This window comes from Bradyrhizobium sp. Kon58 (assembly GCF_055807455.1).
Genome location: NZ_JBVVOT010000011.1, coordinates 171,219 through 212,971, shown reverse-complemented (window position 1 = coordinate 212,971; position 41,753 = coordinate 171,219). Strand labels below are relative to the sequence as shown.

The following is a 41,753-nucleotide window of genomic DNA, read 5'->3' as shown; positions in this document are numbered from 1 at the left end:
CCCGAACGCTGCCGCGTCCACCGCAAGCCCGGCTCGCGAACGTGACGACCACAAGATCGCCCCTCAAGGATGAGCCGAGATGGGCCACACATACGCCGTTTCCGAATTTCGGTAAAGTGGAATATTTTTGTAGGAAGGGGTTGACGGGGTGGCGGGTGTTTTGCCCGACGGGTCGTGACCCGGCACCCCTTCCGCGGAATGAACGGACTCGGGGCGCGATTTCAACGCGCCGGCGGCATCAGCGCACGCAGGATACCCGGCTTCCAGGCCTGGCGCGCACTGTCGAACGCCGCGAAGTCGTGATCAAACTGCCAGTAGGCCCATGACCAGCCGAGCCGGTCGGCGCTTCTCGCCACGAACGACAAATACCGCTGCCGGCTGTCGGATGGCGCACGCTCGTACACTCCGAACTCGCCGACATAAACCGGGCGCTGCTCTTTCTCCGCCCAGAGGCTCATCTTCCTGAAGTCGGCGGCAGCCTTGGCTTCATCCTCCGGGCTGCCCCAGTCCAGGGGCCCGATCCGCGAAAACGTCGGAGACCACGGCGCGCCCTGATGGGTGAACCGTATCGGCGCGTAATAATGAAACGTGACGATGAGATGCCTGTCATCGGCCGGGAGAACCAGCTCGTCCACAGGGATCTCATCGGTGTTGAGAACGGCGGCGATGACCGGCCGTTCGGGATTGGTGCGGCGGATGATGCCGAGACATTCATTGAGAAGCGAATTCCAGCTGGCGGAGCTCATTTCTCCACCAGGCTCGTTCAACACTTCGAAGACGAGTGCCGGATATTTGCCGGCATAGCGCTCGGCGATCTGCCGCCAGAACGCCTTGAGCTTCTCGGCGCATTCGGAAACGTCGCGTTGGCAAAGGTGGGTATCGTGCTCGTCGACGATGGGGACGAGCTTTCTCGCGAGAACCTCCTCGATGACGGCGTCAAGCCGCCTCAGGACGATCTCGTCCAGGACATTCCCCGGGCCCATGAACTTGAAGCCGAAGAAATTGATCCTGACATGCGCGAACCCGGCCCTCTTGATCGCGGTCAGATTGTCCAGGCGAAATGGCGCGTTATGGCCGCCTTCCCAGATTCCATCGTAGCCGAGAATGTTGATACCGCGACCCAGTTTTTGTGAGTCACGAGAGGCGGCCTGCTCGGCCCCGTGGGCGTGGGAGAACAGCGATGCAAGGAAGAACGCCGCGGCCGCAAGATTGAAGCTTCTCGGCCAACTAGCGTGCTTGGCGGTCATACTGCTTCCATTCCTAAAGCCTGGAATTCCGTCGATCGCACCGGCCTGCACGTCGCGAAGAACAGCCCCACCAGGAGCACCGACGTAAACATCGTCGAGCGAAGGAACGTCGTCTCCGTAAAATTGGTCTGAAAACTGAGGACGACGAATCCGATGATGAGGGCACAATGCGAGCGGTCGATCGTGCGAGCGGAAATCAGATGGAGGATCTTGTGCGAGAACAGGAGGACGCTCGCGGTAAAGAGCGTATATCCCAGAAATCCGGTTTCCATCAGGATCGCGATGTAGCCGCTGTGATAATTGTCGAGCACCCAGCCGTGATTCTGTTCGAAATAATCGTAGATCGAGGGGATTGTCCAGAAGCCGTTGATGCCGAAGCCGAGCAGCGGCGCATCGTTGAAATGACTTATCGCGTAGTGCCAGATGAAGGTCCGTTCGGTGAAATCGATACTGGCATCGCCGATATGGATGGCATCATATCCCGTCGCGTAAAAATACAGGATCAGAAGTCCGGCCAGAATGCACATGACGAACGGCAGGAGCGCATAGAGCCTCATGCAGCCGACCGACCACATCGAGGTCACGAGCATGGCGCAGGCGGCCAGAGCGACAGCGCCGGCGCCGCGCGATTCCGACGCGAAGACACAGGTTGACGCCAGCAGGAACACGGCGAGGAAAGCCAGCCACCCCTGCCCCGTCATCTTTCGATAGCAGGCCAAGAACATCAGATACGCGCCGACGAAGCCGAGCGTCTGCTTGGATTCGTAGACGCCCTGCCATTGACCGTTATGCATCCAGCTGTGGTCGATCCCGATGTCGGGCACGGCCAACGCACAGACAGCCGACGCGGCGACCAATATGAAGAGCCCAAGGGCCGTGGCTTTCACGATCTCGTCCAGGTCGACGCGCGTGACGAGGCAGAATGCGCCGAACGTCGTCATCGCAAGCGCCGCGCTCTTCATGATCGCCGCGACGCTCAGGCTGGACCAGAACACCGAGACAATTGCGAAGGCGTAGAATGCGACCAGCGCCACCAGATCGGGGTTGACCTGCAACCGCAGGCGTGGCTGCACGAATGCACTTGCGTAGATCAGGACGCCCCACATCAGAAGGGCTATGGCCTGTTGCAGAAAGCTCAGCTCCGCCGGCAGCAGCGCGGCGTTGAAGATGCCCATCGATGCGACCACGTTGATGGTGATCGAACAGCTGATCGCGACCCTGGCTATCTTCTCGACGCCAACGCTGCGCGTCGTCCAGATCGCGCTCCCGGGTGCCCCGGAATCCACCTCGGTCTGCAGGCTGGCCATGAGATGACCTTCCTTAAGCGCGGTTAATAATTTGCTAGCGCAGGCCGATCTCCATCGCTGCGACGCGACGCCGTTGCGAAATTAACGTTTTGGTAACGATATGAGCCTTGCGCGAGGCGTTAATGCAAACTGCACGCCGCCGGTGTCTCGCCCGTAACGACCCTGCTATAAAGCGCAGGTCCGGCTCGATCGACCCGTCCCGAGCTATCCGGTTTCCCTGGTTGTGCATGAACAAAGCTAGCAACACGTTCGACATCGCCATCGAGCAGGGATTCGACTTCCTGTCGCCGGATTACGCGGAGCTGTTTGACAACTCGGCTGCCACCGCGTTCCAGCATCCACTTTGGCTGGACACCCTCTACACCCGGCTCGCGTCTCATGCAGGCGCAACGCCTCTGGTTGTCGTGGTCCGCCACCGCGCGACGGGCGCCCTTGCGATGGTGCTGCCCTTGCTGCGGATCCGGCGCGGCCCGATACGGACCGTCGAATTCGCCGACCTCCGCGTCTCCGACTATCTGGCGCCGGTGTGCAGCCCGCAACTATTTTCCGAGCTGCTCAAGGACGAGAGTGCGTGCGCAGAAATCAGGTACCTCGTCCGCCCGTTCGATCTGCTCCGAATGACCAAGCTGCCGGACGGACGGCTTCCGATCGAGAACCTCCTGGCTACGCCCCGCCGCGTCGCGATGGACTCCAACGCTTACGCAACCGTTCTCGTCGCGCCGTTCGAGCAATGGCGCGCCAGTGCGATGGACCGTTCCTACCAGAAGGAGCTCGCAAAGAAATCCCGGCAGCTCCAGAAGAAGGGCGATCTGAGTTTTTCATGCTGCAGCGACAGCGCCTCCGTGATCGAGGCGCTGGACGTGATGCGCAAATTCCGCGGTCCGCGCTTTCAGGCGCAAGGCGACGGAGATCTGCTCCAGCGCCCCGAATATTACGGCTTCTATTCCGAGATGGCGCAGCGCGGCCTCGGCTCCTTTGTCCGGCTCTACGCGATGAAGATGGATGGCGAGGTGATCGCCGCCGTGCTCGGGCTCTGCCATCAAGGCAGCTTCCTCGTCATCATGAGCGCCTTCGACATTGCCGGATACAAGAGCCAGTCCCTGGGCGCGCTGATGTTCGAGCAGGTGGCGAAGGATTGCATCGAGCGCGGGGATCAGATGCTCGATTTCACCATCGGTGACGAGCCCTACAAGAAACTGTTCGGCGCGCAGCCTTCGCCGATGTGGGCGGTTGCGCAGGCCGGCAGCACCGTGGGCGCCATTTCCTTGTTCGCACTGAAACAGGCTCCCTGGCTCAAACTGGCCGCGAAGCGAATGTCGGAGTTCAAGCTTCTGCCGACGCGGACGTCGACGCCCACGCGCTGACCGGACGAGGCCCCCGACGATACGACGGTTCTCAGGCGCGTAGCGCGCTTCGAACATGCGCGAGCCAGCCTGGCCGCATCTGATCGACGCGGTGGGTGATCCTGCGTCGCAGGAAGTGCAGCCGCCGCCGCACGTCCCAGCCGATATCGTTGCGGGACGTCAGGGCCTGCCGGAAGCGCGCCATCTTCAGTGACTGCTGGTCAGCCGCGACCTTGTCGGGGTCGGAATAGAATTCCGAAATCTTGTCCTGGCTCATGCCTTCGGTCACGAGCCAACGTGGCGCATATTCGGTGCAGAGGCGGTCGACGTCGACCAGCAGGCGGGCAACGCCGGTGCCGGCGGCCGGGCAATTGGTCTGGAACGCATCGCCGATGAGCACGACGCCGGGCTGGAGATGCCTTTCCACGACGGACAGGTCCATCACCCAATTCTGCACCCGGTCGATCACGTGAAAATCGCCAAGGTAAGGCCGCAATCCGGGCAGCAGGCGCAACACCGTCGCTTCCGGTTCGCGGCGCAGCTCGCGCATAACAGGATCTGCCGCGTCGCGGAACATGAAGAGGTTTGCCCGCATGCCGGCACGCACGGGAAACAGGCTGAGATAATCGATGCCGTCCGCCGTGCGCTCGCCGTAACAGGTCAGCGCCTCGAAATCGAACGGCACATCGTCCCGGCGCGCGATCGTGAATCCAAACGTGACCGAATGGCGCTCGGCCAGCACCCGCCGCTTGATACCGAGCTTGTAGCCGAGAACGCCCGCCATGCCCGTGGCCAGCACGACAAGGCGCGCTGTCATGCGCCGCCCGGACGCGAGCTCGATATGCTGGATATCGTCGCTGCAGTTGACGGCCGTGACCTCGTCGACGATCAGGCTGGACGGATCAGGCAGTTGACTGCGCGCCATGGCGACGAGATCGGCATAGGCTAGTCCGTAAGCCCGGCCGACGCTGACATCGACCACCTTGCCGTCCCTGATATTGAGCACCTGATCATATCGGCAGGCCACCTTGTCGAGCGCGTCGAGGAAGCCCAGCTTGCGCAACATCTCTAGCTGATGGCCACCGATTTTCTCGACCCGGAACTCGTCCGGATGGACGGCGCGCTTGTCGACGAGAGCGACTCGATGCCCTGCCCGCGCGAGCACGGCCGCCGCGAGCGAGCCCGCAAGGCCGCCGCCAACGATCGCGATGTCGGCGACGATCGTCGAAGTGCCCACCGCGGCGTTCGGCTCGGTCACGTTGCTATCCGCCGTCATTGTCCAGGCTCCCACGGTCAACGATGGTTGCCCGTGCAATTCTCTCGCCTGATGTCGCATCGCAGGACCAAACGCGATCATTTCTCGATATCTCGGTTAATGCAGCGGAGACCTGCCGGCCCGATGAGATCCGGCACGCGCCTTGCTCGGGATGGCCATTCCCGGCGAGCCGGTCCGCATTCCAGCGGCTCATCTCGCCTCATTGGCCGTCGATGCGGCGCTATGCCGCCACGCGATCGGGCCGCACTATGCTCTATCTGGGACAATGGGATCAGCAATGTTCCATAGTGAAGCAACAGGCATGGCCGCGACGTCGCCGCGGTCGGCGGGATCATGGAGGCCGCCATTAACACTCGCGGTTTTTCGCCATGCTAGGCTTTTGCAGGTAATCGGAAAAATGTCTCTTCAGGGGAAGTTGCCTCTTAAATTTCCATGATCGAATCCATCGTCCAATTTATGCGGCGCGACGTGACGCGCGGTGTTGCCGGAACCATCCTTCTCAAGGTTGGTAGCGGCGCGCTTGCGTTCGCGTTGTTCTCGCTTGCGGCACGAACGATGTCGCCCGATGGGTTCGGCATCTTTGCGACCTGGCTTTCGGTGGCCCAGATGGCCGCGGTCGTCGGTCTGGTGGGCCAGGAATCGCTGCTGGTGCGATTTCTGAACGAGTATCGGGTGGGAAATCAGCCCGATCTCACCAAAGGCGTGCTGCTATCGAGCCTGAAGATTTCCTCCGTCGCGATGCTGATCGCGATCGGCGCAATGGCGATCGGCGCGAACATCAAAGGCGCCTCGTGGCTGCTGGTCATCGCGGTGTCGGCCTACACGGCCGTGAATGCGGGGCTGATGCTTGGCAGCCAGATCGCACGCTCGCTGGTCAGCATTCTCATGGGAGAAGGAAACAGGGAGTTCTTCTGGCGCGTCAGCGTCGTGTTGTTCCTGCTCGCAATCATGTTCGGCCATCGCCAGCTCGATCCCGCCGAATTGATCGCCGTGATGACGATTGCCATGTCGGTCGGACTCATCGCACAGATCATCGCGATTGCGCGAACCCTGCCGGATTTCCGCGGCACGGCGGTGGGGTCCGAGACGTCGCGCTGGAGATCGAGCGCGCTTCATTTCTGGGTCGCGTCCATCCTCGAAGCCGCGAACCAGTATTTCGACGTCATCCTGGTCTACTGGATGCTGGACCCGACAACCGCCGGAATTTACTTTGCCGCTTCGCGCCTGGCCAACATCTTCGCCATGCTCTCGGCCGCACTGTACAGTTTTGGCGCACGTCGGCTCCCCTCGCTGTACTTCAGCAAGAACCACCAGGAATTCGAGCGAACGTTGCGGCTCATGGCGGAAGTGACCGCGGTGTGCGTGGTCAGCGGACTTCTCCTGATCTGGGTTGGAGGTCCCCATCTGCTCAACCTGTTCGGGCCACATTTCGCTGCGCAGCACTGGGTCCTGATCGTGCTCGCGATCGGAACGGCGTTCCAGGCGGCGGGCGGTCCTTCTGCGGCGATCTTGCAGCTGACCGGCTATGAGCGCGAGTATGTCCCCGTGATCGCCGGAAACGTCGCGCTGCGGCTGGTCGGATTTCTCGTCCTCATTCCCTGGCTTGGCGTTCTTGGCGCAGCGATCTCGGCCACTGTGTCGCTGGCGCTCGCGACCATCGCTCTCAACATCCTCTGTCGACGGCGAACCGGGGTCGATCCCTCGATTCTGGGGCTCCTGCGCTTCTCGGCATCGAAGCCTAGCGCCTACGCGGTCCGTGGCGCGGACTCCGGCGAATAGGCGTCTGTTCAGCGAGACGATTGCACGGTTTGGCAATCCGGTGCCGGTGGCGTCAACCAGCCAGCCCCAGCACTTCGCCGCGCCGCGACGCTGAGGGGCCGGCCGGCACACGATTGACGACGATGCCGGTCGGCACGCCGGCAAACCGGGAGAGCGCAGCGATTGCCCTGCGCATTGCGGCCGAGTCGACTGCGTCTTCGCGCGCGACCAGCATGACAAGATCAGCGTGAGCAGCCAGCGCCGCCGCCTCCGGCTGCAACGCCAGGGAGGTGGCGTGGACGACGATCAGATCGAACTCCGAACGAATATCGTCCGCGGGCAGCGGCGCCGGCCTCTTGCTGGCGCCCAGAAGCTCATCGACGCTGCGGAAATCTGCAGTGGTCATGCCGTCGGCCTGGCCCTTGGCAAGGCCAGCTCCGGCACCGCCGAGGTCCGGCTCGACCCGGATCAACACGCTCAGCTTCCCGGTGTTCAACGCCCATCGATTCAGCGACCGCGCAACGGTGTTGCCGCCAGCGCGCTTCCCGACCGACATCACGAGGACGACCTTGCCACGAGGTCCCGGCACCTTCTCCAGCCGCTCCAACAGCGGGCGCAGATGGGGACCGAGATCGAGTTCGGTCGTCGCGGACACCGGACCTTGCCAGATGTTTCTGGGGACTTCGCCAGGCGTCAGGTCGGGAATGCGGGCCCACACCGGTGGACGTGACCACGTCGCGGACTGGCGCGGAGTCGGTTCGGGGTCGCGGATGTCAGGAGCGGATTTGTCCGATCCGCGTCCCGTGGCGGCAACGACAGCCGTCGATGTCAGCAGCGAACCGATTGCGAGAGCGGCGAGCAGCAAAGACAGTGGTGGAAGGGTCGAGCGCAGCGGCGGAATGGCGGACGACGCAATCTTGGTCTGGGAGCTCTGCAAGAGGCGCTGCTCGTTCGTCGTCTTGGAGCGCGAGAGGAACTGCTCGTAGATGTTTCTGTTGGCCTCGGCGTCGCGCTGCAGCTCCTGGAGCCGGACCAGAGCTTGACCATCGACCAGAAGCTGCGATTCCGCCGCCTTCATCTGGCCTTCCAGCGCCTTCTGCTGTTCGCGCTGGGCCTCGTATTCCGATTTTGCGGTATCGATGCCCTTCGTCCGCTCGACTTCGATCTGCCTGTTGAGATCGGTCAACTGGCTGTACGACATGACGAGGTCGGGATGGCGATCGCCGAACACCGCCCGCTTCTGCGCAATCTGGTCATTGAGCGCCGATCGCTGTGCGCGCAGGGCGCTCAGCAGATCCTGTTTGACGGGGCTATCGACATTCGCCTTCACGTCGCGCTGTGCCTGCTCGTAGCGGGCCTTCGCCTCTTCGGTCCGGGCCCGCGCAGCGGCAACCTGCTGCGACAGTTCGGTGACCCGCAATTGCTGGGTGGTGGAATCCTTGCCCGCGTTGACGATCCTGTGCTCGAGCTTGAACGTGGCCACGGCGTCCTCTGACGCCTTCAACCGTTCGTTCAATGATTTGAGCCGGCCACTGAGCCAGTCGGCGGCTTCGTCGGTTGCATCGGTGCGGCTGCGGCCCTGGCTGGCGACGAACGCCTCGGCGATGGCGTTGGCGTAGTAGGCCGCCCGCTCCGGCCGGTTGGAGGTGAAGCGGATGGCGATGACATAGGTCAGCCCGCGACGGGAAATGTCGAGGCGGTTGCGGAATCTCTCGAGCAGGCGCGCGGGGTCGGTATGTCCCCCGGAAATGTCCTGGTCATCCCGAATCTTGAGCTGCTCGATCAGCGGCTCGAGAAAGCCGTCGGACTTCGCCACTTCGACCAGGCTTTGCAGCGCGGCGCTATCCTGCCCGATGCCCGGCAGAACGTCCTGCTCCGAGGTTACGCGTTGCTCGCGAGGATCGACCACGACCAGCGCGGTCGCCGCAAATCGCACCGGGATCACCAAGAGAACGACGACGCCAAGGGCAAAAATCGCGAGAGCGAGCGTCAGGATGCGGCGAGCATCGTCCCGCATGAAGGAGAGCGCACCCGCGGCCGTGAGCGCACCGCCCAAGCGCGCGGCGGACTCGCGTGACTCGCCGTTCGACGCATGTCGCGTCTGCCACGACGCGGCAACACCGGTCGATCCGGAGCTTGTCGGGTCTGCGCGGCGACCGAACGTCATGGATTTTACTCGGATTCAACTGGCGAACACTGTTCAGTGCCTGCTCCAACGTAAATATCTATGGTTAATCCGCGGTTACCCGCGCTTGGCGCGGTCATGACCAATTGGTTAACGCGCTCGCTTCGTTTTGTCGGGAACCAGCGGAATTCCCTCGCGAACGATGCCCTTGCGGCAGGGCGCGCATTAACTCCGTTTATTGCTAGTCGGTGTCCACGCGAGGCCCTCATGGTAAGTACGGGGTTAAGAATGCGAAAAATTCGTTTCTCTAGTGGGTCGGGATCCGTGCTCCATTACCAGCCAAACAAGGCGTTGGGCGAGACGACTGCGACAGCACTCCCGCCGCCCAACGGTGGCGGACAAAAGCTGCACGTGCTTCTCGTACAGACCCAGGCCGAGAACGCCGGTGCGCAGGAGATCTCGCGCCTGCTTGGCGCCGGACTGACTGCTCGCGGCTATCGGGTCACCAATCTGTTCTTCTTCCGCAAGTCGGATTCGTTCGATGAGCCGCCCGACACGATCTATTGCGCGTCGAGCCGGCCCGGAAATCCGCTGGCGCTGCTGCAAATGCTGTGGACGCTCGGCCGCCATATCGGGGCCACCAGGCCCGACGCCGTTCTGACGTTTCAACATTTCGGCAACGTCATCGGCGCCGGCGTGGCGCGCCTGATCTGCCGCGCGCCTGTCATCGCCAATCAGGTTTCGTCCGCGCTGTCGATGAGCTGGCCGGTCCGTACGGCCGACATCGTCATGGGCAGCCTCGGCTTCTTCGACCGCATCACTCTCAACTCGCTGGACATGCAGCGCGAGTATTCGCGCTACCCGAGGGCCTATCGCGCGCGGATGGTGCATGTCCCGCACGGCTTCGACGACAAGGCCCTCACCCTGACGAAGCAAGCTGCGCGACAGAACTTCAATTTGCCGCTGGATCGCACCCTGCTCGGCTGCGCAGCAAGATTGCACCCGCACAAGCGGCTCGACGCGGCGATCCGCCTGCTGCCGGATCAACCATCCTGGCACCTCGCGCTGGCCGGCCAGGGAGCCGACGAGGCCCGGCTGCGGCAATTGGCGGATGAGTTGAGAGTCTCGGACAGGCTGCATCTGCTCGGTGAAATCACCCCGAGTCAGATGGCGGAGTTTCTCGCCGCTCTCGACGTATTCGTATTTCCGACGCAGGCGGAGACCTTCGGCCTCGCCGCTGTGGAGGCCGCAAACGCCGGCGTTCCCTCGGTCGTCACCGATCTCCCGGTCTTACGAGAGGTGTTGTCCGTCGAAGGCAAGCCGACAGCGCTTTTCGTCGATGCCTCCGATCATACCAAGCTGTCGGCGGCTGTCTGCAGGCTCCTGACGGACCAACGACTGAGCGACGAACTGCGGCAAAACGCCAAAGGCCTGAAGCTGCGCTATTCAGTGGACGCCATGGTGGAGGAATACGTTCGAATTCTCGGCCAGGTCATTTGATCGGGGCGCATTGAAACGGGTTGGCTCGACATGACCATCGAGTTTCGCTGTGAAATTGAGCATGCGCGGCGCTGGATGGGCCGCGACACGCTGTCGGTTGACGGCCGGGATGTACCGATCCAGATCGCATGGACGGCAACGGCGGAGCCGCGGCCGACCGGTCTCGACGTGCTGTTCGAGCTCGAACGTTTGGTGTTGCACAAGGGCAAGCACAGCGGCACCGACAGGCTGAAGATCAGTCCCGACCGGATGCAGGCTCGCGCCGGCACGGCAGACGTGATCGTCGATTTCACCGGTGCCGCGCGGGATCCGAACTGCTCCGCCCGGCAGTATCTCCGTCCGCTGTTCAACGGAGTCGCAGGCGAAAACGCAGCTCTTGCCGCCATTCTCGCCGGCGATCTGCCGGTGATCGAAATCGTCGACGAGGTCGACGGTGCCATCCTCGATCGCGGCCACCCCTCCGCCGAAATCGCGGCCGGTCTGAGCGGCGGACTGGAAACCGTCATGGCGCGAACCCTGACCATGGTGGCGGCCATCCTGTCGGGACGGCCGCGCATCGTGCCGCTGATGGCACGACCCGCCCGAATTGGTAACGGCGGCCCGCCGGCGGCGTACGTCGCGCGCGGCCTAGCGACATCGATCGCCAAGGAGATCTATCGCCTCTGCTGCTATGCCCCGCACTGGCATGTCGGATGGCGTATCAACAAGGACGTAGGTGTCTGGCAGACCGGAGATCTGTCAGGCCCTCGCTGGAACGTCCTTGCCGATCCCGGAAACCACTTCTACGCCGATCCTTTTCCCATCACGTGGCGAGGAAGAACATTCGTCTTCTTTGAGGATCTCGATCACCGGGTTGGAAAAGGAATCATTTCGGCAATCGAGTTCGATGATGCCGGCCCCGTCGGAGAAGTTGTGCCCGTGCTGAACGAGCCCTGGCACCTCTCCTATCCCTTCCTGATCGAGGACGATGGCGCGTTGTGGATGATCCCGGAGAGCTCGACCAATGGGGACGTCGCCATCTATAAATGCGTTCGGTTTCCGGATAAATGGGAGCGGCACGCGACGCTGCTTTCGGGCGTCGAGCTGGCCGATGCCACGATCACGCGGCACAACGGCCTGAACTATCTGTTCGGGGCCTGGCGCGACGGCACCGGCGGCTATTCGGATTCGCTGGCGATCTACTACGCCGAGCATCTCATGGGCCCGTGGTTGCCGCATGCCAGCAACCCGGTCCTGATCGATCGCGCGAGCGCGCGGCCTGCGGGGAATTTCGTCACCATCAATGACAAATTGTGGCGCCCGGTCCAGGATTGTGCCGGCGGATACGGCGCAGCGCTCGCGCTGGCGGAAATCGTCGAACTGTCGCCGACGACGTTCAAGCAGATTGTCCGCCACTCTCTGCGGCCAGGGCCAGCATGGCCCGGCAGGAAGTTGCATACCTTGAACCGCTGCGGACAGCTCGAAGTGATCGACGGATCGCGTGTCCAACCCAAGACCCGCGCCTTCACCAGCAAATTTCCATCGGCAGTTCTGTCGCCGCGAACCAGTCCCTCTACCGCCAGCTAGCGCGGATGGTTGAACAGGTCGGTCGTGGCGTCGTCGACGGCGATATCGACCAGCGCGGGACCGCTCGATGCCAATGCTTCGGTCAAGATGGGATCGACGTCACCGGCATCGGTCACGCGCTGCCCCGGACAACCCATTCCCCTTGCGAGCGCCACGAAGTCGAGCCCGGGCAGGTCGATCCCGGGCGGGCGATGCGCCTGCATCAGCTGGCTGAAGGCGCGCATCGCGCCATAGCCTGAATTGTTCATGATCACGAAGGTGATCGGCAGGCGGCGTTGCACCGCGGTCCAGATCGCCTGGATGCAATACATCGCCGATCCGTCACCGATCAGGGCGACGATGCGGCGACCCGGCCGCGCCAACGCCACGCCGACGGAGGCCGGCAGGCTGTAACCGAGTCCGCCGCTCGCCATCGTGTAGAAGCTGTCCGCGCCCGGCCGCGGCAGGAATTGTTGAATAGCGGGACGGTGCGACGGCGCCTCCTCGACCACGATCGCATTACCCGGCATCAACGCCGAGAGCCGGGCGAGCGCATAGCCCGGCGGAATCGGATTTTGCGCGGCAGGAGCGGCAGGCCGCATCCGCGCGGCCGGCCCCTCGCGCTCCACGATGTCGGGCATCGCCGACAGCAGTCCAGTCAGCGCCTTCGGGAGCGTGCTGATGATGGTGTCACCGACAGAAGCGGATGCGGCTTCCGTCGGATCATCCGTGATCTGCCAGACCGGCGTTCCGTCGTCGAGCAATTCGCATTGTCCTTCGACGTGGAAAGTAAACACCGGCGCGCCGACCACGACGACCAGATCGGCGCCGCGCAGGGCGCGGGCGAGACCTCCCGGCGCTGCCGGAAGGAAGCCGGCGAACAGCGGATGCAGTTCCGGAAAGCTCGAACGGCTTGACATCGGGCTTGCCCAAACGGCCGCGCTCGCCTGCTCGGCCACAGCGACCATCGCGTCGACGCAGCCGCTGCGATCGATTTCCGGCCCGACAACGAAGATAGGTCTCTTGGCGGCTCGGATCGCCGCGCCGAGCCGAACGATCGCCGCCGGATCGGGCGCAAACTCCGTCGCGATGTGGCGGACCGGCGGAGCGATTGCAGGCCGCGCCCAATCATCCGACGGGACCGACACGAATGTCGGACCGCGCGGATGCTGCATGGCCGTGAGGAAGGCCTGCGCAATCGCCGCTGGAACATCTTCGGCGCGCGCCGGTTCGGCGCTCCATTTCACATAGGGCTTTGGAAACTGTGCGGCGTCCTCGGCGAAGAGGTAGGGTCGCATCCGCAACAGGCTGCGCGCCTGCTGTCCGGCTGTCACGACCATCGGCGTCTTGTTGCGGAACGCGGTGAACAGATTGCCGAGCGCATGACCGAGCCCGGCCGCCGAGTGCAAATTGACGAAAGCCGGACGCCCCGTCGCCTGCGCATAGCCGTCCGCCATGCCGACGACGCAGGCTTCCTGCAGACCGAGCACGTAGTCGATGTCGTCGGGCCAGTCGCCAAGGAAGGCAAGCTCGGTCGAGCCGGGATTGCCGAAAACACGATCGACGCCAAACGAGCGAAGCACACCGAGGGTCGCTTCCCGAACCGTGAGAACTTTCGAATTCATGAATGGCGTCCTGGTGGGCTTCGCTTGCTGCGCGATCAGAATGGATAGTGCTGCGGCTGGGTCTCGATGGTGATCCAGCGCAGATCGGTGAACTCGGCGATCCCAGCTTGGCCGCCGAAGCGGCCGTAGCCCGATCCCTTCACGCCGCCGAACGGCATCTGCGCCTCGTCATGCACGGTCGGGCCGTTGACGTGGCAGATGCCGCTTTCGATCCGCTGCGCCACCGTCAATGCACGCGCAACGTCGCGGCCGAACACGGCAGCCGAGAGGCCGTACTCGGTGTCGTTGGCGAGCCGCACGGCGTCGTCCACGCCACGCGCGCGGATCACCGAGACGACGGGACCAAAGCTCTCCTCGGTGTAGATACGCATCCAGGGCACCACGCGATCGAGCACGGTGGCAGGGACGACCGTGCCAACCCGGTCGCCGCCCACGAGCTTGACGGCGCCTTTGGCGATCGCATCGTCGATCAGTGCAACGACATGCTTGGCCGGCGCCTCGTCGATCATCGAGCCGATGACGACCGGACCGGAGCGCGGATCGCCCGCCGGAAGCGCAGCCGTTTTCTTCGCAAGCTTCTCGACAAAGGCGGCCGCCACCGCCTCGTCGACGATCACCCGCTCGGTCGACATGCAGACCTGGCCCTGATTGATGAAGGCGCCGAACGCGACCGCCGCGACGGCGGCGTCGAGGTCGGCGTCATCGAGCACGATCAGAGGCGCCTTGCCGCCAAGCTCGAGCAACGCCGGCTTGAGGTGGCGACCGGCGAGTTCGGCGATGACGCGGCCGACGCGGGTCGAGCCGGTGAAGTTGATCCGCCGCACCGCAGGATTGGCGATCAGGCGCTCGACCAGAGCGGGCGCGTCGGCCGCTGCGTTGGTCAGGACATTCACGACGCCGGGCGGAAAGCCTGCGTCCTTGAAGATCTCGCCGATCAGCCGGTGCGTTCCCGGGCAGATCTCGGAGGCCTTGAGCACGACCGAATTGCCGCAGGCAAGCGCCGTCGCCACGGCGCGAACGCCGAGAATGATCGGCGCATTCCACGGTGCGATGCCGAGGCAAACGCCGGCCGGCTGGCGAACGGACATTGCGAGACATCCCGGCTTGTCCGACGGGATCACCTCGCCCGCGATCTGCGTGGTGAGCGACGCCGCCTCGCGCAGCATGCCGGTCGCGAGCTTCACGTTGAAGGCGGACCAGATCTCCGTCGTGCCGATCTCGGCCATCATCATCCGGACGAAGGCGTCGCGCTTGGCCTCGAGCGCATCTGCGGCCTTCAGCAACAGGGCTCGCCTCGCATTTGGGCCAAGCGCCGACCATCCTGGCAATGCGGCGGAAGCCGCCGCCACTGCGGCGTCGGCATCGGAAGCGGTCGCGGCGGCCGCACGGCTTGCGACCTCCTGCGACAGCGGATTGCGCCGCTCGAACACCTTGCCGCTGGAAGCGGCCTGATCCTGCCCGTTGATGAGAAGACTGACGTCCATGAAAACCTCCCTGGTGTTGTGGCCAAGCTCAGCCGAGCAGCCGCGACTTGCCGGTTTCACGCGCGAAGCCGAGCGCGATCATCGCCGCGAGCGCGAGCGCGACGTAGTATCCCGTAATCGCGTAGGTGGAGCCCGTCTGCGCAAACAGGCTGGTGGCGACCAGCGGCGCGATGCCGCCGCCGAGCACCGTCCCGAGCTGCTTTCCGATCGACACGCCGGTGAAGCGAATGCGGGTCGGAAACAGCTCCGGGAAATAGCTCCCTTCGCTGCCGAACATCAGCGGATGGATCACCCCCGCGGCGAGGATCACCGCGCACGTCACCAGCATCGTGTCACGGCTCGCGACCACACCGTAGAATGCAAACATCGAGATGGCTGCGAGCACCACGCCGGCCAGGAACAGACGCTTTCGTCCGATGCGGTCGGACCAGGCGCCGATGAGGGGCATCGCAACGAGCCCGACGAGATTGGCAAACAGCACGGCCTGCGTGATGACGTCCTTCTGGACGCCGAGCTGACGGGTCGCGAAGGAGATGGTGAAGATGGCGGTCAGATAGAAATAGGAAGTCTGCGCCATCTCGGCGAAGAACACGATGAGGATCGGCCGCCAGTGCTCCCGCACTGCCTCGACCACAGGCGCCACTTCAGTCACCTTCGCTTCGCGGAACGTCGCGCTCTCCTCGATGCGCAGGCGCATGTAGACGCCGAGCGCGACCAGCACCGCACTGATCAGGAACGGCACGCGCCAGCCCCATGACAGCAGGTCCGCTTCCGGCAGCCGTGAAATCGTGAGCGCCGCGAACGAGGCGAGCACGACACCGACGGGTCCTGCGGCCTGGATCACCGCGGCCGAGAAGCCGCGCCGGTGCCCGGGCGCCGTCTCGATTGCCATAAGGATCGCCGCGGTCGACTCGCCGCCGAGCGCAAACCCCTGGACGAAGCGCAACGCCACGAGCGCGACGGTCGCGGCCACGCCCACGCTGGCGTAGGTCGGCAACAATCCGATCGACATGGTCGCAAGTCCCATCATGAGCAGCGTACACAGCAAGACGGACTTTCGGCCGAGGCGGTCGCCGAAATGACCGAACACCAGTCCGCCGAGCGGACGTGCCAGAAATCCGACGGCAAACGTCGCGAACACCGCAATGGTCGCCGTGAGCTGGTCGAACTTCGGAAAGAACAGCTGGTCGAACACCAGCGGCGCGATCAGGCCGTAGATGAAGAAGTCGTACCATTCGATCGCGGTGCCGATGGTGCCGGCGATCAGGATACGCCGGCGGCTGCTCGCCGTCTGCTCGGCAGTGGCGACGGTCGCAACATGACCGTCGTAGTCCTCCAATGCTCTTGTCGTCACGGTTTCCTCCTCCGGTGTCATTTGTTGTCTTGTTATTGGCCGCGCAGCCGCTGATCGGATGCGACGGCGAGAGTCGATCAGCTTGCGAGCCGTGCGCCGTCGCCTGCATTGTGTCCGAGTGCTCGGGCAAGGGCGCGCCCGATCGTGCCAGCCTGTGACGCGCTGCCGCGCCAGGCCACGATCTGGTCGGGGCGTATCAAAGCCAGATCCGCCTCGTAGAGATCGCGCAGGGATTTCGGCAGCGTGACGAGTTTCACATCGACCCCGATCGCCCGGATGGTCTCGGCGAATGACGAATGCGCGGACATGACCTCGCCAAATTGGAGCAGCGTCCACTCGAAACCGAACAGGTCGTACAGGGAGACGCCGTCGTCCAGCCACGCATGCGGGGCGCGGCCGCCGGGACAGGCGCTCGGAACGTAGACGTTCGCGGCATCGGGCGGCGGCTGGCTGCCGTCGGAGACGATGATCGGCGAGCCGTCGTAGCGCCCGCCGAAGGTGACGCCGGGGATGTTGAATTCGGCGCGGGCGTGCTGTTCGAGATAGACGCCCGCGATCCGCCGCGCCTCGTCGCCGGCCTCGGTGGCGTTCTCGATGTCAGGCGCGGGAGCGAACAGACCGAGCGAGTCGGCAAAGCGGCGCGCATAATCGGTGTTGCGCAGCGCCACCGGACGCCGCTCGACCTCGTAGCTGTCGAGCAGCCCCGCCGGGCTCACGCCTTTGACGACGCTTGCGAGCTTCCAGCCAAGATTGACCGCATCCTCGATCGCGGTGTTGTAGCCGAGGCCTCCGGTCGGCGTGAACAGATGCGCCGCGTCGCCGCCGAGGAACACCCTGCCCCGCTGCATTCCGTTCGCGACCAGCGCGTGACCGGCGGTCCAGGTCAGGAACGACAGCACTTCGCAGTCGATCGGCGTGCCGCAGGCGCGCTGGAACGCTGCTTTGGCTTCGTCGATCGTGATCGCACTTGCGTTCTCATCGGGCCGAAGCTGCGTGTGAAACGCAAACTCGTCGCGACCGTTCACCGATGCCATGAAGGCGCGGCGGTCGCCGTTGAAGCAATTGTACATCCACGCCTTGGCGTGCGGGATGCTCGCGTAGAAGCCGGGTGAACGGAGATAGACCGCCAGCATGCGGCCGCCCATGAAATCGCGCTGCGTTCCGGTTTGGCCGCCGTAGACAATGCCGAGCGACTGCCGGACTTGCGAGCGCGGCCCGTCGGCCCCGACCAGGAAGTCGGCCCGGACCTCAAACCGGCTGTTGTCATCGAGACGTTCGATCTGGGCGACGACGCAGTCATCGCTCTCGGTGTAGCTGATCAGACGATGACCGTAGCTGAGCCGTATTCCGGGAAGCCGTTCGGCATGGCGGCGCAGCACCGCCTCGACATATTTTTGCGAGACCCGATGCGGCAGCTCGGCCGCGCTCCAGGAGCCCGACATGCCCTTGACGAGCTCGCCCGCGCGTGACGATGACGGCAACTGAAATCGGGCCAGCTCGTAACCGGCGTAGCGCGTGAAATACGCAACGTCGGTCGGATAATCCGCAGGCAGACCTTCGCGTCGGATCTCGTCGGCAAAACCCAGCCGCCGATAGTGCTCCATCGAGCGCGCTTGCGTCGCATTGGCTTGCGGATTGAAGGCCGTGCCCGGCTTTTCATCGACCAGGATCGCGGACACGCCGCGCCGGCCGAGTTCGTTGGCCAGCATCAGCCCGCAGGGCCCCCCGCCCACGATGAGCACCGCGGCCGTCAGACGTGTTTCCAAGGCGCTTCTCCCTACCAGCATTATCCTGCATGGTAAGGTTGCCTGACGATTTCGTCAAGTCGCCTGACTAATCGGGCTCGTGGAGCGTGTCGAATTGCGCGCCGTAGACTGCCAATCCCTTCAGGATCGTGTCCATCGTGGCCTTGCCGAGTTCGGCGCGCATCTCCTGCTCGGCAACGTCGACCGCATCGCGGAAGGCATCGAGCCATTTGCGCCCAGCCGGCGTGAACATGACGATGCGCGCGCGCCGATCGGTCGGATCGGCGATCCGATCGACCAGGCCGAGCTCGGCGCATTGATCGACCAGCTCGCCCATCGCCTGCTTGCTCATGGAGGCGCGGCGGGCGAGTTCCGTCAGTCTGGTCCCCTCCACGTCGAGATTGCGTGTGAGGCCGACATGCGCGATCCGCGTTTCGCCATGCCCCTTCTCGCTCATCAATTCGAGCACACGACCTTCGAAGCGCCGCACTGCGTTGTTGAGCAGCCGACCGATGTTGGCATGGCGCCATGCGGTGCCGGATGTCCTGGCTTTCAATGGATGTGCCTTCTACAAAGCCGCCTGAATTCGAAAATGTCGCTCACTTCGCCGCGTCGATCCAGATCCCCGGCTGCGAATGCTCGCGGATGTGGGTGACCAGGAAGTCGGAAAAGACCCTGATCTTGGCGGGCAGTCCGGCACGGTTCTGGTAGGCGATGTTCATCGTCAGCAGCGGCAGCTCCCAGTCCATCAAAACCGGGACGAGACGACCCGCCGCGATGTCGCTTTGCACGATATAGAGCGGCTGGATGAGGATGCCGAGCCCCGCCAGCGCGGCGCCGCGGATGACCTGGCCATCATTGCTGTCGAGCGTCGGCGTGATGCGAACAGTCTGCGCGCCATTGCCTTTGCGCAGGCGCAGCGAATAGGGATCGTTGGCGAGATTGTAGACCAGCATGTTGTGGCGCGCGAGATCGACGGGCTGTTCCGGCTCGCCGCAGCTTGCGAGATAGGACGGCGCAGCCGCGAGCACACGCCGCATCTGGCCAATGCGGCGGACGATGATGTTTGAATCCGGCTCCTGCTCGCGCGTCCTGATCGCCACGTCGATGCCGGCCTCGATGAAATCGGAGTACCGGTTGGCGGTGGTGATCTGCATGTTGAGCTTCGGATAGCGCGCGCGGAAGGCCGGCAGCATCGGCGCCAGATAGATCACTGCAAAGGACAGCGAGCTCGTGACCCGCAGCGTGCCCTGCGGCGACAGCGCGCGATCGCTGACGATGTCCTCGGCCTCCGCCAGTTCGCTCAAAACCCGGCTCGAGCGCTCCAGCAGCTCCTGCCCCGCCTCCGTCAACCAGAGCCGACGGGTGTTGCGCTCGATCAGCCGGACCGCAAGGCGCTCCTCGAGCGCGCTGAGATGGCGGCTGGCGGCAGCATTCGACATGCGCAGCGCTTCGGCAGCTTTGGATAGGCTGCCGAGTTCGGCCGTCTTGGCGAACACTTCCAACTGGAGCAGGCGGTCCATTTTTTCGCAAACAGGAAAAGAGACTTACGATTATTGAGCTTTATTTCCGTATCCCGCAAGTCAAAATGGCCCAAACACAAGCAAGATAGCAGGCGAGGAAACAGGGAAATGTCGGGCCCGATCAGGCACATCGTGATGTGGCGGCTGCGCGGGGAGACGCCCGGGGAGCGTTCCGCCGCCCGGGTCAAGGTCAAGACCCTGTTCGAGGGGCTGCGCGGCCGGATCGACGGCCTCACCCATATCGAAGTCGGTCTCGACGTCAGCGATGTCGACTACGCCTGCGACGTCGTTCTGTTCTCCGAATTCACCGACCACGCTGCGCTCCAGGCCTACGCCACCCACCCGGAACATCTGCGCGTACGCGAGGCACTGGGCGACTTGCGGATCGGACGCTTCCAGGTCGATTATCCCATCAAAGAGACCGGCACATGATCGGTACGTTCACCTTTGAAAACCTGCCCTGCCGCGTCGTGTTCGGCAGCGGAACGCTGGCCTCGGCCAAGGCCGAGGTCGAGCGGCTCGGCGGCAAGCGCGCCCTGGTGCTGACAACGCCGCAGCAGGAGGCGCAAGGCAAGAGCTTGGGCGCGGCGCTCGGTCTGCTCTACGCCGGCATCTTTCCGGGCGCGACCATGCACACGCCGGTCGAGGTCACGGAGCGGGCGCTCGCGGCGATGAAGGCGTGCGATGCCGACTGCGTCGTCTCGCTCGGCGGCGGATCCACGACCGGGCTCGGCAAGGCGCTCGCCCTGCGCACCGGGATCAACCAACTGTGCATTCCCACCACCTATGCCGGCTCGGAGATGACGCCGATCGTCGGCCAGACCGAGAACGGACTCAAGACCACGGTACGCGACGCCGCCATCCTGCCGGAGACGGTGATCTACGATGTCGATCTCACTTTGACGCTGCCGGCGAGGCTGGCCGCGACATCGGGCATCAATGCGATCGCGCATGCGGTCGAAGCGCTCTACGCGCGCGACACCAATCCGGTCACGTCGCTGATGGCGGAAGAAGGCATCCGCGCGTTGGCACGCGCCCTGCCCGCCATCGCCGCCAAGGGCGACGATCGGGAGGCTCGCACCGAAGCGCTGTATGGCGCCTGGCTGTGCGGCGTCTGCCTCGGCACCGTCGGCATGGCGCTGCATCACAAGCTCTGCCACACGCTCGGCGGCACCTTCGACCTGCCGCATGCCGAGACCCACACCATCGTGCTGCCGCACGCGCTGGCCTACAACGCGCCGGCGGTGCCCGATGCGATGGCACGCATCTCGCGCGCGATCGGTGCTGCCGATGCATCGCAAGGACTTTTCGAGCTCGCAAAGCGTCTGGGTGCGAAGGTCGCATTGCGCGACATCGGCATGCCGGAAAGCGGCATCGACAAGGCCGCGGATCTCGCGGTCACCAACGCCTACTGGAACCCGCGCCCGCTCGAACGTGACGCCATTCGCGACCTGATCGCGCGCGCCTGGGCCGGTGAGCCGCCTGTCATCGGCAAAGCGGTGGCTTGAAGCGATGCGGCGCACGCTGATCAAATCCGCTGTCATCATCAGCATGGATGACGCGATCGGCGATTTACCTAGCGGCGACGTGCTGATCGAGGGCAGCCGCATCGTTGATTTGCGTCCATCGATCGATCTCGGCAGCGGCGCGACTGAAGCCGAGATCATCGATGGCACCGGGCGCATCGTCATTCCCGGCCTGATCAACGCGCATATGCACACCTGGCAGACGGGCTTGCGCGGCTATGCCGCCAACTGGACGCTGCTGGAATATTTCCGTCGCATGCATGCCGGGCTCGCTACGGTCTTCAGGCCCGAGGACATTTATATCGCGACCTTGGTGGGCGCGCTGAACCAGATCAACCAAGGCACCACCACGCTGGTCGACTGGTGCCACAACAATCCGACGCCCGACCATACCGACGCCGCCGTGCGCGGCCTGATCGAGAGCGGTATCCGTGCAGCCTTCTTCCACGGCTCGCCAAAGCCCGAGCCTAAATCGGGCGAGCCGCATTTCTCGGAGATCCCGCATCCACGCCGTGAGATCGAGCGCCTGCTGGCGGGGCCCCTCGCCGACCGCGACGGCCGCGTCACGCTTGGGCTCGCGATCCTCGGCCCGCATTATTCGACGCTGGACGTCGCCATGCACGATTTCGGCATGGCACGCGAGCTCAAGCTGATCGCATCCATGCATCAGGGCGGCGGTCCCGCCAAGACGCCTGGTGGCTGGGAGAAGCTGATCGGGGCCGGCCTCGTCGGCACCGGCATCAACATCGTCCATGGCAACGACTTGCCTGACGATCTCCTGGACCGGATGGTCGATCTCGGCGTCTCCTTCTCGGTGACGCCGGAGAATGAGATGATCCAGGGCCACGGCTTTCCGATCACCGGACGGCTGCTCAAGCGCGGCGTGCGGCCGACCATCGGCATTGATCTGGAATCCGTGCTGGGCGGCGACCTCCTCTCCGCCGCGCGCGTTGCGCTCTCGATGCAGCGAGCTCTCGACAACACCGAGTCGCGCAAGGCCAGCGGCGCCATTCCGGCAACGACCACAATCCCCGTCCGCGAGGCGCTGCGCTGGATTACGACGGAAGGCGCCCGCATGCTCGGCCGCGAGGACCAGATTGGCTCGCTGACACCGGGCAAGCTCGCCGACCTCGTCGTCATTGATGCCAGCGATCTCAACCTCGTCCCAGTGCACGATCCGGTTGCCACCGTGGTGATGCAGACGAGCCTTGCCAACATCGAGGCCGTGATGATCGGCGGCGTGTGGAAGAAGCGGAATGGTCGGCTGCTGGCCGACGGCCTGGAGGCGAAGAAGGAACTGCTCGTGCAATCGGGCCGGCGGCTGGTGCAGGACATCGAACGACAAGGAAGCGCCGCTTGAGCGTCCCAAGGACAACAACAATGACTGATATGCCAAAGAACATCGCTTTCATCGGGATCGGCAAGATGGGCCTGCCGATGTCGGTGCTCGTCGCTAAGGCTGGTTATGCCGTGACCGCGTTCGACCGGAGCGCCGCACGGCTCGACGAGGCCCGCGCGCAAGGCATTTCGATTGCCGCTTCAGCGGCCGAGGCCGTGGACGGCAAGGCCGCGATCGTCACGTCCTTGCCCGATGACGCTGCCTTGCGTGGCGCATTGCTCGGCCCCACCGGCCTCATCGCCGCGATGGCTGCCGGAACCGTTCTGATCGAGACCAGCACCGTGAGCGTCGAGGCTTCCGCAGAGGTCGACGCCGCCGCCCAGGCGCGCGGTGTCCTCTACCTGCGTGCGCCGGTCTCCGGCAATGCCAGCATCGTCCACACCGGCGCGCTGAGCTGCTTCGTCTCGGGCCCGAAGGACGCCTACGAAAAGGCAAAGCCGTTGCTCGCCGCCTTTACCCGCGCCCAGACCTATCTCGGGCCCGGCGAAGAAGCGCGATATGCCAAGCTTGCGGTCAATTTGATGATTGCGGTGTCGGCCGCCATGATGGCGGAGAGCCTGGCGCTGGCGCGCAAGGGCGGCATCGGCTGGCAGGACATTCTGAAGGTTCTCGACGACAGCGCGGTGGCCTCACCGATGGTGAAATACAAGACCGCGCCGCTGCGCAGCCGCGATTTCGACTCGACCTTCTCCTGCAGGCAGATGGCCAAGGATCTCGACCTGATCCTCGGCGCCGGCCACGCCGTCGGCGTGCCGCTTCAGCTCGCGGCCCAAGTGCGCGAGACCTATGGCTCGCTGGTCGCGCAGGGCGACGGCGACGCCGACTTCATAGCGACAGTCAAGCATCTGGAACGGCTGTCCGGGCTTGGCGAACCGAAACTCTGATTCACAGAGGCACCCATGCGCAATTTCAACGAGAACACGATCACGGACGCGGTGCTGGAGCGGATCGCGGGCGCGACCGACCCGCGGATCAAGCAGGTCAGCGAAGCGCTGGTGCGCCACCTTCATGCCTTCGTCCGCGACGTGCGACCCACCCAGAAGGAATGGGAATATGGAATCGACTTCCTGACCCGCACCGGCCACATGTGCGACGACAAGCGCCAGGAATTCATCCTGCTGTCGGACGCGCTCGGCGTCTCCATGCTGGTCGACGCGATCAATCATCCGGTGCCGGAAGGCGCGACCGAGACCACGGTGCTCGGTCCGTTCTTCGTGCAGGCGTCGCCCGAGAAAAGCAACGGCGAGGACATCTCCGGTCCCAAGGAGGGCGATCCGATGCTCGTCACCGGCTCGGTGTCGACCGTCGACGGACGGCCGCTTGCCGGCGCCGTCGTGGACGTCTGGCATTCCGACGATGACGGCTATTACGACGTGCAGCAGCTCGACAAGATCGGCGACCTCGCGATGCGGGCGCGCTTCCACACCGACCAGAATGGTCGCTTCAATTTCTGGTCGATCAAGCCGGCTGCCTATCCGATCCCGCATGACGGCACGGTCGGCGACATGCTGGAGGTCCAGGGCCGCCATCCCTGGCGCCCGGCACACGTGCATTTCATGATCTCGGCGCCCGGCTTCGAGCAGCTCGTGACCCATGTGTTCGTGGCCGGCGACCAGTATCTCGACTCCGACGTGGTATTCGGCGTCAAGGACAGCCTGATCCGCGAATTTGTGCGGTGCCCGCCCGGTCGTGCGCCCGATGGTCGCATGGTGGACAACGAGTATTTTCATCTCAACTATGATTTCGGCCTGAAGCAGGTCGCGAGCAGCGCAAGAGCCGCTTAAGCTGAACGACGGGCGGACCAGACAAGAGTCCGACAACAAGGCCAGACAGGGAGCAAGGATGGGACCGCGGGTCAGCACGGGCATATTGGCCGATCGCCTCACAGGCATGATCGGCCCGCGCGCGAGCGTCGCGCGTGGCGTGCTCGATCAGCATGGGCAGAGCGAGTCGCATTATCGCAACCTGCCGCCCGACATCGTCGTCTTTCCTGAAACCACGCGGGAAGTCGCGGAGATCGTCAAGCTGTGCGCGGGCGCGAACATGCCCATCGTGCCGTTCGGCGCCGGGACCTCGCTCGAAGGCAATGCGGCCGCGGTCGCGGGCGGCGTCTGCTTCGACTTCGCACGCATGAACAAGGTGCTGGCGGTGCACGACAACGACATGGATGTCGTCGTGCAGCCCGGCATCACGCGAAAGCAGCTCAATGCGGAGCTGCGCGGCACCGGACTTTTCTTTCCGATCGATCCCGGCGCCGACGCCTCGATCGGCGGTATGACGTCCACGCGTGCGTCCGGCACCATGGCGGTGCGCTACGGCACCATGAAGGACAATGTCATGGCGCTCGAAGTAGTGCTGGCGGACGGCCGCGTGATCCGGACCGCCCGGCGCGCGCGCAAGTCAGCCGCCGGCTACGACCTGACGCGCATGTTCGTTGGCGCCGAGGGCACGCTCGGTGTGATCACCGAGATCACGCTGAAGGTGCATCCGGTGCCGCAGGCGATCTCGGCCGCGGTCTGCAGCTTCGACACCCTGCAGGATGCCGTCGACACCGCGATCTCCATGATCCAGTCCGCGATCCCGGTGGCGCGCATCGAGTTGCTCGACGACGTCATGATGCGCGGCATCAACGCCTACGCAAAGCTCGGCTATCGCGAAGCCCCGACCCTGTTCTTCGAATTCCATGGGTCCGAGACCTCCGTCGCCGAGCAGGCTGAAGCCGCACAGGCCATTGCCGCCGACCATGGCGGTCATGGCTTTGCCTGGGCGAAGGCGCAGGAAGACCGCAGCCGGCTCTGGCACGCCCGCGACAACACGCTCTATGCGGGCCTGGGCCTGCGCCCCGGCGCGCGTGCCGTGATCACCGACGTCTGCGTGCCGATCTCGCGGCTAGCGGAATGCCTCACGGAGACGCGGCGCGACGCGGACGAGCATGGTTTTACGGCGCCGATCGTCGGCCATGTCGGCGACGGCAATTTCCACATGCTGATCCTGATTGACCCGGCAAGGCCCGAGGAAGCCGAAGGCGCCAAGGCGCTGCAGGCGCGCATGGTCGCCCGCGCCATTACCATGGACGGCACCTGCACCGGCGAGCACGGCATCGGGCTCGGCAAGATCGACTATCTCACCGATGAGCTCGGCGAGGCCGTCGATGTGATGCGGTCGATCAAAACCGCGCTCGACCCCAATGGCCTGATGAACCCCGGAAAGATCTTTGCAAGCGGAGCGCGCGCATGAGCACCGCCGCATTGGCCATTGAACCTACCTCACCTGTCCCGCTGCTGGAGCTGCGCGGCATCAGCAAAGAGTTTCCCGGCGTCAAGGCGCTGGATGACGTGTCCTTTGCCGTCTTCCGCGGCGAAGTCCATATGCTGCTGGGCGAGAACGGCGCCGGCAAGTCGAGCCTGATGAAGGTGCTGTGCGGGGCCTACCGCGCCGATGTCGGCGAGTTCTACTTCAAGGGCGAGCCGGTCGCGATCAATTCGGCCGCGGACGCGCAGAAGCTCGGCATTGCCGTGATCTTCCAGGAATTCTCCCTCGTCCCCCATCTCGATATCGCCCAGAACATCTTTCTCGGCCGCGAGCCGAAGGGCCGCATTCCGGGTACGATCAACCGCAGCAGGATTCTCGCCGACGCCGCGCGCGTGCTCGGCACGATCGGCTTTGACATCGATCCCTCCACCATCGTCGACAAGTTGGGAGTGGCGCAGCAGCAGATGGTCGAGATCGCCAAGGCGATCAGCCAGAACGCGCGCATCCTGGTGATGGACGAGCCGACCGCGGCGTTGTCCGATCGCGAAACCGAGCTGCTGTTCGCGCTGATCGCGCGGCTCAAGGCCGACGGCGTCTCTATCGTCTACATCTCGCACCGCATGGCCGAAGTATTCGCGCTCGGCGACCGCATCACCGTTCTGCGCGACGGTCGTCGCATCGACGGCGTTCGCCCGGCCGATGTCACCCCAGACCAGCTCGTCCGCATGATGGTCGGTCGCAACGTCGACATGACCTATCCGCGCAATTTTGCCGACCAGCCCGGCGAAGTGCTGCTGGAGGTCAAGAGCCTGAGCGCCACCAGCGGAATCTCCGACATCAACATCGAGGTGCGCCGCGGCGAGATCGTCGGCCTGTGTGGCCTGGTCGGCTCCGGTCGCAGCGAGGTCGCGCGCGCGATCTTCGGTGCCGATCCCGTGACATCAGGCGAGATCATCTTCGACGGCAAGACTATCTCCGGCGAGCCTGATCTCGCCGCCCGCCGCGGCATCGCGCTGATCCCGGAGAGCCGCAAGAGCGAGGGCCTCGCGCTGTTGCGGTCGGTGGGGGATAATCTGGTGGTGTCGGCGCTGCGAAAGCTGTTCCCGAGCGGTCTGTTTGATCGACGCAGCGCGCTGCGCACTGCCGACGGCCTGATCCGTCAGCTACGCATTGCGACGCCCAGCGCGCGCCAGACCGTCGGTCTGCTCTCGGGCGGCAATCAGCAGAAGGTCGTGATCGGCAAATGGCTCGCCGCCGGCTCAAAACTCTTCATCTTCGACGAGCCGACCAGGGGCATCGACATCGGTGCCAAGGCCGAAATCTTCGCCCTCATCGACCGCCTTGTCGCGGAAGGCGCGGCGGCGCTGATGATTTCGTCCGAACAGGTCGAGATCTGCCATGTCTGCGACCGCGCCTATGTGATGCGCGAGGGGCGCATCGCCGGGCACCTCGCGCGCAACGAACTGACCGAGGAGAACATCGTGCGACTGGGGATGCATCATGCGTGAGGCCGCGGTCGTCTCTCAACCGAATCCGCTGCAACGCATTCCTGGCGTTGCCATCGTGCTGGTGCTGCTGATCGCGCTGTTCAGCACGATCGCGCCCGGCTTCCTGTCGGTCGCCAACCTCTCCAACGTGCTGGTGCAGTCGACGATCCTGACCATGCTCGCGCTGCCGATGACCTTGATCATCATGACCGAGGGGCTGGACCTGTCGATGGGCGCGGTGCTGACGCTGACCTCTCTCTGCGTCGCAATCGTCTCGCTCGCGACCCACTCGATGTTGCTGGGCTTAGGTGCCGGACTCCTCGTCGGCACAGCCTTCGGCTTCGTCAACGGCTGGCTGGTCGCCATCGTGGGCATCCCGCCCTTCGTGGCGACGCTCGGCACGCTCGGCATGGCGCAAGGCCTGTCGCTGATCGTCAGCGACGGCCAGAGCGTGGTCGGCATCCCCCACAGCGTGCGCGACATCTATTCGGCGACGCTGCTCGGCGTGCCCGTGCCGATCGTGATGGCACTCGTCACCTATGCCGCCTTTCATGGCCTGCTCTATCACACCCGCTTCGGCACCTATATCTTCGCGCTCGGCGGCAACCGGGAGGCGCTCCGCTATGCCGGCCTGTCACCGAACAAGCTGCTGATCGCGGTCTATGCGATCGGCGGCGCCATGGCCGGCATCGCCGGCCTGCTAATGACGGCGCGGATGAATTCCGGTCATCCGACGGCCGGCCTCGGTCTCGAATTCGATGCGATCGCGGCCGTCGCCGTCGGCGGCACATCGTTCGAGCGCGGCAATGGCTGGCTGCTCGGCACTGTGCTCGGCGTGCTCTCGGTGGGTGTGCTGCGCAACGGGCTGAACCTGATCTCGCTGCCGTCCTCAGTGCAGGTCGCAAGCGTCGGCGTGCTCGTCATCGTGGCGCTGTTCCTGGATGGCCTGCGGAGCCGCGCATGACCGACATCAGCAAAGAGGCCATCGCGCCGCCCCGTTCGTTCCTGTCGCAGGACGCGGTCCAGGTATTCTATCGCCTGCTTGCGGCGCTGCTGATCTGTGCGGTGCTCGCCGTGCTCAGCGATTCCTTCCTGAGCCTCGGCAATATCCTCAATGTGCTCAGGCAGGCGAGCCTGACCTTCTTCATCGCTTCGGGCTTGACGCTGGTGGTGCTGACCGCGGGCCTCGATCTCTCCGTCGGCGCCAATGTCGCGCTGTCCGCCTGCATCGCCGGGACCGTGATCCACAAGACCGGCTCACCGGCGCTCGGCATCCTCACCGGGCTTGCCTGCGGCGGCATCGTTGGCCTCCTCAATGGCGTGATGGTCACCGCGCTCCGCATCCCCTCCTTCATCGCCACCTACGGCATGCTCTGGGTGCTGAACGGCCTCACCTATTGGTACATGGCGGGCGAAACCCTTCACGGTTTCCCGGCCGGCTTTCGCCAGATCGGCAGCGGCTATCTGTTCGGCCTGCCGATCCCGGTCTATCTGCTGCTGGTGTTCCTCGGGATCGGAACGCTGTTTGCGCAGCGAACGATCTGGGGCCAGGAGATCTATGCGATCGGCGCCAATCCGGTCGCGGCACGGCTGTCCGGCATTCCGGTCGCGCGCCGCCTGCTGCTGGTCTATGCCGTCTCGGGCACCATGGCCGGGCTCGCCTCGATCATCTTCCTGTCGCGGCTCAATTCGGCCGAGGCCGACATCGGCGAAAGCCTGACGCTGCCCGCGATCGCCGCCGTGCTGATCGGCGGCACCTCGCTGTTCGGCGGCGTCGGTACTGTCTTTGGCACCTTCATCGGCGCATTGATCCTGACGCTGGTGCTGAACGGAATGAACCTCTTGTCGGTCAGCGCCAACTGGCAGCCGCTGGTCACCGGCATCATCGTCATTCTCGCGGTCTGGCTCGACATGAAGACCCGCCGCCGCGCGCAATGAGTTCTTGAACGACCAACAAGCAAAACGAGGGATGGTGGCAACATGAAACAGACACTGGGATATTTGGCGCTGCCGCTGCTGATGGCGGCCGCGCTCACCACGCAAGCGCGCGCCGACGGCGAGACCATCGCCGTCTTCACCAAGAACCAGACCAACCCGTTCTTCCAGACGGTGCGGGTCGGCGCCGACAACATGGCCAAGACGCTGAACGCGAAGACGCTGCAGTACATCCCGACCAAGCCCGACAGCATTCCCGAGCAGCTCAGCCAGATCGAGGACGTCGTGGTGAAGAAGCCGAGCGCCATCGTCTTCACGCCGGTCGACTACAAGGCGATGGTGCCAGGCGTGGAGAAGATCAACGAGGCCAAGATCCCCGTCGTCAACATCACCGACCGCTCGGCCGGTGGCAAGTTCCTGTCCTTCGTCGGCGCCGACGATTACAGCCTCGGGCTCGAGACCGCGCGCTTCCTGCTCAAGACGCTGGGCGGCAAGGGCAACATCGTCATCATCGAGGGCGTCAAGGGCTCGCTGACCAATGTCGACCGCGTCCGCGGCTTCAACGACGCGCTGAAGGAAAATGCCGGTGCAAAACTGCTGGCCTCGCAGCCCGGCAATTACCAGCGGCTCCAGGCGCTCCAGGTAATGGAGAATCTGATGCAGTCGAACGCGCAGATCGACGGCGTGCTCGCCGCCAACGACGCCATGGCGGTCGGCGCGATCGAAGCGCTCGACGGCGCCAACCGCAAGGCGCAGGTGATCGGCATCAACGGCACCAAGGAAGCGATCGACGCGATCAAGTCCGGTAAGCTGCTCGCGAGCGGTGACTACAACGGATTTTTCCAGGGCTGCCTCGGCACCATGATGGCGATCCGCTCCTTGCGCAACCAGCCCGTCATCGCCGAGATCGTGCTGAAGCCGACCGTCATCACCAAGGACAATTACCAGCCGTTCGACGTGCCGCTGGAGCAACGGAGCTGCCCGACTTTCGAGGAAGCCAGCAAGCTCGGCGGCAAGTAACCAAGCGCAGTCATCACGACAAGCCCGGACGGCCGCAGCCGCGGCCGTCCCAAGAAAACGAGACATAAACGGAGACCATCATGCTGTTCGCCATTCACGCCCTCGACCGCGCCGGCGCGCTACCGACCCGGCTCTCCCATTACGACGCCCACAAGGCTTTCCTGAGCGACACCTCGCGCTTCGGCGTCGAGATCGTGATGTCGGGGCCGCTGGTCTCCGACGACGGCGCGACCATGATCGGCAGCCTGTTCCTGATCGAGGCACCGGGCCGTGGCGACGTCGAGGCCTTCAATCAAGCCGATCCGTTCGCGGCGGCCGATATCTGGGAAAAGGTCACGATCACGGGCTTCCTGCGCCGCCAAGGTTGAAGGCGGCTCAACAAAAAACGCGAAAACAACCCCATGCACAGTAGAACGCCGTTGTTTTTACACACGAATTTTCGTCGCAAACGTCTTTGACTCGTCGGGCAAAACAGGAGCAGAGTGTCATTCTGCCCAACAGCCGCCCCTGCGCCTCGATCCAGAGCTTTGCCGCCGGCTCAACGGCTAGCCGCTCGTCGCAGTCGCACCTTCCTCGAGATGACAGGCCACCCACTGCTCGGGTCCGGCCGCGCGCAATGTCGGCTCCTCGGTCCGGCAGCGATCGAACACGTATGGACAACGGGTGTGGAAGCGGCACCCGCTCGGCGGGTTGATCGGGCTCGGCACGTCTCCCTTGAGGATGATCGGATTGCGCTGCGCCCCCGGCTCGGGCAGCGGGACCGCCGAGAGCAATGCCTTGGTGTAAGGATGCTTTGGCGCGGCGAAGATCTCGTAGCGCGGCGCCACCTCGACGATCTTGCCGAGATACATCACCGCGACGCGATGGGTCATGTGCTCGACGATCGCGAGGTCGTGGCTGATGAACAGCAGCGCCAGGCCGAACTCGCGCTGCAGATCCTGCAGCAGATTGACGATCTGCGCCTTGACCGAGACGTCGAGCGCCGAGACCGCCTCGTCGCAGACGATCAGCTCGGGCTCGGCGGCGAGCGCCCGCGCGATGCCGATGCGCTGGCGCTGGCCGCCGGAGAATTCGTGCGGCCTGCGGTTCAACGCCTCGCGCGGCAGGCGCACGGTATCCATCAGCGCCGTCACGCGCGTCTCGAGATCGATCGCGGATTTGGCGAGGCCAAAATTGCGGATCGGCTCGGCCAGGATGTCGCGCACGCGCATGCGCGGATTGAGGCTCGAGAACGGATCCTGGAACACCACCTGAACGCGGCGGCGCATCTGGCGCATCGTGCTCGGATGGGCGTCGTCGATACGCTGGCCGTCGAGGATGACCTGCCCCGCCGTGATGTCGAACAGTCGCAGGATCGCGCGGCCGACCGTCGATTTGCCGCAGCCGGACTCGCCGACCAGCGAGAGCGTCTCGCCGCGCGCGATCTCGAACGACACGCCGTCCACCGCATAGACCCATTCGGACTTGCGGCTGAACAGGCCCTTTTTGACTGGGAAGTGCTTCTTGAGGTCGTTGACCTGGAGCAGCGGGGGACTCATGCCGCGACCGCTCCCTTGGCCGCATAGTGGCAGGCCGCGACGTGACGTGGCCCCTTCTCTTCGAGCCCCGGCGCGTACTGCCGGCAGAGATCGGTCGCGAGCGCGCAACGTCCGGCGAAGACGCAGCCGACGATGGGCTTGCGCAGATCAGGGACCTGCCCGGGGATTTCCGCCAGCCGTCTCGCGGTGCCGGTCAGCGACGAGCCGAGCCGCGGCACTGCACCGAGCAGGCCTTGCGTATAGGGATGACGCGGCGATCGGAACAGGTCCGCCACCGGCGCTTCCTCGACCTTGCGGCCGGCATACATGACCATGACGCGCTCGGCGATCTCGGCGACGACACCGAGATCGTGGGTGATCAGGATGATGGCCGCGCCAACCCGGTGCTTGAGATCCAGCATCAATTTCAGGATCTGCGCCTGGATCGTCACGTCGAGCGCCGTGGTCGGCTCGTCGGCGATGAGAAGCTTGGGATTGCAGGCGAGTGCAATGGCGATCATGACGCGCTGGCGCATGCCGCCGGAGAGCTGATGCGGATATTCCCGCACGCGGCGCTTCGGCTCGGGAATGCCGACCAGAATCAACATCTCGATCGCGTGCGCCTCCGCGGCCTGCTTGTCGAGGCCCTGGTGGATCATCAGCGTTTCACGGATTTGACGCCCGACGGTCAGGACCGGGTTGAGGCTGGTCATCGGCTCCTGAAAAATCATCGAGATGTCGTTGCCGCGGATCGCGCGCATCTCGCGATCCGACATTTGCAGCAGGTCCTTGCCCGCAAAGCGGATGCTGCCGGCGATCCTGCCCGGCGGTTCCGGAATCAGCCGCATCAGCGACATCGAAGTCACCGACTTGCCGCAGCCGGACTCGCCGACGATGGCGAGCGTCTCGCCCTCATTGACATGGAATGACACGCCTTCCACCGCGCGGTTGATGCCGCTGGGCGTACGGAAGTGGGTTTGGAGGTTTTCGACTTCGAGCAGTGCCATCGCGATCAGCCCCTCGCCATCAGAGGCTCTTGGCCATGCGCGGATCGAGCGCATCGCGAAGGCCGTCGCCGAGCAAATTCACGGCGAGCACGGTGACGGACAGGAAGGCCGCCGGAAAGAACACGATGTAGGGCTTGACCTGCCACAGCGCCCGCCCCTCGGCCATGATGTTGCCCCAGGACGGAATGGTCGGCGGCGTTCCCGCGCCGATGAAGGACAGGATCGCCTCCGTGATCATCGCACTGGCGCAAATGTAGGTCGCCTGGATCAGCATCGGCGCCAGCGTGTTGGGCAGGATGTGGCGCAGGATGATCATCGGCGTGCGGGTGCCGCAAGCCACCGCCGCATCCACGTAAGGCTGCTCGCGCAGCGACAGCACGACACTACGGACAAGACGGGAAACCCGCGGAATCTCGGCGACCGTAATCGCGAGAATGACGTTGCCGACGCTGCCGCGTGTCAGTGCCATCAGCGCGATCGCCAGCAGGATCGGCGGGATCGACATCAGGCCGTCCATGAAGCGCATCAAGATGCCGTCGGCCCAGCGGATGAAGCCGGAGACGATGCCGATGGCAAGGCCGACCGCGGACGCGCATATCGCAACTGACAGCCCGACCGTGAGCGAGACCCGCGCGCCGAACAGCACGCGCGAATAGATGTCGCGGCCGAGGACGTCGCTGCCAAACCAGTAAAGCGCCGACGGCGCGCGGGTGCGCTTGGCCGGCGCAAGTGCGGTCGGATCCACCGTTCCAAGATAAGGCGCAAAGATTGCGATCAGCACGAGGATCAGCAGCAACGTGCCGCCGATCGCAACGGTGGGATGCCCCCGCAGCAGGCCGATGAAGCCGCGCCGGATCACGACGGGCCGAAGAATCTCCGGCAGTTGCGGCGCGAGGACGAAGCCGGCCGGCAGCGCTTGCGGATTGACGGTCGTGTCGGTCAATAGCGGATCCTCGGGTCAACGATGGTATAGACGACGTCGATCATCAGATTGACGAGGACGTAGACGAAGCTGAACAGCAACACGATGCCCTGGATGACGGGATAATCGCGGCGCAGGATCGCGTCGATCGTGAGCCGGCCGAGGCCGGGAATCGCGAACACGCTCTCCGTGACGACCGCGCCGCCGATCAGCAGCGCGATGCCGATGCCGATCACCGTGACGATCGGCACCGCCGCGTTTTTCAGCGCGTGGACGAACAGGATGCCGCCCTGCCCGAGGCCCTTGGCGCGCGCGGTGCGGATATAATCCTGCTGCAACACTTCGAGCATGGTGGCGCGCGTGATACGTGCGATCAGTGCGATGTAGACACAGCCGAGTGCTATCGACGGCAGGATCAGGTTTTGCAGCCAGGGCCAGACGCCCTGGGCGAGCGGCGTATAGCCCTGCACGGGAAGCCATTCGAGCTCCAGCGCGAAGATATAGGCGAGGACATAGCCGACGACGAAGACCGGCAGGGAGAAGCCGAACACGGCAAAGGCCATGATGGCCCGGTCGATCAGGCTTCCCGCCTTCCAGGCCGCCAGCACGCCGAGCGGCACCGCGACCACGATCGTGAGCAGGAGGGTGACCATCATCAGCGACAGCGTCGGCCCGAGACGCTGCCCGATCATCGTCGAGACCGGCAGGTTGGTGAAGATCGAGGTGCCGAGATCGCCGTGCAGAATGCGCCAGACCCAGCTGCCGAACTGGATCAGGAAGGGTCGATCGAGGCCGAGGCTCTGACGGATGCGCTCCACATCCTCCGGACTTGCCTGATCGCCTGCGATCACCACGGCGGGATCACCCGGCGCGATGTAGAGCAGGCTGAACACGAACAGCGCGACGATCGCCATCACGGGCAAGGTCGAGGCGATACGCCGGAGGATGTAGGAGAGCATCTGGATTCAGCGCAGGGTCATGCGGATTTCGACACGCCCCAGAAGAACGGCAGCGGCCCCTTCGTGATGCCGGAGACGTTCTTGCGCCAGGCCGTGTAGCTGAGGAAGAACCCGGTCGGGGCGTAGACGACGTCCTCGAGCGCGACCTTGTTGAGGCGGGCGACCGCGGCCTTCTCCTCGTCGAGGTTCTTGGCTTCGAACCAGGACGTGACCTCCTTCTCGGTGCCGGGGCTGTTGGGCCAGCCGAACCAGGCCTTGTCGCCGTTGGCGCGAATGGCGGTGTAGGGCGCCGGATTGATGCAGTCCGAACCCGCATGCCAGGTGTGGAACATGTTCCAGCCGCCCTGCCCGGGCGGTGTCTTCTGTGCGCGGCGGGAGCCGACCGTGCCCCAATCGGTCGCGACGAAGTCGACATTCATGCCGAGCTTCTTCAAGAGATCGGCGGTCACATCGCCGAACGCCTTGGTGATCGGCTGGTCCTGCGCCACCAGGCACGTCACCGGCTGGCCGGAATATCCGCTCTCGGCGAGCAGCTTCTTGGCAGCGTCGAGATCGCGCTTGCCCTTCAGGACCTCGCCGCCCGCTTCGGTGTAGAGCGGCGTATCGGGCGTGAAGAAGCCGGGCAGCGACTTCCACAGCGAATGGTCGTCGCCGACGAGCGCACGCATATAGTCTTCCTGGCTCATCGCCATCAGCACTGCGCGCCGCGCCCGCACGTCGTTGAAGGGCGGATACAGGAAGTTCATGCGGAACGAGCCGACATTGCCGAGGGGATCGCCGATGTCGACGCTGATGTTCTTGTTCTTCTTCAGGATCGGGACAAGGTCCGCGATCGGGTTCTCCCACCAGTCGATCTCGCCGTTTTGCAACGCGGCCGCGGCGGTCGCCGGATCGGGTATCACGATCCATTCGACGCGGTCGAGCAGCATCTGCTTGCCGCCGGCGAGCCACGACGCTTTCTCCTGCCGCGGCACATAGTCGGCGAACTTCTCGAACACGGCTTTCGCGCCGGGGACCCATTCGCCCTTGGCGAACTTCATCGGCCCCGAGCCGACATAATCGCCGATCTGCTTGAACGGGTCGGTCTGCGCAATGCGCTCCGGCATGATGAAGGCGCAAGGCGAGTTGTTCTTGCCAAGCGCATAGAGCATCTTCGGGAACGGCTGCTTCAGCACCCATTTGAAGGTGCGGTCGTCGACAGCGGTGAGCTCCTGCTGTAGCGCCTTGAGCATCAGCCCCATCGGGTCGCGTGCCGCCCAGCGGGTGAGACTCGCAACGACGTCCTTGCTTAGCACCGGTTCGCCATCGTGGAATTTGAGGCCCGGCCGCAATTTGAACGTCCAGGTGGTGCCATCGTCGGTCACTTGCTCGGACTCGACCATCTGCCGCTGCGGCTGCAGCGCGGAATCGACGCCGTAGAGCGTATCCCAGACCAGCGCGGCGGCATTGCGCACGACATATTGCGTGCCCCAGATCGGGTCGAAATTGGCGAGGTTTGCCTGCGGCACGAAGCGCAGGGTGCGCGCGGAGGCGCCTTGTGCGATCGCCGGGGCCGAAAGGCCGCTCAATGCCAGACCGCCTGCGCCGGCCAATCCCTTCAATACGGTCCTGCGATCCATGAAATCCTCCCAATAGTGCCGTGATGCCGGCCATCGTTGGCCAAGAACAGGTGAAACCAGAGCTCATTGGCGTGCAAATGGTATGCCACTAGCCGCACCTTCGCCAGCGGGATATCCGCACCATTTGGACCGGTCGAGACCTCAAAGCGCAGCCGCCAGCACTGGCCCGGTGTCGATATGCGGGATCGCCTCGACCAGCTTGCGCGTGTAGTCGGTCTTGGGATTGTCGAACAGCGCCCGGCTCTCGCCCTGCTCCACGATGCCGCCATTGCGCAGCACGATGGTGCGGTCGCAGAGCATACGCACCACGTTGAGATCGTGGCTGACGAACAGCAGCGCGATGTCGTTCTCGCGCCGCAGGCGGTCGAGCAGTTGCAGCACCACCGCCTGCACGGAGACGTCGAGCGCAGCGGTCGGCTCGTCCAGCACCAGGAGCCGCGGCCGGCAGGCGATGGCGCGGGCGATGCCGACGCGCGCCTTCTGGCCGCCGGAGAGCTGATGCGGAAAGCGCGGCAACAGATCCAGCGGCAGCCCTACACGCTCCGCGCAGTCTTCCACCCGCTTGCGCAGCGCATCGCTCCCGCGCATGCCATCGAGCCGCATCAGGGGATGGGCGATGCAATCGAAGGCCGTGAAGCGCGGATTGAGGCTCTCGTTCGGGTCCTGGAACACCATCTGGATGTCTTTGCGGAACTGCGAGCGGTGAAAATCGCGCGACGCCACGTGGCCGATCGACTGCCCGTCGAACACGATCTCGCCCTCGCTCGGGTCGATCAGCCGGCAGATCATTCGCGACGTCGTGCTCTTGCCGGAGCCGGATTCGCCGACGAGGCCGACGCTCTCGCCGCCGGCCATCGTCATGGAGAAGTCCGCCACCGCCGCGGCGCCCTCGTCGAAGCGTTTTGCGAGCTTGCGCACTTCCAGCAGCGGCGGAGTCCCGTGAACGGGCTCCTGCCTGGGCCTGCTGACGACAGCCGCGTAGCCTTCCCGCTCCTCTTCCGTCACGAGGTCCGCGATCCCGGAGGTCGCGGTCGGCGACGCCGCCACCAGACGCCGAGTATAGGCATGCTGCGGCGCGCCGAACAGCGTCCTGGGGCTAGCCTCTTCGACGATACGGCCGCGCTCCATCACGGCGATGCGGCGGCAATATCGCGCCGCGAGGCCGAGATCGTGCGTGATCAGGATCGTCGCCATGCCGCGTGCGGCGGCAATCTCCGCCAGGAGGTCCATCACCACCTTCTGCGTGGTGACGTCGAGTCCGGTCGTCGGCTCATCGGCGATCAAGAGCGCTGGATTGCAGGAGATCGCGATCGCGATCATGACGCGCTGGCACATGCCGCCGGAAAGTTCGTGCGGATACGCGCTCATCCGCGTCTCGGGGTCTCGGATCTGGACAGCCCGCAACAGCTCCAGCGCCTCGGCGCGCGCAGCATCCTTCGATATCCGCTTGTGCGTGAGGATTGCGTCCGCAATCTGCAAGCCGATCGCGCGGATCGGATTGAGCGCCGCCCGTGGGTTCTGGAAGATCATCGACATCGCGGCGCCCTGGAGCTGCCGGAGATCGTCGCCCCTGAGTTTTGTGACATCCTGGCCGCGAAACAGGATTTTTCCGCTGGTGACGCGCCCGGCTGCATCGAGCAGGCGCGTCGTGGCAAAACCGGTCACCGACTTGCCCGATCCGCTTTCGCCGACGAGGCCGAGCATCTCGCCGGCTTCGACCGTGAGCGTCACGCCGCGCACGGCCTCCACCATCCCGCGTCGCGTCGAGAAAGCGACGTGGAGATCGTCGATCCTGAGCAAGTCCCCGCTCATGTGCGCATGCGGGGATCGAGAATGTCCCGCATCCCGTCGCCGAGGAGATTGAAGCACAGCACGGCCATCATCAACGCGAGGCCCGGAAAGGCCACCAGCCACCACCGCCCGGTCGAGATGAAGCGGGCACCCTCCGCGACCATGATGCCCCACTCCGGCGTCGGCGGCTTGACGCCCAGGCCGATGAAGGACAGGCCGGCCGCGTTGAGAATGGCCCAGCCGAGGTTGAGCGAGATCTGCACCGCCATCGCCGGCAAGATGTTCGGCAGCAGGAAGCGCAACACGACCGAGAAATGACTCTCGCCGCAGGAACGCGCCGCCTCCACCCAACCGACATTGCGGCGGACGTTGACCTCGGCCCGCGCGAAGCGGATGTAGAACGGCAGATTGATGATCGCGGTCGCGATCACGATGTTCTCGATCCGGTTGCCGAGCGCCGCAACCATCGCCATCGCCAGCACGAACAGCGGAAAGGCCATCATGACGTCGACGAAGCGGCCGACCGAGCGGTCGAGCCTGCCGCCGGCATAGCCGCAGAAAGAGCCGACGACGGCGCCGATCACGAAGGAGATGCCGACCGCAGAGACCGCGATGGCGAGGTCGAGCCGTGCCGCAACGACGAGGCGGCTGAACACGTCGCGCCCGAGCTGGTCGGTGCCGGCGAGGTGTGCCGCGCTCGGCGGCTGCAGGGCTTCCGAGACATTGGAGACGACGGGATCATAGGGCACCAGCCACGGTCCGAAGATCGCGACCAGGACAAACAGCAGGACACCTGCCGCGGCGACACCGGTCAGCGGATTGCCGCGCAAAATCCAGACCGAATGGCGGAGGGTTGCGCTGGTCATCCGATCGACACCCTGGGATCGGCGATGCCGTAGCAGATGTCGACCACGAGATTGACCAGCACGAAGATGCCAGCCATCAGCAGCACAAAGCCCTGCACCGGCGCATAGTCGGACGACAGCAGCGCATCGAGCGCGTAGGAGGCCACGCCCGGCCAGGAGAACACCTTCTCCACCAGGACGTTCGCGCCAAGCATGGTCGAGAACACGATGCCGGCAATGGTGATGACGGGAAGGATCGCATTGCGCAGCGCATAGGTGACGACGACCTTCTGCCAGGACAATCCGACCGAGCGCGCGGTGCGCACGAAATCGCTGCCGAGCGAGACCAGCATCGACGCACGCGTGATCCGCGCCAGCGGCGCGATGACGAACAGGGCCATGCTCACCGCCGGCAGGATCAATTGCTTGCAGGCCGCCCACCAGCCCTCGATGTCTCCCGCGAGCAGGAAATCGATCGACAGGAATCCGGTGCGCTGCGGCGGCAGCGAGGTGAAGACGTCGATCCGCCCGGTCGGATCAGGCGCAAGACCGAGCAGATAGTAGAACACATAGATCAGCAGCAGGCCCGATACGAAGGTCGGCACGCAGACGCCGAGCGCACAGAACAGCCGCACGCCGTGATCGACCAGCGATCCTGGTTTCAAGGCTGCGACCACGCCGAGTGGCACCGCCGCGATCAGCGCGATCAGGAGCGCCGTGAAGGTCAACTCCAGCGAGGCCGGCAGCCGTTCGCGGAGGTCCTTCAGGACCGGCTGTCCCGTCATCATGGAGCGGCCGAGATTGCCGCGGCCGATATCGGACAGATAGAACACGAGCTGCTCCGGCACCGACTTGTCGAGCCCCATCTGCTTGCGGATCTGCTCGATCTCCTCCTTGCCGGCATTGGGCCCCGAGGCGAAGAACACCGCGGGATCTCCGGGAAGGACCCGCATCAGCAGAAAGGTGAAGACCAGCACGCCGAACAACGCCGGCAGCGACGACATAAGCCGCCTCCCCGCCCGCGTCACGGTCGCACCAAGTCCGGTCATCACCTTTCAGAGCTCCTCCAATTTGCGGATGTCATTTGCGGCTGACGTCGCGATAGTCGACCTGACGATGGAACTCGTAGGTATAGCCCTCGATCGACGACGCCATCACGGCGTCCTGGTTCGGCTGCCACAGCGGGATCTGCGGCATCTCGCTGAAATGGATCGCATTGAGCTTGCGGCCATCGTCCTCGTACTTGGCCTTGTCGGGCTCGAAGCGCGCTTCCTGCGCGATCGTCGCCAACTCCGGATTGTTGATCGAGCTGTAATTCCAGCGCTGATTGCCGGTGTAGAAGTTGCGGTAGAAGTAATCGGTCGAGGGCAGCCAGGCAACGATGCCCTCCGTGAACAAGGGCAGCTTCTTCTCGTTGATCTGCGTCGACATCTGCGCGTCCGGCAGCTTCTGGATGTCGACCTTGATCCCGATCTTGGCAAGCGATTCCTTCACGAGAGCCGCCATCGGCTCCGCGGTCGAGGCCTGGCCGACGTTGAAGCTGAAGGTGGTCGAAAAACCCTCCGGGAGTCCTGCGGCCTTCAAATATTCCCTCGCCTTGTCGAGATCGGTCTTCACCGGCGCCTGGAACGGATAGATGCCGTTCAGCGGCTTGCCATCCGGCCAAGTCGCACCGAACAGCGGGGCTCCGCGGCCGAACAGGGCAGCCTTGAACATGTCCTCATAGGGCAGCGCGAAGGCGACGGCACGGCGCACGTTGACGTTGTCGAAGGGCGGGATCTGGTTGTTCATCGAGACGAAGGTGATCGAATTGTATTGCGGCGTCGAGATCACCTTGAGCTTGCCTTTGGCCTCGAGCGACTGCACGTCGCTGGCCTGGAGATCGACGACGAGATCGGCGTCGCCGCGCTCGACCAGATTGGCGCGGGTCGCGGGCTCCGGTACGGACTGCACAATCACGCGCTTGAAAAACGCCGGCTTGTCGGGCGAGCCGCGGTTCCAGTCCTCGTTGCGCTTGATGATCACCTGCTCGCCCGGCTTGAAGCTCTCGATGACATAGGCACCGCTGCCGGCGGTGTGCTCCTTCAGCCAGGCGGTGGCCCAAGGATCTTCCGGGGTCGCGTGCTCCTTGGCGACCTTCGAGTTGATGATCAGCGGATAGACCGTGGCGAGATTGGGCAGCGCGAGCTTGTCGGGCTTCGGCAGCGTCACTTCGATCGTGAGGGGATCGATCACCTTGAACTGGTCAGCCGACGTCAGCGATCCCGTCAGCAATTGCGCCTTGCCGAGGATGGGCGCGGTGACGCAGCGATCGAGCGACCATTTGACGTCCTCGGCAGTCACGGGCGAGCCGTCCTGGAACTTGGCATCCTTGCGCAGACGGAACGTCAGCTTCAGTCCGTCCGGGCTGACGTCGTAGGATTCGGCGAGTTCGCCGGTGATCTTGTCGAGATCGAACACCCATTTGCCGTTGAGCTGCTTGCGGCCGAACGCGACAAGGCGATCATAGGTACTCATGCTCAGCGCGAAGGATTCGCGCGTCGAGCCCGGGATGTTGGGATCGAGCGTGTTGACGGACGCGCCGGTGACATAGCGCAACGTCTCGGCCCTGGTCTGCGCTTGCGAGGGCGCGGTGGCAATGA

Annotated in this window: 34 protein-coding genes (1 of these 34 only partly in view); 15 read left to right on the top strand and 19 right to left on the bottom strand. The window is 64.4% G+C overall.

All coding sequences use genetic code 11. The features are described from left to right. Positions 1-221: 221 nt before the first annotated feature. Both AC0L20_RS20370 and AC0L20_RS20365 read right to left on the bottom strand, forming a co-directional pair. Complete coding sequence (locus tag AC0L20_RS20370; RefSeq protein ID WP_473291396.1) at positions 222-1,247, bottom strand: glycoside hydrolase family 5 protein; 1,026 nt, start codon at positions 1,245-1,247, stop codon at positions 222-224. After that, entirely contained in the window at positions 1,244-2,554 is a 1,311-nt protein-coding gene (locus tag AC0L20_RS20365) for an O-antigen ligase family protein (protein ID WP_473291395.1), read from the bottom strand. The genes AC0L20_RS20370 and AC0L20_RS20365 overlap by 4 nt, the downstream gene beginning before the upstream one ends. Before the next feature lie 227 nt (positions 2,555-2,781). Here AC0L20_RS20365 and AC0L20_RS20360 point away from each other — a divergent pair, with 227 nt between their 5' ends. After that, on the top strand, positions 2,782-3,918 hold the full coding sequence (locus tag AC0L20_RS20360; RefSeq protein WP_473291393.1) for a GNAT family N-acetyltransferase: 1,137 nt from the start codon (positions 2,782-2,784) through the stop codon (positions 3,916-3,918). A 31-nt stretch (positions 3,919-3,949) separates the two neighbouring features. Here AC0L20_RS20360 and AC0L20_RS20355 read toward each other — a convergent pair whose 3' ends face one another. Further along, the gene (locus AC0L20_RS20355) at positions 3,950-5,173 is read right to left on the bottom strand and encodes an FAD-dependent oxidoreductase (RefSeq protein ID WP_473291389.1); all 1,224 of its coding nucleotides are present in this window, start codon (positions 5,171-5,173) and stop codon (positions 3,950-3,952) included. A gap of 432 nt (positions 5,174-5,605) precedes the next feature. Here AC0L20_RS20355 and AC0L20_RS20350 point away from each other — a divergent pair, with 432 nt between their 5' ends. Next, positions 5,606-6,952: a lipopolysaccharide biosynthesis protein gene (locus AC0L20_RS20350; protein ID WP_473291385.1), complete on the top strand. Its 1,347-nt coding sequence runs from the start codon at positions 5,606-5,608 to the stop codon at positions 6,950-6,952. A 52-nt stretch (positions 6,953-7,004) separates the two neighbouring features. On the opposite strand, the gene AC0L20_RS20345 is transcribed toward AC0L20_RS20350, so the two are convergent. Further along, a complete protein-coding gene (locus AC0L20_RS20345) occupies positions 7,005-9,098 on the bottom strand; it encodes a GumC family protein (RefSeq protein WP_473291381.1) in 2,094 nt (697 codons plus the stop codon). A 282-nt stretch (positions 9,099-9,380) separates the two neighbouring features. Between AC0L20_RS20345 and AC0L20_RS20340 the strand changes: the two genes are divergently transcribed. Together AC0L20_RS20340 and AC0L20_RS20335 are read left to right on the top strand one after the other, a co-directional pair. After that, positions 9,381-10,556: a glycosyltransferase family 4 protein gene (locus AC0L20_RS20340; protein WP_473291401.1), complete on the top strand. Its 1,176-nt coding sequence runs from the start codon at positions 9,381-9,383 to the stop codon at positions 10,554-10,556. 30 nt (positions 10,557-10,586) lie between these two features. Then, complete coding sequence (locus AC0L20_RS20335; protein ID WP_473291377.1) at positions 10,587-12,122, top strand: glucosamine inositolphosphorylceramide transferase family protein; 1,536 nt, start codon at positions 10,587-10,589, stop codon at positions 12,120-12,122. Here AC0L20_RS20335 and mdlC read toward each other — a convergent pair. The 6 genes from mdlC to AC0L20_RS20305 form a co-directional block, all read right to left on the bottom strand. After that, the gene (gene mdlC, locus AC0L20_RS20330) at positions 12,119-13,726 is read right to left on the bottom strand and encodes a benzoylformate decarboxylase (RefSeq protein ID WP_473291373.1); all 1,608 of its coding nucleotides are present in this window, start codon (positions 13,724-13,726) and stop codon (positions 12,119-12,121) included. The genes AC0L20_RS20335 and mdlC overlap by 4 nt on opposite strands. Before the next feature lie 35 nt (positions 13,727-13,761). After that, a complete protein-coding gene (locus tag AC0L20_RS20325) occupies positions 13,762-15,210 on the bottom strand; it encodes an aldehyde dehydrogenase (RefSeq protein WP_473291370.1) in 1,449 nt (482 codons plus the stop codon). Between the two features lie 28 nt (positions 15,211-15,238). After that, the gene (locus AC0L20_RS20320) at positions 15,239-16,564 is read right to left on the bottom strand and encodes an MFS transporter (protein WP_473291368.1); all 1,326 of its coding nucleotides are present in this window, start codon (positions 16,562-16,564) and stop codon (positions 15,239-15,241) included. Between the two features lie 77 nt (positions 16,565-16,641). Next, positions 16,642-18,351, bottom strand: coding sequence for an FAD-dependent oxidoreductase (locus AC0L20_RS20315; RefSeq protein ID WP_473291366.1), 1,710 nt, complete (start codon positions 18,349-18,351; stop codon positions 16,642-16,644). A gap of 46 nt (positions 18,352-18,397) precedes the next feature. Beyond that, a complete protein-coding gene (locus AC0L20_RS20310; RefSeq protein ID WP_473291364.1) occupies positions 18,398-18,865 on the bottom strand; it encodes a MarR family winged helix-turn-helix transcriptional regulator in 468 nt (155 codons plus the stop codon). A 43-nt stretch (positions 18,866-18,908) separates the two neighbouring features. After that, positions 18,909-19,832, bottom strand: a complete 924-nt coding sequence (locus AC0L20_RS20305) for a LysR family transcriptional regulator (protein ID WP_456764991.1) — start codon at positions 19,830-19,832, stop codon at positions 18,909-18,911. Between the two features lie 108 nt (positions 19,833-19,940). On the opposite strand from AC0L20_RS20305, the gene AC0L20_RS20300 reads away from it, so the two are divergent. The 11 genes from AC0L20_RS20300 (at position 19,941) to AC0L20_RS20250 (ending at position 30,819) form a co-directional block, all read left to right on the top strand. Continuing rightward, positions 19,941-20,264 carry a Dabb family protein gene (locus AC0L20_RS20300; RefSeq protein ID WP_473291360.1) on the top strand — a complete coding sequence of 108 codons (324 nt, stop codon included), beginning with the start codon at positions 19,941-19,943 and terminating at the stop codon, positions 20,262-20,264. Further along, a complete protein-coding gene (locus AC0L20_RS20295) occupies positions 20,261-21,340 on the top strand; it encodes a maleylacetate reductase (protein WP_473291357.1) in 1,080 nt (359 codons plus the stop codon). Before AC0L20_RS20300 ends, AC0L20_RS20295 begins: the two co-directional genes overlap by 4 nt. 4 nt (positions 21,341-21,344) lie before the next feature. Further along, positions 21,345-22,718 carry an amidohydrolase family protein gene (locus AC0L20_RS20290; RefSeq protein WP_473291355.1) on the top strand — a complete coding sequence of 458 codons (1,374 nt, stop codon included), beginning with the start codon at positions 21,345-21,347 and terminating at the stop codon, positions 22,716-22,718. 20 nt (positions 22,719-22,738) lie between these two features. Further along, positions 22,739-23,641, top strand: a complete 903-nt coding sequence (locus tag AC0L20_RS20285; RefSeq protein ID WP_473291352.1) for an NAD(P)-dependent oxidoreductase — start codon at positions 22,739-22,741, stop codon at positions 23,639-23,641. Positions 23,642-23,656: 15 nt separating this feature from the next. Beyond that, the gene (locus AC0L20_RS20280) at positions 23,657-24,541 is read left to right on the top strand and encodes an intradiol ring-cleavage dioxygenase (protein ID WP_473291349.1); all 885 of its coding nucleotides are present in this window, start codon (positions 23,657-23,659) and stop codon (positions 24,539-24,541) included. Positions 24,542-24,599: 58 nt separating this feature from the next. Then, the gene (locus AC0L20_RS20275) at positions 24,600-25,994 is read left to right on the top strand and encodes an FAD-linked oxidase C-terminal domain-containing protein (protein ID WP_473291345.1); all 1,395 of its coding nucleotides are present in this window, start codon (positions 24,600-24,602) and stop codon (positions 25,992-25,994) included. Then, the gene (locus tag AC0L20_RS20270) at positions 25,991-27,517 is read left to right on the top strand and encodes a sugar ABC transporter ATP-binding protein (protein ID WP_473291341.1); all 1,527 of its coding nucleotides are present in this window, start codon (positions 25,991-25,993) and stop codon (positions 27,515-27,517) included. Before AC0L20_RS20275 ends, AC0L20_RS20270 begins: the two co-directional genes overlap by 4 nt. Further along, positions 27,510-28,460, top strand: coding sequence for an ABC transporter permease (locus tag AC0L20_RS20265; RefSeq protein ID WP_473291337.1), 951 nt, complete (start codon positions 27,510-27,512; stop codon positions 28,458-28,460). Before AC0L20_RS20270 ends, AC0L20_RS20265 begins: the two co-directional genes overlap by 8 nt. Beyond that, on the top strand, positions 28,457-29,434 hold the full coding sequence (locus AC0L20_RS20260; RefSeq protein WP_473291332.1) for an ABC transporter permease: 978 nt from the start codon (positions 28,457-28,459) through the stop codon (positions 29,432-29,434). The genes AC0L20_RS20265 and AC0L20_RS20260 overlap by 4 nt, the downstream gene beginning before the upstream one ends. A 42-nt stretch (positions 29,435-29,476) precedes the next feature. After that, positions 29,477-30,451 (top strand): sugar ABC transporter substrate-binding protein, encoded by a 975-nt coding sequence (locus AC0L20_RS20255; protein WP_027517121.1) that lies wholly within the window; start codon positions 29,477-29,479, stop codon positions 30,449-30,451. A gap of 80 nt (positions 30,452-30,531) precedes the next feature. Next, on the top strand, positions 30,532-30,819 hold the full coding sequence (locus AC0L20_RS20250; protein ID WP_473291326.1) for a YciI family protein: 288 nt from the start codon (positions 30,532-30,534) through the stop codon (positions 30,817-30,819). A gap of 177 nt (positions 30,820-30,996) precedes the next feature. On the opposite strand, the gene AC0L20_RS20245 is transcribed toward AC0L20_RS20250, so the two are convergent. From AC0L20_RS20245 to AC0L20_RS20205, 9 genes are all read right to left on the bottom strand, one after another. Then, positions 30,997-31,989, bottom strand: a complete 993-nt coding sequence (locus AC0L20_RS20245; RefSeq protein ID WP_473291323.1) for an ABC transporter ATP-binding protein — start codon at positions 31,987-31,989, stop codon at positions 30,997-30,999. Then, positions 31,986-32,975: an ABC transporter ATP-binding protein gene (locus AC0L20_RS20240; protein WP_027517118.1), complete on the bottom strand. Its 990-nt coding sequence runs from the start codon at positions 32,973-32,975 to the stop codon at positions 31,986-31,988. Before AC0L20_RS20240 ends, AC0L20_RS20245 begins: the two co-directional genes overlap by 4 nt. A 19-nt stretch (positions 32,976-32,994) precedes the next feature. Further along, entirely contained in the window at positions 32,995-33,918 is a 924-nt protein-coding gene (locus tag AC0L20_RS20235; protein WP_456765004.1) for an ABC transporter permease, read from the bottom strand. After that, entirely contained in the window at positions 33,915-34,856 is a 942-nt protein-coding gene (locus AC0L20_RS20230; protein ID WP_473291316.1) for an ABC transporter permease, read from the bottom strand. The genes AC0L20_RS20235 and AC0L20_RS20230 overlap by 4 nt, the downstream gene beginning before the upstream one ends. 17 nt (positions 34,857-34,873) lie before the next feature. Next, positions 34,874-36,475, bottom strand: a complete 1,602-nt coding sequence (locus AC0L20_RS20225) for an ABC transporter substrate-binding protein (RefSeq protein WP_473291312.1) — start codon at positions 36,473-36,475, stop codon at positions 34,874-34,876. 141 nt (positions 36,476-36,616) lie between these two features. Beyond that, a complete protein-coding gene (gene nikE / locus AC0L20_RS20220; protein ID WP_473291310.1) occupies positions 36,617-38,287 on the bottom strand; it encodes a nickel ABC transporter ATP-binding protein NikE in 1,671 nt (556 codons plus the stop codon). Beyond that, on the bottom strand, positions 38,284-39,132 hold the full coding sequence (locus AC0L20_RS20215) for an ABC transporter permease (RefSeq protein ID WP_007608569.1): 849 nt from the start codon (positions 39,130-39,132) through the stop codon (positions 38,284-38,286). The genes nikE and AC0L20_RS20215 overlap by 4 nt, the downstream gene beginning before the upstream one ends. Further along, positions 39,129-40,163 carry an ABC transporter permease gene (locus AC0L20_RS20210; RefSeq protein ID WP_473291308.1) on the bottom strand — a complete coding sequence of 345 codons (1,035 nt, stop codon included), beginning with the start codon at positions 40,161-40,163 and terminating at the stop codon, positions 39,129-39,131. The genes AC0L20_RS20215 and AC0L20_RS20210 overlap by 4 nt, the downstream gene beginning before the upstream one ends. A gap of 28 nt (positions 40,164-40,191) precedes the next feature. Then, positions 40,192-41,753: the 3' portion of an ABC transporter substrate-binding protein gene (locus tag AC0L20_RS20205; RefSeq protein WP_473291305.1), read on the bottom strand. Its footprint extends 58 nt past the window's final position; only the last 1,562 of its 1,620 coding nucleotides appear in the window; the start codon falls outside the window, past its right edge; its stop codon occupies positions 40,192-40,194.

Excerpts from the sequence above, each read along its gene's own strand:
- mdlC (WP_473291373.1), bottom strand. The coding sequence starts at position 13,726 with ATGAATTCGAAAGTTCTCACGGTTCGGGAAGCGACCCTCGGTGTGCTT.
- AC0L20_RS20285 (WP_473291352.1), top strand. The coding sequence starts at position 22,739 with ATGACTGATATGCCAAAGAACATCGCTTTCATCGGGATCGGCAAGATG.
- AC0L20_RS20245 (WP_473291323.1), bottom strand. The coding sequence starts at position 31,989 with ATGAGTCCCCCGCTGCTCCAGGTCAACGACCTCAAGAAGCACTTCCCA.
- AC0L20_RS20360 (WP_473291393.1), top strand. The coding sequence starts at position 2,782 with ATGAACAAAGCTAGCAACACGTTCGACATCGCCATCGAGCAGGGATTC.
- AC0L20_RS20305 (WP_456764991.1), bottom strand. The coding sequence starts at position 19,832 with ATGGACCGCCTGCTCCAGTTGGAAGTGTTCGCCAAGACGGCCGAACTC.
- AC0L20_RS20250 (WP_473291326.1), top strand. The coding sequence starts at position 30,532 with ATGCTGTTCGCCATTCACGCCCTCGACCGCGCCGGCGCGCTACCGACC.
- AC0L20_RS20300 (WP_473291360.1), top strand. The coding sequence starts at position 19,941 with ATGTCGGGCCCGATCAGGCACATCGTGATGTGGCGGCTGCGCGGGGAG.
- AC0L20_RS20260 (WP_473291332.1), top strand. The coding sequence starts at position 28,457 with ATGACCGACATCAGCAAAGAGGCCATCGCGCCGCCCCGTTCGTTCCTG.
- AC0L20_RS20345 (WP_473291381.1), bottom strand. The coding sequence starts at position 9,098 with ATGACGTTCGGTCGCCGCGCAGACCCGACAAGCTCCGGATCGACCGGT.
- AC0L20_RS20280 (WP_473291349.1), top strand. The coding sequence starts at position 23,657 with ATGCGCAATTTCAACGAGAACACGATCACGGACGCGGTGCTGGAGCGG.
- AC0L20_RS20290 (WP_473291355.1), top strand. The coding sequence starts at position 21,345 with ATGCGGCGCACGCTGATCAAATCCGCTGTCATCATCAGCATGGATGAC.
- AC0L20_RS20275 (WP_473291345.1), top strand. The coding sequence starts at position 24,600 with ATGGGACCGCGGGTCAGCACGGGCATATTGGCCGATCGCCTCACAGGC.
- AC0L20_RS20335 (WP_473291377.1), top strand. The coding sequence starts at position 10,587 with ATGACCATCGAGTTTCGCTGTGAAATTGAGCATGCGCGGCGCTGGATG.
- AC0L20_RS20365 (WP_473291395.1), bottom strand. The coding sequence starts at position 2,554 with ATGGCCAGCCTGCAGACCGAGGTGGATTCCGGGGCACCCGGGAGCGCG.
- AC0L20_RS20215 (WP_007608569.1), bottom strand. The coding sequence starts at position 39,132 with ATGACCAGCGCAACCCTCCGCCATTCGGTCTGGATTTTGCGCGGCAAT.
- AC0L20_RS20255 (WP_027517121.1), top strand. The coding sequence starts at position 29,477 with ATGAAACAGACACTGGGATATTTGGCGCTGCCGCTGCTGATGGCGGCC.
- AC0L20_RS20370 (WP_473291396.1), bottom strand. The coding sequence starts at position 1,247 with ATGACCGCCAAGCACGCTAGTTGGCCGAGAAGCTTCAATCTTGCGGCC.
- AC0L20_RS20350 (WP_473291385.1), top strand. The coding sequence starts at position 5,606 with ATGATCGAATCCATCGTCCAATTTATGCGGCGCGACGTGACGCGCGGT.
- AC0L20_RS20295 (WP_473291357.1), top strand. The coding sequence starts at position 20,261 with ATGATCGGTACGTTCACCTTTGAAAACCTGCCCTGCCGCGTCGTGTTC.
- AC0L20_RS20325 (WP_473291370.1), bottom strand. The coding sequence starts at position 15,210 with ATGGACGTCAGTCTTCTCATCAACGGGCAGGATCAGGCCGCTTCCAGC.
- AC0L20_RS20265 (WP_473291337.1), top strand. The coding sequence starts at position 27,510 with ATGCGTGAGGCCGCGGTCGTCTCTCAACCGAATCCGCTGCAACGCATT.
- nikE (WP_473291310.1), bottom strand. The coding sequence starts at position 38,287 with ATGAGCGGGGACTTGCTCAGGATCGACGATCTCCACGTCGCTTTCTCG.
- AC0L20_RS20315 (WP_473291366.1), bottom strand. The coding sequence starts at position 18,351 with ATGCTGGTAGGGAGAAGCGCCTTGGAAACACGTCTGACGGCCGCGGTG.
- AC0L20_RS20240 (WP_027517118.1), bottom strand. The coding sequence starts at position 32,975 with ATGGCACTGCTCGAAGTCGAAAACCTCCAAACCCACTTCCGTACGCCC.
- AC0L20_RS20355 (WP_473291389.1), bottom strand. The coding sequence starts at position 5,173 with ATGACGGCGGATAGCAACGTGACCGAGCCGAACGCCGCGGTGGGCACT.
- AC0L20_RS20230 (WP_473291316.1), bottom strand. The coding sequence starts at position 34,856 with ATGCTCTCCTACATCCTCCGGCGTATCGCCTCGACCTTGCCCGTGATG.
- AC0L20_RS20225 (WP_473291312.1), bottom strand. The coding sequence starts at position 36,475 with ATGGATCGCAGGACCGTATTGAAGGGATTGGCCGGCGCAGGCGGTCTG.
- AC0L20_RS20270 (WP_473291341.1), top strand. The coding sequence starts at position 25,991 with ATGAGCACCGCCGCATTGGCCATTGAACCTACCTCACCTGTCCCGCTG.